Origin of the sequence: Pseudomonas sp. BJa3 (assembly GCF_026343815.1) — a bacterium.
Classification (GTDB): Bacteria; Pseudomonadota; Gammaproteobacteria; order Pseudomonadales; family Pseudomonadaceae; genus Aquipseudomonas; species Aquipseudomonas soli.
Map to the genome: position 1 here is coordinate 1 of NZ_JAOXMC010000016.1, position 57,146 is coordinate 57,146.

Here is a 57,146-nt window from a genome sequence, read left to right on the forward strand (position 1 = left end):
GGGGCGTACAGCGCGGTACCCACGGGAGCAAGAACGGAGCGAGGGAACCCCGGAGCGAAGCGTAGGGGCCGTATGAACGGAGCCGAACGGTTTTGCCTACTTTTGTCAAGACAAAAGTAGGTCGCCGTAAAGGCGACAGGGTGACTAAATGTCGACATCTTCTACGAATGCGCTCACAAAACCCAAAACAATCGCCCCGAACCCGAACCCGAACCCGAACCCGAACCCGAACCCGAACCCGAACCCGAACCCGAACCCGAACCCGAACCCGAACCCTTACCCCCGAAACGCCCGAATAAAAACCCCCACCGCCTCCCGCACATGCGCCTCAGCCTCATCCCCCACCAGCGCCGGCGAGCACCCCAGCAGCAACCTATAATCCGGCGCCCCCTTCACCAGGCAGAAGAAATGCTCCGCCGCCTGCCACGGGTTATCGATCCGCAGCAGTCCCCGCTGATCGACACAACGCAGCAACGCCTCCATCCCGCTCATTACCCGCTTGGGCCCCGCCGCGTAGAAGTACTGACCAAACCCCGGATCCTGGCTGCCCAGGGCAAAGATCAGGCGGCTCAGCTTGACGGCCTCGTCGCTGCTGATCAAAGCCTGGAAGCCACGGGCAATGTTCAGCAGCACGTCTTCCACCGCCGCGCCTTCGGGATACTCGAACATCAGGTCAGGCAACTGGTTCTGGCAGGTGGCCATGACCGCCGCGCCGAACAGCGTCTGCTTGTCGGTGAAATGGCTGTAGACGGTGAGTTTTGAAACACCTGCCGCCGCCGCGACCGCATCCATGCTGGTGTTGGCATAGCCAAGGCTGAGGAACAGGTGCTTGGCAGCTTCGAGGATGGCCTCGCGCTTAGCCAGGTCCTTGGGCCGGCCGGGGCCGATGGGTGCGTCGTTGGACATGAGGGACCGCATTCTCTGTGAAAGGGGCACATCTTACCGGGTCCGCGGGCGGTCGGCTGCAGCGTACGTCGTATCACTAAAACGGCATTTTCTCTGAAACGCCCGCTTCCCCGACCAGGTTCGCTAATTTAATATACTCATCAGTATAAATATTCAAAGCGCCCTCTGCCAAAGGTCATTCATCATGTTGCGTCGTGCATTGTCACTCGCCCTGCCGGCCGCCGCCGTGCTGCTGCTCACCGCCTGCGGCCAGGAGGCCGCGCCGCCCACCGCGCCGCGTCCGGCGCTGGTGGTTCAACCACAACCGGCTGGCGCCTCCGCCGACAGTTACCCCGGCGAGGTGCGGGCGCGCTTCGAACCTGACCTGGCGTTCCGTATCGGTGGCAAGGTCAGCAAACGCCTGGTGGAGGAGGGGCAGCGGGTCAAGGCCGAGCAGCCGCTGGCCGAACTCGATCCCCAGGACGTACGCCTGCAACTGGAAGCCAACCGCGCTCAGCTGGCGGCGGCCGAGGCCAACCTGGCGCTGGTGCGCGCCGAGCGCGATCGCTACCAGAAACTGCTGCATCGGCAAATGGTCAGCCACTCTCAGTTCGACAATGCCGAGAACCTCTATCGCGCCGGCATGGCCCGTCTGAAGCAAGCCAAGGCCGAGTACGAGGTAGCGGGTAACCAGGCCGAGTATGCCGTGTTGCGCGCCCCTCAGGCCGGCGTGATTGCCAAGCGCCAGGTCGAAGTGGGGCAGGTGGTGGCGGCAGGGCAAACCGTCTTCACGCTGGCCGCCGATGGTGAGCGCGAAGTGGCCATAGGCCTCCCAGAGCAGCAGTTCGCCCGCTTTGCCGTGGGGCAGGTAGTCAGCGTTGAACTTTGGTCGCACCCGAACCGGCGATTCGAAGGGCGGATTCGCGAGCTCTCCCCGGCGGCGGACCCCCGTTCGCGCACCTTCGCCGCGCGCATCGCCTTTACCTCCAACGCCACCCCGGCCGAACTGGGTCAGAGCGCACGGGTGTTCATCGACCATGGCGAACGCTCGCCGCTGGCGGTGCCGCTGTCGGCGGTGACCGCCGAAGCGGGGCAGGCCTATGTCTGGCGGATCGGCCAGGATAACCGCCTGGAACGCGTCCCCGTGCGCCTCGGCGCTTATGGCGCGGACAGCGTGCCGGTGCTCGAAGGCCTGCAGGCCGGCGACTGGGTGGTTGCCGCCGGTGGCCACGTGCTGCGCGAGGGGCAACAAGTGCGGCCTGTGGACCGCAGCAACCGTGAAGTGAACCTGGCGGCCAAGGAGTAAGTCCCGATGGGTTTCAACCTTTCCGCCTGGGCGCTGCGCAACCGCCAGATCGTGTTGTTCCTGATGATACTGCTGGCAGCAATTGGCGCCATTTCCTACACCAAGCTCGGACAGAGCGAGGACCCTCCGTTCACCTTCAAGGCCATGGTCATCCGGACCCTTTGGCCGGGCGCGACCGCCGAGGAGGTCGCCCGCCAGGTCACCGAGCGTATCGAAAAGAAACTGATGGAGACTGGCGAGTACGAGCGGATCGTCTCGTTCTCCAGGCCCGGTGAGTCCCAGGTCACCTTCATGGCCCGCGACTCGATGCATTCGGCGCACATCCCCGAGTTGTGGTACCAGATCCGCAAGAAAGTCGCGGATATCAAGCACACCCTGCCCCCCGAAGCGCAGGGGCCATTCTTCAATGACGAGTTCGGCACCACCTTCGGCAATATCTACGCCCTGACCGGTGCCGGCTTCGACTATGCGGTGCTCAAGGACTACGCCGACCGTATCCAGATCCAGCTGCAGCGGGTCAAGGACGTGGGCAAGGTGGAGCTCATCGGCCTGCAGGATGAAAAGATCTGGATCGAACTGTCCAACGTCAAGCTGGCCACGCTCGGGGTGCCGCTCGCCGCCGTGCAGCAGGCACTGCGCGAGCAGAACGCGGTGAGTACCGCGGGCTTCTTCGAAACCCCCAGCGAGCGCCTGCAACTGCGGGTCAGTGGGCGCTTCGACAGCGTCGAACAGATTCGCCAGTTCCCTATCCGCATCGGTGACCGCACCTTCCGCATCGGTGATGTCGCCGAGGTACAGCGCGGTTTCAACGACCCACCCGCGCCGCGCATGCGCTTCATGGGCGAGGACGCCATCGGGCTGGCGGTATCGATGAAGGACGGCGGCGACATCCTGGTGCTCGGCAAGGCCCTGGAAGGCGAGTTTGCCCGCCTCGCGCAGAGCCTGCCGGCGGGCATGGAGCTGCGCAAGGTGTCCGACCAGCCGGCGGCGGTGAAGGCCGGGGTTGGTGAGTTCGTTCAGGTGCTGGTTGAGGCCTTGGTCATTGTCCTGCTGGTGAGCTTCTTCTCGCTCGGCCTGCGCACCGGCCTGGTGGTGGCTCTGGCGATCCCGCTGGTGCTGGCCATGACCTTCGCTGCCATGCACTACTTCGGCATCGGCCTGCACAAGATCTCGCTGGGGGCGCTGGTGCTGGCCCTGGGCCTGCTGGTCGACGACGCGATCATCGCGGTGGAGATGATGGCGATCAAGATGGAACAGGGCTACGACCGGCTCAAGGCGGCGAGCTATGCCTGGACCAGCACGGCGTTCCCGATGCTCACCGGCACCCTGATCACCGCCGCAGGCTTCCTGCCGATTGCCACGGCGGCTTCGGGTACAGGGGAATACACCCGTTCGATCTTCCAGGTGGTGACCATCGCCCTGCTGACCTCCTGGGTTGCCGCAGTGGTATTCGTGCCCTACCTGGGCGAGCGCCTGCTGCCGGACCTGGCCAAGCTCCACGCGGCCCGCCGCGGCGCTGACGGGCACGCCCCCGACCCCTATGCGACGCCGTTCTACCAGCGTGTCCGGCGTGTAGTGGAATGGTGCGTGCGGCGGCGCAAGACGGTGATCGTGCTGACCATCGCCGCGTTCGTCGGTAGCATCCTGCTGTTCCGCTTCGTACCGCAGCAGTTCTTCCCCGCGTCCGGGCGGCCGGAACTGATGGTCGATCTTAAGCTGACCGAAGGCGCTTCGCTGAACAACACCGCCGAGCGGGTCAAGCAATTGGAGGCGCTCCTCAAGCAGCAGGACGGTATCGCCAACTATGTTGCCTATGTCGGCACCGGTTCGCCGCGTTTCTACCTGCCGCTGGACCAGCAACTGCCTGCGGCGAGCTTTGCCCAGTTCGTGGTGCTGGCCAAGTCGCTGGAGGACCGTGAACGCCTGCGCAGCTGGTTGATCGGCACTCTGGACCAGCAGTTCCCCGACCTGCGTTCGCGTGTCACGCGCCTGGAAAACGGCCCGCCCGTAGGCTACCCGGTGCAGTTCCGGGTTACCGGCGAACACATCGAGAGGGTTCGCGCCCTGGCCCGCGAGGTGGCGGCCAAGGTGCGCGAGAACCCGCATGTGGTCAACGTGCACCTGGACTGGGAAGAACCGAGCAAGGCGGTGTACCTGGACATCGACCAGGACCGTGCCCGGGCGCTGGGCGTGAGCACCGCGCACCTGTCGAGCTTCCTGCAGAGTTCACTGACCGGCAGCAACGTCAGCCAGTACCGCGAAGACAACGAGCTGATCGAGATTCTCCTGCGCGGTACGCCAGAGGAGCGCCGTGAGCTGGGCAACGTGGGCAGTCTGGCGGTGCCCACCGACAACGGCCAGAGCGTGGCCCTGTCGCAGGTGGCGACCCTGGAGTACGGCTTCGAGGAAGGCATCATCTGGCACCGCAACCGCCTGCCCACGGTCACCGTGCGCGCCGATATCTACGACAAGGAACAGCCGGCGACCTTGGTCAAGCAGATCCAGCCGACGCTGGCGCAGATCAAGGACGAGCTGCCTGATGGCTACTTGCTCGAGGTGGGCGGGACGGTGGAAGACTCCGAGCGTGGCCAGCGTTCGGTGAACGCCGGGATGCCACTGTTCATCGTGGTGGTGCTGAGCCTGCTGATGATCCAGCTGCGCAGTTTCTCGCGGATGTTCATGGTGTTCCTCACCGCGCCCCTCGGGCTGATCGGCGTGACCCTGTTCCTGCTGGTGTTTCGCCAGCCATTCGGCTTCGTCGCCATGCTCGGGACCATCGCCCTGGCCGGCATGATCATGCGCAACTCGGTGATCCTGGTGGACCAGATCGAACAGGACATCGCCGCGGGGATGGAGCGTTGGCAGGCGATCATCGAGGCCACGGTGCGACGCTTCCGGCCAATCGTGCTGACCGCGCTGGCGGCGGTGCTGGCTATGATTCCGTTGTCGAGGAGTGTGTTCTACGGGCCGATGGCGGTAGCGATCATGGGCGGGTTGATCGTCGCCACGGTGCTGACCCTGCTGTTCCTGCCGGCGTTGTATGCGGCGTGGTTCAGGGTCAAGAAAAACTGAGGAACGAGCGGGAGGGCTTTGCCCTCCTATCGCCGGCAAGCCGGCTCCCACACGAGTTGCGCAGTACCTGTGGGAGCTGGCTTGCCAGCGATAGGGCTGCACAGCAGCCCCACCGGTTTTCAGCTCGACATCACAGCGCGCCGAACACCTTCTTGGCCAGGCTGGTGGCCGCACCGGCCGGGTTCTGGCGAATGCTTTCTTCCTGCTTGCCGATCATTTCGAACAAGCCGTCCAGCGCCTTCTCGGTCACATAGTTCTCGATATTGGCGTCATCCTTGATCAGGCCCAGGCCTTTGGCCTGCCCTGCAAAGTTGTTGTACTGCTGGGCCAGGCCGACCTTGTCGGTGGCCTGCTTGACGATCGGCAGGAACTTGGCGCGGATCTGCTCGCGGCTGCTCTTGTTCAGGTACTGGGTGGCCGAGTCCTGGCCGCCGCTGAGGATGCCCTTGGCATCGGTCACGGTCATCTTCTTCACCGCGTCCACCAGAATCGCCTGGGCTTGCGGCACGGCAGCCTCGGCGGCCTTGTTCATGCTGGTTTCCAGGGCATCGACCTGGTCACCCTTGCCGAACATCTTCATGGCTTTGGCCGCTTTGCCGAGGTTGCCCGGCAGCTCGATGCGCACGTCCGGGTTGTTGCTGAAGCCGCCGGGGGTGCTCAGTTGCTTGACGGCGATCTGCGCGCCTTGGGTAAGGGCGTCCTTCAGGCCGCCGGAGGCGTCGCTCTGGGACAGGTCACCGAGCGACAGGGCCAGGGCGCTGGCCGACAACAGCAGGCCGGCGCACAGAGTGGTGAAGCGCAGGGAGGAGCGGATCATGGGGCTTTCCTTATGAGCAGAGTGGAGCAGGTTCAGCGTATCGTTTAGTCCGTGATCGGGCCAGTCAGGCAGTCACCGCGGGTTCCGCTGTTTCATCGCGGTGCAAGGCCACCTGGCGGATCGACAGGCGCAGCTCGGCCGACAGCACGCGCTTGGCCACGCCTTCGGCCAGCTCGGCGAGCTTGTCGTGGTAGCCCAGCTTGCCGGCGCTGTCGGGGCGCAAGACCCCTTCACGTACCAGCGTCTGGATGAAGTGGCGGAACAAGGTCTTGTCGAAGAACTCGGGCGCATTCAAGCCATGCAGGATCGACAGGCGCTGGGCCATCATCACGCACAGCTCCTCCAGTTCTTCGGCGTTCAGCGTGTGCTGGCCGCTGTTGAGCAGCAGCGAAGTGGCCATGTAGAAGCGCTGCAGGGTCTGGGTGATGGTACGGGCCAGCAGCGTCAGCAGCACGAACTGCCGCGAGCTGGGCGCGGGGCGCATGTAGATGTCTTGTTCCTTGCGTAGCAGCCCCTGTTCGACCAGCGCCGCCAGCCACTGGTCGATCACCTCGTCCAGTTGCTCGGGCGTCCAGCGCAGGAACAGTTCGGCCTGCAGGTACGGATACAGCGCCCGCACGTACTGGCCCAGCAGTTCGCGGCTCATGCGCGAGCTGCTGAGGAAGAAGCTCGCCAGCAGCCCCGGCAGGGCGAAGATGTGCAGCACGTTGTTGCGGTAGTAAGTCATCAGTACCGCGTTGGCTTCGTCCAGGTAGAGGATGCGACCCAGCGCATCCTTTTGCTCAGCCAGCAGGTCCATGCCCAGTACGTGCTCGATAAGTGTCTTGCCGTCACCCTCGGGCAGGGTGGTGTGCGGCGAGTAGGGCACCTGGCGCAGCAGGGCCAGGTACAGGTCGAGCACGCGGGTCAGGGCGCGTTCGTCCAGGGCCAGGCGGCTGGTCGACAGCAGCGCCAGCGCCACCAGGTTGACCGGATTGATTGCCGCGGCCTCGTTGAGGTGGCGGGCAACCGTTTCGCCCAGGCGGGTGGTAGTCTCGTTGAGCCAGTCCGGGCGGAACTGCGGGGCCAGCGCCTGTTCGCGCCAGCCGGGTTGCTGCTGGTCGAGGAAGCTGTTCAGGCGGATTGGCTCGCCGAAGTTGACGTACACTTGGCCGAAGCGCTGCTTGAGCGCGCCGATAACCTTGAAGATGTCGAAGATCGATTCCTTCTTCTTGCTGGCGCCGCGCAGCTCGCCCAGGTAGGTGCGGCCTTCGAGCACCCGCTCGTAGCCGATGTACACCGGCACGAAGACGATCGGCGTGCGCGAGGAGCGCAGGAAGCTGCGCAGGGTGATCGCCAGCATGCCGGTGCGCGGTTGCAGCATGCGCCCGGTGCGCGAGCGCCCGCCTTCGACGAAGTACTCCACCGGGAAACCCTTGGTGAACAGGGTGTGCAGGTATTCGTTGAACACGGCGGTGTACAGCGGGTTGCCCTTGAACGTGCGGCGCATGAAGAACGCCCCGCCGCGGCGCAGCAGGCCGCCGATCACCGGCATGTTGAGGTTGATGCCGGCAGCGATGTGTGGCGGCGTCAGGCCGTTGCGGAACAGCAGGTAGGACAGCAGCAGGTAGTCGATATGGCTGCGGTGGCAGGGCACGTAGATCACTTCATGGCCGGGGGCGATGCCTTGCACCTGCTCGATGTGGTTGACCTTGATGCCGTCGTAGATCTTGTTCCAGAACCAGCTCAGCACCACTTCGAGGAAGCGGATCGCGGTGTAGGTGTAGTCCGAGGCGATCTCGTTGCCATAGTACAGCGCCTTGGCCTCGGCCTTGGCGTAGGGGATCTTCTCGCGGTCGGCCTCGTCGCTGATCGCCTGGCGCACCAGCGGATCGTGCACCAGCCCTTTGACCAGGTTGCGACGGTGCGAGATGTCCGGCCCGATGACCGCGGTCTTCAGGTTGCGAAAGTGCACGCGCATCATGCGTTGGGCCATGCGCACGGTGCGCTCATGGCCCTTGTTGTGCTGCACCAGCTCGCGCAGGTGGATCGGTGCGGAGAACTGCACCCGGGTCTTGCGCCCGAGGATCAGCACGCTGAGCAGGCGGCGCAGGCGGCCGGTGACCGCCCAGCTGTCGGCGAAAAGCAGCTTCCACGGGCTCGACTCGCTGGCTGGGGTCTGACCCCAGAACACGCTGACCGGGATGATCTGTGCGTCTTCCTCGGCATGCTGGCTGATTGCCGCGACCAGGCGCTCGAGGGTGGGCGGCGCGCCGCGTTTGTCTTGCCGGCCGAGCCAGTCAGGGTCGGGGGTCAGGTAGAAGAACGCCGCGGGCTCCTGCAGCGGGCCGACGGCCACCGGCAGTACCGGGCGCGGCAGCCCTGCTTTGGTGCACTCGTGGTCGACCACGGCCAGGTCGGTGAGCGACGGCGAGGAGAGGGCATAGAACACCGGTCGGCTGCGGTCAAGCTTGAGCGTCAGCGAGGACTGGTTGATGGTTTCGGAGCGCACCCACAGGTAGAGAACGCGACGCAGGGCGCCGAAGATGAGGCGGCGCAGGGGAGAACGGGTCATGGGGTGGGCCCTGGGTGGAAGTAACAGTGTTTTTTCAGCACGTTAGTCTGCCGTATCTGCGTAAGTTCAGCAAAATTCCGCCATAAATGCCCCTGTCATGAATTTTTTTTGTTCCCTGTCATATACTCGGCCTGCCGCTTGCAGGATATTCGTGCAAGCTGCGTCGGCGCGGGCGGTGAGCCCATGCCAGCAAGGCGATCTTCAAAATAAAAATCCGGAGTAGTTCAGATGTCGTCTCGTGAGACTGGGAATGTGAAGTGGTTCAACGATGCCAAGGGTTATGGCTTCATTCAGCGCGAAGGTGGTGCGGACGTGTTCGTCCACTATCGGGCTATCCGCGGTGAGGGGCATCGCACCCTGGTCGAGGGACAGCAGGTGGAGTACGCACTCGTGCAGGGCCAGAAAGGCCTGCAGGCAGAGGATGTAGTCGGGCTCTGAGCCTTCCGGCTGCACGCTCAAGCTGCAAGTTGTCCGTGGAACTTGCAGCCTGATGCGAACGGCCTCAGCTGGTACGCCAGGTGATTTCCTCTTCACCGTCGGCGCTGATGCGGATCCAGCGATCGGCATCTTCTTCCCCGTCTTCTTCCGCCCAGCTACCTGGCGCGCAACGCACTTCGACGTTCAGCGCAGCGAATGCCGCACGGGCGCAGGCGATGTCGTCGGCCCAGGGTGTCTGGTCGCTTTCCAGGTACAGGCTGTTCCATTTCCCCACAGCTTTCGGTAACCAGGTGACCGGGATGTTACCGGCCGTGCACTTGAAGGTCTGGCCTTTCTGCTTCCATTCGCTGCACGGGCCAAGGGCCTGGGTCAGCCAGTCGGCGATCTGCTTGTGATCGACCTCGGCGTCCTTGAGGTAGATCTCGATATCGGGTTGACGCATGGGAAGCTCCAGTGTGCTCAGTCTTGGCGCACGAAATAGTCATAACGCATGGAAACGGTGACCACGAAGGGTTCGGGCTGTTCGATCACTTGTGCGCGCTTCTCGGCGCTGGCCCGCCAGCCGTGCGGGGTCATCGCCAGCAGGTCGGCGCGGGCCTTGGCCTCGACCAGGCTCAGGCGGAACTCGAGGATCTCGCCGTGGGCGTGGGTCATGCCTGCCGGGACCAGGGCCAGGTGCTTGTCGTCGGCGTAGGGGCGCACTTCATCGTAGAGCACCTCGCGCAGCTCCATCAGATGGCCGCTGGTCGGGCCGACCCGCATCAGGCCGCCGCCCGGGGCCAGCAGGCGCCTGGCCTCCTGCCAGTCGAGCGGGCTGAACACGCTGGCGATGAAGCTGCAGCTGGCATCGGCCATGGGCACGCGGGCCATGCTGGCCACCATCCAGGTTACCTCGGGCGCACGGCGGCAGGCACGCTTGACCGCCTCGCGGGAGATGTCCAGGGCGTAGCCGTCGGCCGCCGGCAGCGCCTGGGCGATCTGCGCGGTGTAGTAGCCTTCGCCGCAGCCGATGTCCAGCCAGGCCTGCGGCTGGCGCTCGGCCGCCAGTTGTGCCAGGCGGCGTGCCACCGGGGCGTAATGGCCGGCGTCGAGGAAGTCGCGACGGGCTTCGACCATGGCCTGGTTGTCGCCCGGGTCGCGGCTGTTCTTGTGCTGCACCGGCAGCAGGTTCAGGTAGCCCTGGCGGGCGCGGTCGAAGCGGTGGCCGGCGGGGCAGGCCACGCCATTGTCGAGCTGCGCCAGGGGCGCCTGGCAGAGAGGGCAGGCGAGCATCAGGCGAGCAACCGGACCAGGGTCTGGTAGTAGATCTCGGTCAGCAGGTCGAGATCGCTGGCCAGGATACGCTCGTCCACCTGGTGGATGGTGGCGTTGACCGGGCCGAGCTCGACCACCTGGGTGCCCATGGTGGCGATGAAGCGGCCATCGGAGGTACCGCCACTGGTCGATGGTCGGGTCTCGCGGCCAGTGACGGCCTTGATGCTTGACGACACTGCATCGAGCAATTCACCCGGCTCGGTGAGGAACGGCAGGCCCGACAGCGCCCAATCGATGCTCCATTCCAGCTGGTGCTTGTCGAGGATCGTCGCGACGCGTTGCTGCAAGCCCTCGACCGTCGATTCGGTGGAGAAACGGAAGTTGAACAGTGCCGTCAGTTCGCCCGGGACCACGTTGGTGGCGCCAGTGCCGGAGTTGAGGTTGGAGATCTGGAAGCTGGTCGGCGGGAAGAATGCATTGCCTTCGTCCCAGTGCTCGGCGGCCAGCTCGGCCAGGGCCGGCGCGGCCAGGTGGATCGGGTTGCGCGCCAGGTGCGGGTAAGCCACATGGCCTTGCTTGCCGCGCACGGTCAGCTTGGCGCCAAGCGAGCCGCGGCGGCCGTTCTTGACCACGTCACCGAGCAGGGTGGTGCTGGACGGCTCGCCGACGATGCACCAGTCCATGCGCTCGTTGCGCGCCTTCAGGCGCTCGACCACAGCCTTGGTGCCGTGGTGGGCCGGGCCTTCCTCGTCGCTGGTGATCAGGAATGCGACCTTGCCACGGTGGTTCGGGTAGTCGTGCACGAAGCGCTCGCAGGCCACCACCATCGACGCCAGGCTGCCCTTCATGTCGGCGGCGCCGCGGCCGCAGAGCATGCCGTCGGCATCGATCAGCGCTTCGAACGGCTCGTGCTGCCACTGCTGCACCGGGCCGGTGGGGACCACATCGGTGTGGCCTGCGAAGCACAGCACCGGGCCTTCCTGGGTGCCATGGCTGGCCCAGAAGTTGTCGACGTCTTCGATGCGCATCGGCTCGAGCTGGAAGCCGACGGCGCCCAGGCGGTTCATCATCTGGGTCTGGCAGTCGGCATCGACCGGGGTGACCGACGGGCGGCGGATCAGGTCGCAGGCCAGTTGCAGGGTAGGCGAAAGCTCGGCAGGGGCCGTCATTGCAAGACTCCGGGGGCAAGGCAGGGCGGGAAACTGGGGCGTTATCTTATATCAAATGATGCCTGCGGACACGATGTGCTTCGTGGGAGCGGCGGCGCGCCGCCGCTTCCACGCTACATCAAACGACCTGTGCTTCGCTTGCCTTCTCCGCCGGCTTGGGCAATGACGACAGCAACGCCATCACCAATGCCGCCAGGTACGGCAACGACTGCACCAGCAGCATCGCCACCCAGAAGCGCATGTCCGAACTCGGCAGCCCCTGCACCAGGTAGATCCCCAGCGCCGCGCCCCACAGCATCAGCATGATGAACAGCTCTTCGCGGGCCTCGGCAATCGCCACCAGCAGACCATGGCTGTCGGCATTCTTCGGCGTGCGGAAGAACGGCATGCTGCTGGTGAAGAAACCGTACAGGACCGCCTTGGCGATGGTATGCGACAGCGCCAGCCCCGCCAGTGCGGCGGCGAAGGCATCCTTCAGGTCGACCCCCACCGCGCGGCGATAGAGGAACAGGATCTTGCCGACCTTGAAGAAGAACAGCGCCAGCGGCGGGATGGCGAACATCATCAGCGGCGGATCGACCCGATGCGGCACGATGATCATCGCCGCCGACCACAGCAGGGCGCCGACGGTGAAGAAGATGTTCATGCCATCGGCGATCCATGGCAGCCAGCCGGCCAGGAAGTGGTAGCGCTGGCCGCGGGTCAGCTCGCTGCCCTTGCCGCGCAGCAGCGCGCCGGCGTGGTGCTTGATGATCTGGATGGCGCCGTAGGCCCAGCGGAAGCGCTGCTTCTTGAAGTCGATGAAGGTGTCGGGCATCAGGCCCTTGCCGTAGCTGTTGTGGGCGTAGGCTGCCGACAGGCCTTTCTCGAACACTCGCAGGCCCAGCTCGGCGTCTTCGCAGATGCACCATTCGGCCCAGCCGAGCTCCTCGAGCACGCTGCGCCTGGTCATGGTCATGGTGCCGTGCTGGATGATCGCGTCACGGTCGTTGCGGGTGACCATGCCGATATGGAAGAAGCCCTTGTACTCGCTGTAGCACAGCTTCTTGAAGGCGCTTTCGTGCTGGTCGCGGTAGTCCTGCGGCGACTGCACCACGGCGATCTTCGGGTCGGCGAAGTGCGGCACCATGTGTTTTAACCAGTTGCGGTCGACGCAGTAGTCCGAGTCGATCACCGCGATCACCTCGGCGTCCTTGGCGGTGTGCGGAATCAGGTAGTTCAGGGCGCCGCCCTTGAAGCCGGCCAGGGGCGCGACGTGGAAGAACTTGAAGCGCTCGCCGAGCTTCTCGCAGTGGGCCTTGAGCGGTTCCCACACGGCCGGGTCCTTGGTGTTGTTGTCGATCACCAGCACTTCGTAGTCTGGGTAGTCCAGCGCGGCGAGGGCGTCGAGGGTCTGCTTGACCATCTCCGGCGGCTCGTTGTAGCACGGCACATGCACCGAGACCTTGGGTCGATAGGCGCTGTCGCCCTGCACGGGCAGGAACTCGCGTCGGCGCTTGTGGATCCACACCGCCTCGGCCAGTTCGTGGGCCTCGGTCAGCAGCACGATGAATACCCCGAGGGCGCCCAGTGCCAGCAGCACGCCCACGGTCAGGCTGAACCAGGTGCTGTACTGCTGGCTGTAGTCGTAGGCGATCCATACCAGCACCGACCCGCACAGGAAGGTGATGAAGGTGAGGAAGGTGCGCCCGCGCTGGCGCAGGGCCGAGCCGTCGATCAGCAGGATGGCCAGGGCGATCATCGCCAGCACTACCGAGGCCACGGCCAGGGCGCGCCATTGCGGGATCGCCACGATCGGGCCTTCAAAGTTGAACTTCTGTTGGCGCTCGGCGTTGTACACGCCCCAGTAGGCGCCCACCGAGCCTTCGTCGCTGGCCTTCCATGGCTGGTCGTAGGCCTCGATGACGAAGTAGTTATAGCCACGACGGTTGAGGGTGTTGACCAATGTGCGCAGGTAGATGGCCTGGTCGGCCTGGGTGGCGTCGGCGCCACCGCGCATGCGGCCATTGCTCGGCCAGCCGACCTCCGAGAGCAGCAGCGGTTTGCGCGGGAACTGCTTGCGCAGCTCGCGGGCACGGTCGAGGACGAATTGCACCGAGTCCTTCATGGGCACGAATTCCCAATAGGGCAGTATGTGCGCGGCGATCAGGTCGACGTGTTTCGCCAGCTCCGGGTGTTCCTTCCAGATGTGCCACTGCTCGCTGGTGGTCACCGGCACCTTCACTGCGGCGCGTACCCGGTCCAGGTAGCCGATCAGCTGTTCGGCGGTGACCTCCTCGCGAAACAACGCTTCGTTGCCGACCACCACCCGCACCACGCTGCGTGAGGTATTGGCCAGGCCGATGGCCTTTTCGATCTCGCGCTCGTTGCGCTCCTGGTCGTTGCTGATCCAGATGCCCAGGGTCACGCGCAGGCCGAGCTCTTCGGCCAGGCGCGGTACCTCGGCCTGGGTGCCTTCGACGGTGTAGATGCGCACGTTGTCGGTCAGTTTGTTCAGTTGCTCGAGGTCCTGGCGGATCTCGTCCTCGCTGGGGTACTGGCCTTTCTGCGGGCTCTGCCCCAGGCGGAAGGGCGAATAGGAGAAACCGGAAATCTGTTCCGGCCAGGCGGGGGCGGACACCGGGCGGTTGATCAAGGCCCAGAACCCGGTGAACAGCGCGGCAATGGCCAGGACCACTACCAGGTTGAGACCGAATTTACGTGATGACATAGGTGTTCGAGGTTCCGAAGAGGGGAGCGAGGGTCGCTGTCGCAGGCCGTGGGTCCTACAAGTGCCGGAGAAGGTAATCCGTTGGATTATCGGCAAGGAATGTAGTTCTCAGGCCGCTCACTTGTCGTCCAGATATATTTGCTTGATAGGACATTAAAGCAGGGTCGGTAGGTTTTGTTCCAACCCCTGGCCGCTCTGCCACGCCCTTGCGGCGTGTTCACGCGCTGTGCTCCCCCCGCAGCGCATGCCTTGGCATATAATGCGCGCCGGTTTTTTCGAGGTACCCACATGAGCACAGAAGATCCACGCTTCGCCGGCGTTGCCCGGCTCTACGGCGACGACGGCTTGCAGCGCCTGCGTCAGGCCCATGTGGCCATCGTCGGCATCGGCGGGGTCGGCTCGTGGGCGGCCGAGGCCCTGGCGCGCAGCGGCGTGGGCGAGATCAGCCTGTTCGATCTAGACGACGTCTGCGTGAGCAACACCAACCGTCAGGCCCACGCCCTCGAAGGGCAGGTGGGCCGCCTCAAGGTGGAGGTGATGGCCGAGCGTCTGCGGGCGATCAACCCGGCCTGCACGGTGCACGCGGTGGCCGACTTCGTCACCCGCGAGACCATGGCCGAGTACATCACCGAACAGATGGACTGCGTGATTGACTGCATCGACAGCGTGATGGCCAAGGCCGCGCTGATCGCCTGGTGTCGCCGACGCAAGATCGCCATCGTCACCACTGGTGGCGCCGGCGGGCAGATCGACCCGACCCAGATCCAGGTCGGCGACCTCAACAAGACCTTCAACGACCCGCTGGCTTCACGGGTGCGCTCGACCTTGCGCCGCGACTACAACTTCTCGCGCAACACCAGCCGCAACTATGGCGTGCCGTGCGTGTTCTCCAGCGAACAGCTGCGCTACCCCAAGGGCGACGGCAGTGTGTGCCTGCAGAAGAGCTTTGTCGGTGAAGGCGTGCGCCTGGACTGCGCAGGTGGTTTCGGCGCGGTGATGATGGTGACCGCGACCTTCGGCATGGTGGCGGCGAGCAAGGCCGTTGAAAAGCTTGTAGCCGGGGCGCGGCGCCCTTCGGAGCGGGTCAAGGCTGATTAGGCTATCGCGGGGCAGTGGTTCAGCCCTGGGTAGCGAGTTCGGCCATCCTCAGTAGCACCGCATGCAGCCCATTGCTGCGCGACGGTGACAACTGCCGCTCCAGCCCCAGTTGGGTAAACCAGGCGCTCAGGTCGAGCGCTGCCAACTGATCGCTGGCCAAGCCTTGCACTCGCACAAGAAGAAGTGCCAGCAATCCCCGCAGCATCCGCGCATCGCTGCCTGCCTTGAACCGCCACTGGCCGTCATCCTGCACCGCCACCAGCCAAACCAGGCTCTCGCAGCCATGCACCCGGTTGGTCTCGGTCTTGTCGCTGTCGCCCAGTGGCTCCAGGCGGTCACCCCACTGCATCAGCAACCGCGCCCGCTGCTCCCAGCCACGCGCCTGTTCGAACGCTTCCAGCGCTTGGCTGGCCTCTGGCGAAAGGTTCATCGCAACAGCTCCAGGCCTTTGTCGAGCGCTTCGAAGAAACGCTGCAGGTCGTCGCTGTCGGAGTACAGCCCCAGCGATACGCGGATCGCGCCATCGAGCCCCAGGTGCCTGAGCAGTGGCATGGCGCAATGGTGCCCGGCGCGCACGGCGATACCCTGTTCTGTCAGCAGGTGGGCGATATCGGCGTTGTGCACGCCATCGATGACGAAACTGGCCAGTGCCGCCTCGGGCGAGCCGAGCAGGCGAACTCCCTCGCGATCGGCCAGGCCACGTACCAGGCACTGGTGCAAGCTGGCTTCATGGGCGGCCACGGCATGTACGTCGAGGCTGGCCAGGTAGTCCAGGGTGGCGCCCAGGCCGATCACCCCGGCAATCGGCGGGGTGCCGGCTTCGAAACCCAGTGGCGCGGGGCGGAAGCTGGCGCTCTGGTAGTCCGCCATCTGCACCATTTCTCCGCCGTATTGCCAGTGACGCAGCAACGCCAGCGCATCCTGGCGGCCGTAAAGTACGCCCACTCCGTCCGGACCATAGAGTTTGTGGCTGGAGAACACATAGAAATCGCAGGCCAGTTGCTGCACGTCATGTCGGCCATGAACCACGCCCTGGGCGCCATCGACAACGCTCAGCGCGCCTTGGGCGCGGGCATGCGCCAGCAAAGGCGTCAGCGGTTGCCAGGTACCCAGCACGTTGGACAGTTGGCTGATCGCCAGCAGGCGAGTGCGCGGGCCTATCAGTTGCAGGGCCTGCTCCAGGTCGACATGCCCCTGGTCAGTAACCGGCAGGACCACCAGGCGCAGGTTGCGGCGATGCGCCAGTTGTTGCCAGGGCAGCAGGTTGGCGTGGTGCTCCAGGCCGCTGACGGCGATTTCGTCGCCTGCCTCGAAGCGATGTTCCAGACCATAGGCCAGCAGGTTCAAGGCCGAGGTAGCACCGTGGGTGAATACGATCTGGCGCGCATCGGCTGCATTGAGCCAGGCGGCGACCTTGTCCCGTGTGCCCTCGAAAGCCTGTGTCGCCAAGGCGCCGGGCAGGTGCTGGGCGCGGTGTACATTGGCTGCGCCATGGCCGTAGTAATGGCTCAGGGCATCGAGCAGGGCCTGGGGTTTCTGCGTGGTGGCGGCGCTATCCAGGTAGGTCTGGTGCTGCCGTTGCAGGGCGGCGATGGCCGGGAAATCGGTACGCCAGGGGGAGGGCTGGAACATGTTCGCGGGGCCTGGAATGAAAAATCGGGTCTGCCCGTAGGAGCAGACCCGATCTTATCACCTCAAACCCAGGCAGAGCCTCAGTTGTGAGCGTGCAGTGCCTCGTTCAGCTCGATGGCCGACTTGTGGGTCTTGCACTCCACGGCGCCATTGAGCGAGTTGCGGCGGAACAGCAAGTCGGTCTGGCCGGCCAGATCGCGCGCCTTGACCACCTTGACCAGCTGGTTGTTCTCATCCAGCAGGTTCACCTTGGTGCCGGCGGTGATGTACAGGCCGGCTTCGACGGTGTTGCGGTCGCCCAGCGGGATGCCGATACCGGCGTTGGCGCCGATCAGGCAACCTTCGCCGACCTTGATGACGATGTTGCCACCACCGGACAGGGTGCCCATGGTCGAGCAACCGCCGCCCAGGTCGGAGCCCTTGCCGACGAACACGCCAGCGGAGACGCGGCCTTCGATCATGCCCGGGCCTTCGGTACCGGCGTTAAAGTTGACGAAGCCTTCGTGCATGATGGTGGTGCCTTCGCCAATATAGGCGCCCAGGCGCACACGAGCAGTGTCGGCGATGCGCACGCCGGCTGGCACCACGTAGTCGGTCATCTTCGGGAACTTGTCCACCGAGAACACTTCCAGCAGTTCGCCTTTCAGGCGCGCTTCCAGTTGCCGCTCGGCAAGCTCGGCCAGGTCGACCGCGCCCTGGTTGGTCCAGGCGACGTTGGGCAGCAGCGGGAAGATGCCGGCCAGCGATACACCGTGCGGCTTGACCAGGCGGTGCGACAGCAGGTGCAGCTTGAGGTAGGCCTCGGGGGTGGAGGCCAGGGCGCCGTCTTCGGCCAGCAGGGTGGCGACCAGCGGCTTGTGGCTCTCGGCCAGGCGGGTCAGCAGGGCTGCTTGCGCTGCATCAACGCCCTTGAGCGCGTCGGCCAGTTGGGCGGCCTGGGCGGTGCTGAAGGCGATGGCCTGGTTGCCACCTTCATAACCGAGAACCGGCGCGATGGCCGCGACCAGTTCGGCGGACGGCTTGAGCACAGGCTGTGCGTAGAAGACTTCCAGCCAGGTGCCCTGGCGGTTCTGGGTGCCGACACCGAAGGCCAGGCTGAACAGCGATTGAGACATGCGATTACCTCATGCGAAATGGGGATGGAGCGTAATGCGTGATCAGGCCAGCGCCGCCGCGTAGAGATCGGGCTTGAAGCCGACCAGCGTGCGCTCGCCGAGGTCGAGCACCGGGCGCTTGATCATCGAAGGTTGGGCGACCATCAGTTCGACGGCCTTGGCCTGGTCGAGGTTGGCCTTGCTGGCGTCGTCGAGCTTGCGGAAGGTGGTCCCGGCGCGGTTCAGCACGACTTCCCAGCCATGCTCGTCGCACCAGCGGTTCAGGCTGTCGCGGTCGATGCCCTGGGTCTTGTAGTCGTGGAAGTCGTAGCCAATGGCCTTTTCTTCAAGCCAGGTACGGGCCTTTTTCATGGTGTCGCAGGCTTTGATGCCGTAGAGAGTGTAAGCCATTGAAATGCCTGGGGCTGCCGGCGGTGGCCTGGCGTCCCCGATACTCCTTGAAGATTGGGTGGCAGCGATTATGCGGTATCGATGGGGTTGGCGCCACGGCTGCGGGCCCGAAGGTATGGGGGGATGTATGTCACATCGTCTCAAGTAGCATTGTGTTACATATTCGCTGGTGGGTTGCGACTAACGTGCAGCGGTCCACAATAGAAGGTCCTCGCTAACATATTGTTTCAATGGCGATGTTTCGCCTTGCTGTCGTTTCTCCGATCACACAGGAAGCTTGCTGATGCAGTCAGCCTATACCGTTCTTATCCTGCTGATGCTGGTGAGCGTGTCGAAACTGGTGGGGCGCGTGTTGCCACTGCCGCTGCCGCTGGTACAGATTGGCGCGGGTGCCTTGTTGGCCTGGCCAACCCTGGGATTGCATGTGGCGCTGGACCCGGAGCTGTTCCTGTTCCTGTTTTTGCCGCCGTTGCTGTTCGCCGATGGCTGGCGCATGCCCAAGCGCGAGCTGTGGCGCATACGCGGGCCGGTGGTGGCCCTGGCGGTGGGGCTGGTGCTGTTCACCGTGGTCGGCGCCGGGTACTTCATCCACTGGCTGCTGCCGAGCATTCCCCTGCCGGTGGCCTTTGCCCTGGCGGCGGTGCTGTCGCCCACAGATGCCGTGGCGGTCTCGGCCATCACCCAGGACCGCCTGCCCACGCCTCTGATGCACATGCTCCAAGGCGAGGCGTTAATGAACGATGCCTCGGGCCTGGTGACTTTCAAGTTCGCCCTGGCTGCCGCCATCACCGGCGTGTTCTCGCTGACCGAGGCCAGCCTGACCTTCGTGCTCGTGGCCCTTGGTGGCCTGGCGGTTGGCGTGGCGCTGAGCTGGCTGGTGGGGCGCCTGCGCATGTGGATGATCACCCGCGGCTGGGACGATCCGGCGACCCATGTGGTATTCATGCTGCTGCTGCCGTTCGCCGCCTATGTGCTGGCCGAGCGTCTGGGTGTTTCCGGCATCCTCTCGGCGGTGGCGGCGGGGATGATGCAGAGCTGGCTCGACCTGCTGCCGCGCCAGACCAGCACCCGCCTGCTCAATCGCAGTGTCTGGTCGCTGCTGGAGTTCGCCTTCAACGGCCTGATCTTCCTGCTGCTGGGCCTGCAGTTGCCGGATATCATCAAGGCGGTGGTCACCGACGAGGCAACTGTCTGGCCGACCCTGGTCTGGCGCTGTCTGGACGTGGTGGCGATCTTCGCCGCGCTGGTGCTGCTGCGCTTTGTCTGGGTGCAGAGCATCTGGCGGGCTATCGGCGTGGTACGGCGCTGGCGCGGCAAGCCGACGCTGGTACTGATGCCGACCGCCCGCTCCTGCTGGCTGCTGACCTTCGGTGGCGTGCGCGGGGCGGTGACCCTGGCGGGCGTGATGTCGGTGCCGCTGCTGATGGGAGCGGGCAAAGCCTTTCCCGAGCGCGACCTGCTGATCTTCATCGCCGCCGGGGTGATCCTGCTGTCGCTGGTCAGCGCGGTGATTGCCCTACCTATTTTGCTGCGTGGCGTTACCAAGAGTCCCGATGAGCGCTTGCACCAGGAGGTGCAGGAGGCCTGGCGGCGCACGGCCGAAGCGGCTATTCATGCCCTGGAAGCCGAAGAGGTGATCGATGCCAATGCGCCCCAGGACGCCGCCCAGGCCACCCTGGCCACTGAGCTGAAAGCGCGGTTGATGGCCGAATACCGGGATGAGCTGGACAGCTATAACGACACCGCAGAAGCCCGGGCGCTGGCAGAGCAGATGGATCTGCTGGAGCGTCGCCTGCGCCTGCGGGCATTACGTGCTCAGCGCCTGGAACTGTACGAGCTGCATCGCCAGCATCAGGTGGGCGATGAGGTGGTGCGACAGGTGCTGGGGGAACTGGACATGAGTGAGGCGAACCTGGGGCAGGTTCGCTAGGCTCTGTACGAAAAGCCTTGATACTTGTTCATGCTGCGTTGAAAACAGCCTCGGAATGCTCATGTACTCCAGTACAGTCGGGCGCGACCCCGGCCGTTCCTCGGCTGTTTTCGCCTTGCCTGACCTGCGTCTCAAGACTTTTCGTACAGAGCCTAGTGAAGCAGGGGGCGCAGGGCGCCCCCATGCAACTCAACGGTTGTGCAGGAAGTCCCGAATTCTCTCGGCGGCCTCGATGCACTCGGCCAGCGGCGCGACCAGCGCCATGCGCACGCGCCCGGCGCCCGGGTTGACCCCGTCCACCTCACGGGACAGGTACGAGCCCGGTACCACCGTGACATGCTCGGCCTCGAACAGGTCGCGGGTGAAATCGGCATCGCTGCCCGGCACCTTGGCCCACAGGTAGAAGCTGCCATCCGGGCGCTGCACATCCATTACCGGCTGCAGGATGCCGAGCACGGCGTCGTATTTGGCGCGGTACTGGTCGCGGTTCTCGCGCACGTGGGCCTCATCCTGCCAGGCGGCAATGCTGGCGAGCTGGGTTTGCACCGGCATGGCGCATCCGTGATAGGTGCGATACAGCAGGAACGGCTTGATGATCTCGGCGTCCCCGGCCACGAAGCCCGAGCGCAGGCCTGGCAGGTTGGAGCGCTTGGACAGGCTGTGGAACACCACGCAGCGCTTGAAGTCACTACGGCCAAGCGCTGCGCATGCACTCAGCAGGCCCGGTGGCGGTGCGTCCTCGTCGAAGTACAGTTCGCTGTAGCACTCGTCGGCGGCGATCACGAAGTCGTGTTTGTCGGCAAGGGCGATCAGTTTTTTCAGGGTGTCCATCGGCACCAGGGCACCCGTGGGATTGCCTGGGGAGCACAGGAACAGGATCTGGCAGCGCTCCCAGGTCTCGGCCGGCACGGCATCGAAGTCGGGGTTGAAGCCGTTGCTTTCCAGGCATGGCAGGTAGTGCGGGGTGGCGCCGGCCAGCAGGGCCGCGCCTTCGTAGATCTGGTAGAACGGGTTGGGGCTGACCACCAGCCCGTCGTCTTCGCGGTTGACCACGGCCTGGGTGAAGGCGAACAGCGCTTCGCGGGTGCCATTGACCGGCAGGATATGACGCTCGGCGTCCAACCAGCCCGCCGGCACGCCGAAGCGCGTCTGGCACCACTGAGCAATTGCCTGGCGCAAGGCCGGCAGGCCGAGGGTGCTGGGGTAGACCGCCAGCTTGTCGAGGTTGTCGGCCATGGCCTTGGCGACGAACGCCGGCGATTCATGCTTCGGCTCACCGATCGACAAGGCGATGGCACGCTTGTCGGCTGCCGGTTTCACGGTGCCCAGCAGGGCGCGCAGTTTCTCGAACGGGTAGGGCTGGAGCTGGGTCAGGGCGTGGTTCATCGGCGCAAGGTCTCGTTAGCGTCAAAAGGTCATGCGGGTAGGGCTGGCGTCGCTGGCCTGACCGGCCTGCAACTGCTGGACGATGGCTTCCTGCAGGCGGCTGCATAGCTGCGGGTCGGACAGCGGCTGGTTATCGGCGTCGGTGATGAAGAACACGTCTTCCACGCGCTCGCCGAGGGTGGCGATCTTGGCGTTCTGCAGCGAGATGTCGAACTCGAGGAAGATCCGCCCGATCCTGGCCAGCAGGCCGGGGCGATCGGGCGCAGTGATCTCGAGGATGGTCACCGGGCGCTGGGCATCGTTGAGGATGGTCACCTGCGGCGGGAAGTCGAAGTGCTTGAGCTGGCGTGGCACCCGGCGCTGGATGATCGCCGGGTAGTCCTCGGGGTTGCGCAAAGCGCTGGTCAGGCCGTCACGGATCTGGCTGACCCGCTTGGGATTGTCGCCGATCGAGCCGCCGTCGTTGTCGAGCACGATATAGGTGTCGAGGGTGAACTGGCTGCTCGAGGTGATGATCCGGGCATCATGAATGTTCAGGTTAAGCTGGGCCATGGCGGCCACGGTCACGGCGAAGAAGTCGTGCTGGTCGGGGGCGTAGATGAAGATCTGCGTGCCGCCCTCGAACTCGCGCTGCGTGGTTTCCTTGATCAGCACCAGCGGGCCGCCATCGGCCGGTTGCTGGAGGATCGCATCGCTGTGCCAGGCCACATCCGCGGCAGTGTGCTTGAGGAAGTAGTCGTCGCCCAGCTGCGACCAAAGCTGCTCGACATCGTCCGGGTCTGTGCCTTCGCGTATCAGGATATCCAGTGCCGCGCTCTGGGTCTGGCGGATCTGCTCTTCGCGGTCCAGTGGGTTTTCCAGGCCGCGGCGCAGGGCGCGCTTGGTCTCCGTATAGAGCTGGCGCAGCAGGCTCGCCCGCCAGGAGTTCCACAGGCTGGGGTTGGTGGCGTTGATATCGGCCACGGTCAGCACGTAGAGGTAGTCCAGCCGTGTCTCGTCACCGACATGCAGGGCGAAATCGTTGATCACCTGCGGGTCGGAGAGGTCCTTGCGCTGGGCGGTGGTGGACATCACCAGGTGGTTCAGCACCAGCCAGGCGATCAGGCGGCTGTCCCAGGCGGGCAGTTGGTGCCGTTCGCAGAACTGCTGCGCATCCACCGCGCCCAGTTCGGAGTGATCGCCCTGGCGACCTTTGCCGATGTCGTGGTACAGGCCGGCCAGGTAGATCAGCTCGGGCTTGGGCAGGCGGCCCATGAGCTTGCTGGCCAGCGGGAATTTCTCCGAGACCGGCGTGTATTGCAGTTTGCGCAGATGCTTGATCAGGTTGAGGGTGTGGGCATCGACCGTGTAGATGTGGAACAGGTCGTGCTGCATCTGCCCGACGATCAGGCCGAACTCCGGCAGGTAGCGGCCAAGGATGCCGTAGCGATTCATCCGCCGCAGATTGCGGTGGATGCCTATCTCGCACTTGAACAGCTCGATGAACAGGCTCGTGTTGCGGATATCGTGGCGGAACTTGTCGTCGATCAGGTGGCGATGTTCGCGCAGCAGGCGCACGGTGTCGGCACGCACGCCCTTGATTTCGGGGTGCTGGGCCATCAGTACGAAGATTTCCAGCATGGCGAACGGGGTGCGCCTGAAAACGTTCGGGTTGACCGCTTCTATATAGCCATCGTGCAGACGGAACCGGGCGTTGACGGGCTGCGTGGCGCCGCTGTCGTCGTCGGCCAGGATCACCTCCTCGAAATGCTGGATGATCAGGTCGCACAGCTGGCTGATGCTCATCACCACCCGGTAGTACTGCTGCATGAACTGTTCGATGGCGCGTTTGGGGTTCTCGTCGGTGTAGCCCAGCAGCGTGGCGATGCTGCGCTGGTGGTCGAACAGCAGGCGGTCTTCGGCGCGCCCGGCGAGCATGTGCAGGGCGTAGCGCACACGCCAGAGGAAGGCCTGGGACGAGGCCAGTAGCTCGTTTTCGCTCTCCAGCAGGAAGTCCTCGCCCGCCAGCGCGTGCAGGTTCAGCGTGCCGTACTGGCGCCTGGCTACCCAGAGCACGGTCTGGATGTCGCGCAGGCCGCCCGGGCCGCCCTTGACGTTGGGCTCGAGGTTGTACTCGGTGTCGTTGTACTTGTGATGGCGGGCCTTGAGTTCGGCACGTTTGGCCAGGAAGAACTCTTTGCTGGGCCACATGTGCGCGGTGCTGGTCGCGTCGAGCATGCGCTGGCGCAGGGCCTCGGGGCCGGCGATGGTGCGGCTTTCCATCAGGTTGGTGATGACCGTGAGGTCGGCCCGGGCCTGCTCGGCGCACTCGTCGACGGTGCGCACGCTCTGACCGACCTCCAGGCCGATGTCCCAGAGCAGGGTGAGGAAGCGCTCGATGGCATCGCGGTACTGCTCGTGTTCGGCGGCGTCGAGCAGGATCAGCAGGTCGATGTCCGAATACGGATGCAGCTCGCCGCGGCCGTAGCCGCCCACCGCCACCAGGGCGATGCCGCCTGGCGCGCCCCAGCTGAACTGGTGCCAGGCCTGTTGCAGGATGTTGTCGACGAACCAGGCGCGGTCCTCGATCAGCCGGCGGATCTCGCGGCCTTCGCGAAAACGCTTGTCGAGCACCTCGCCGGCCATGCGTATGGCCTTCTTGAAAGCGGCGATGGGGCTTGCCTTGAGGGCCAGTTCCGCCTGGAACTGGCCACGGTCGAACAGCTCGGGATCCACCTGGGGCATCGAGTCGCGTTCCTGTCGTTCAGTATCAGGCCGAGGTGCGCGGGATGGTGTCGTCCTTGCGCAGGGTGAAGATCTCGTAGCCGGTGGCGGTCACCACCAGGGTGTGTTCCCACTGGGCCGAGAGTTTGCGGTCCTTGGTGATGGCGGTCCAGCCGTCGCCCAGTACCTTGGTGTCGGCCTTGCCCTGGTTGATCATCGGCTCGATGGTGAAGGTCATGCCTTCCTTGAGCTCCATGCCGGTACCGGCACGGCCGTAGTGGACGATCTGCGGTTCTTCGTGGAACACCTTGCCGATGCCGTGGCCGCAGAACTCGCGGACCACCGAGAAACCATTCTTCTCGGCGTGCTTCTGGATCACCTCGCCGATGTCGCCCAGGCGGCAGCCGGGCTTGACCAGTTCGATGGCCTTGTACAGGCACTCCTGGGTGACCTTGGACAGGCGCTCGGCCCACGGCGCGACGGTGCCGACATGGAACATGCGGCTGGTGTCGCCGTGGTAGCCGTCCTTGATCACGGTCACGTCGATGTTGATGGTGTCGCCATCCTTGAGTGCCTTGTCATTGGGGATGCCATGGCAGACCACGTGGTTGATCGAGGTGCAGATCGACTTGGGGAAGCCCTTGTAGTTCAGCGGCGCCGGGATGGCCTTCTGCTCGTTGACGATGTAGTCGTGGCAGAGGCGGTCGAGCTCCTCGGTGGTGATACCGGGCTTGACGTGTGGCTCGATCATTTCCAGCACTTCGGCGGCCAGGCGGCCGGCGATGCGCATCTTCTCGATGTCTTCTGCGGTCTTGATGGTGACAGTCATTACAGGCTCTCTACGGCGCCGCGCGCGGCGCGAACAAACGGGAAAGGCCGGATTCTACCAGAGCGCGGCGGCGATCTGTCGGGATAGTCCAGCAGATCCGGTGGTCTATTGAGGGCATTCTGGCCCCAAAAGGCGGGGGCTGCAAAAGCCGCTGACGGACGAAGCATCATCCGGGTTCCGTTCGCTCGCCGGCTGTGGTATAAAATGCGCCGCTTTCGGGGGATGTCCTCCGTCAGCTCAAACCCACACACGTGTCGACACGATGGCCTGGGTGCCCGGTTTCCCTGGAAACACGGGTTGGTCATTGGGATACGTGGAGGCCCAACCCGACTTATCAAGGAACTATCATGTCCCAAGTCAACATGCGCGATATGCTGAAGGCCGGTGTGCACTTCGGCCACCAGACCCGTTACTGGAACCCGAAAATGGGCAAGTACATTTTCGGCGCGCGCAACAAGATCCACATCATCAACCTGGAAAAAACCCTGCCGATGTTCAACGAGGCTCTGTCCTTCGTAGAGCGCCTGGCCCAGGGCAAGAACAAGATCATGTTCGTCGGCACCAAGCGTTCCGCCGGCAAGATCGTCGCCGAGCAAGCAGCTCGTTGCGGTTCGCCATACGTTGATCACCGCTGGTTGGGCGGCATGCTGACCAACTACAAGACCATCCGCGCTTCGATCAAGCGTCTGCGTGACCTGGAAACCCAGGCCGAAGATGGTACTTTCACCAAGCTGACCAAGAAAGAAGCTCTGATGCGTTCGCGCGATCTGGAGAAGCTGGACCGCAGCCTGGGTGGTATCAAGGACATGGGCGGTCTGCCTGATGCCCTGTTCGTGATCGACGTCGACCACGAGCGCATTGCCATCACCGAAGCCAACAAGCTGGGCATCCCGGTCATCGGCGTCGTCGATACCAACAGCAGCCCTGAAGGTGTTGACTACATCATCCCAGGTAACGATGACGCCATCCGCGCTATCGAGCTGTACATGACTTCGATGGCCGACGCCGTCATCCGCGGCCGCAACAACGTTGCCGGCGGCACTGAAGTCTATGTTGAAGAATCGGCTGCACCTGCTGCCGAGTAATTGACGCTTAGCGTCTACTTGGCACGCAAAAAGGGGGCTTTGCCCCCTTTTTGCCACCTTGAAATCCTGCTGTCAGCGAAGGCCCCGCATCATGAGCCGGCTGAGGTATAAAACAGCGGATTTGCAGAATTTAACGCCCGTGACGAACGGGTGGAATGGTTGAAAAACTTTCCAAGAGGATTTTGAAATGGCAGCAATTACTGCAGCGCTGGTCAAAGAACTGCGCGAGCGTACCGGCGAAGGCATGATGGATTGCAAGAAGGCCCTGGAAAAGGCCGGCGGCGACATCGAGAAAGCCATTGACGACATGCGTGCCTCGGGCGCCATCAAGGCCGCCAAGAAGGCTGGCAACGTTGCCGCCGAAGGCGCCATCGCCGTCAAGACCGACGGTAAATCCGCCGTCCTGCTGGAAGTGAACTCGCAGACCGACTTCCTGGCCCTGCAAGACGACTTCAAGAACTTCGTTGCCGAAAGCATCGAACAGGCCTTCGCCGAGAAGCTGACCGACGCCGCTCCGCTGATCGCTTCGCGTGAAGCTGCTCGTGAAGCCCTGGTCGCCAAGTGCGGCGAAAACGTCAACATCCGTCGCCTGGTGCGCGTTGAGGGTGACGTTGTCGGTGCCTACCTGCACGGTAACAAGATCGGTGCAGTTGTTGTCCTGAAAGGCGGTGACGTCGATCTGGCCAAGAACATCGCCATGCACGTTGCCGCTTCGAACCCAGAGTTCCTGGACGCGTCGGAAATCTCCGCCGAGGCCATCGAGCGCGAGAAGAACGTCTTCCTGCAGCTGAACGCCGACAAGATCGCCGGCAAGCCGGAAAACATCGTTGAAAACATGATCAACGGTCGTATCTCCAAGTTCAAAGCCGAAGCCTCGCTGAAAGAGCAAGCTTTCGTGATGGATCCGGAAGTCAAAGTCGGCGCGCTGGCCAAGAAAGCCGGTGCCGAAATCGTTTCCTTCACCTACTTCAAGGTTGGCGAAGGCATCGAGAAGCCGGTTGACGACTTCGCTGCCGAAGTTGCCGCCCAGGTAGCTGCCGCCAAGCAGTAAGACGGACTCGTCTGTCGCCCCAAAGAGGCTGCCCGCTCACGCGCGCAGCCTCTTTGTCAAAGCGGGAGTGGTTTACCAGACCGCTGCTCGCTGACGCAGTAGCTGCGTCACGCTAGAGTTACGCGCAGGCTGAAAACAGCCAGCCAGATTTTTACAAACGCCGCAGGAGAGATTCGCAATGGCTCAGCAGGGCAGTGGTCATCAGGCTCGCTATAAACGCATTCTACTCAAACTTAGCGGCGAGGCCCTGATGGGCTCGGAAGAGTTCGGGATCGACCCCAAGGTCCTGGATCGCATGGCGCTGGAAGTCGGCCAACTGGTCGGCATCGGCGTCCAGGTCGGCCTGGTGATCGGTGGTGGCAACCTGTTCCGTGGTGCGGCGCTCAGCGCAGCCGGCATGGATCGGGTCACTGGCGACCACATGGGCATGCTGGCCACCGTGATGAACGCACTGGCCATGCGCGACGCGCTGGAGCGGGCGAACATCACCGCGATCGTCATGTCGGCCATCTCCATGGTCGGTGTAACCGATCACTATGATCGCCGCAAGGCCATGCGCCACCTGAACTCGAAAGAAGTCGTGATCTTCGCTGCCGGTACCGGCAACCCGTTCTTCACCACCGACTCCGCCGCTTGCCTGCGCGCCATCGAAATCGATGCCGACGTGGTATTGAAGGCAACCAAAGTCGATGGTGTATACACTGCAGATCCATTCAAGGACCCGCATGCCGAGAAGTTCGATCATCTGTCCTACGATGAAGTGCTGGATCGCAAGCTGGGTGTAATGGACCTGACGGCAATCTGCCTGTGCCGCGATCACAAGATGCCGTTGCGCGTCTTCAACATGAACAAGCCCGGCGCCCTGCTGAACATCGTGCATGGCGGCGCGGAAGGAACTCTGATCGAGGAAGTTCAAAAATGATCAACGAAATCAAGAAAGACGCCCAGGCGCGCATGCAAAAGTCGCTGGAGTCGCTGATCCACGCATTTGGCCAGATCCGCACCGGCAAGGCGCACCCGAGCGTCCTGGGCAGCGTGATGGTGCCTTACTATGGCACCGACACCCCGCTGGCCGGCGTGGCCAGCGTGACCGTGAAAGACAACCAGACCCTGCAAGTGGTGCCTTTCGAGCGCAACATGCTGGGCGCCATCGACAAGGCCATCGGCAGTGCCGGCTTGAACCTCAATCCGACCAATCTGGGCGAGTTGCTGCTGGTCAACATGCCCCCGCTGACCGAGGAAACCCGCAAGGGCTTCACCAAGCAGGCCCGCGCCGCAGCCGAGGATGCCCGAGTTGCCGTGCGCAACATTCGTCGTGACGCCATGAGTGACCTGAAGAAGCTGTCCAAGGACAAGGAAATCAGTGAAGACGAAGAGCGTCGTGCCAGTGCCGACATCGACAAGCTGATCAAGGATTACGAGGCGAAGATCGCCAAGGCTACCGATGATAAAGAAAAGGACCTGATGGCCATCTAAGGGTCAGGACACCTTCATGGAAAAGACCAAGCAGACTGTGCCCTCCGTGGTGCCGCGTCACGTGGCGATCATCATGGATGGGAATAATCGCTGGGCGAAGAAGCGCTTCATGCCCGGCGTTGCCGGGCATAAAGCGGGTGTCGATGCGGTACGCGCCGTGATCGAAGTGTGCGCCGAGGCCAAGGTCGAGGTGCTCACGCTGTTCGCGTTCTCCAGTGAGAACTGGCAGCGACCGGCGGACGAAGTCAGTGCCCTCATGGACCTGTTCTTCAAGGCGCTGCGCCGCGAGGCCAAGCGCCTGAACGATAACAACATCAGCCTGCGCATTATCGGCGACCGCTCACGCTTCCACCCTGAACTCCAGGCTGCGATGCGCGAGGCCGAGGCTGCGACCGCCGGCAGCAACCGCTTCATCCTGCAGATCGCCGCCAACTACGGTGGCCAGTGGGATATCGCCCAGGCTGCCCAGCGCCTGGCGCGTGAAGTGCAGGCCGGTCATCTGCGCCCGGACGACATCACCCCGGATCTGCTGCAGACCTGCCTGGTCACGGGCGACCTGCCATTGCCCGACCTGTGCATCCGCACCGGTGGCGAGCACCGCATCAGCAATTTCCTCTTGTGGCAGCTGGCCTACGCCGAGCTGTACTTCTCCGACCTCTATTGGCCGGACTTCAAACACGAGGCCATGCGCAATGCGCTGGCCGATTTCGCTTCGCGCCAGCGCCGCTTCGGTAAGACCAGCGAGCAGGTCGAAGCCGGAGCCCGTGCTTAATGCTTAAACAACGCATCATAACCGCCCTGATCCTGCTGCCGATCGCGGTGGGTGGTTTCTTCCTGCTCAATGGTGGGGATTTCGCCCTCTTCATCGGTTTCGTGGTGACGCTCGGCGCCTGGGAATGGGCGCGCCTGGCCGGCCTGGTGGCGCAGCCGCTGCGTATCGCCTACGCCACCGTGGTCGCGGGCGGGCTGATGCTGCTCTACCTGATGCCCGACCTTGCGCCCTGGGTGCTGGGCGCTTCGGTGATCTGGTGGGCGCTGGCCACGTGGTTGGTGCTCACCTATCCGCGCAGCGGCGAGCTGTGGAGTAGTGCCGCCTGTCGCCTGCTGATCGGCCTGCTGGTGTTGCTACCCGCCTGGCAGGGCCTGGTGCTGCTCAAGCACTGGCCGCTGGGCAACTGGCTGATCCTGGCGGTCATGGTGCTGGTCTGGGCGGCTGATATCGGCGCCTATTTCTCCGGCCGTGCCTTCGGCAAGCGCAAGCTGGCGCCACAGGTCAGCCCGGGCAAGAGCTGGGAGGGCGTGTATGGCGGTCTCGCGGTCAGCCTGCTGATCACCTTGGGCGTGGGCATTGCCCGTGACTGGAGTGTCGGTCAGGTGCTGCTGGGCTTGCTGGGCGCCGTGGTGGTGGTGATGTCCTCGGTGGTCGGCGACCTGACCGAGAGCATGTTCAAGCGTCGTGAAGGCATCAAGGACAGCAGCAACCTGTTGCCGGGCCATGGTGGCGTGCTTGATCGCATCGATAGCCTGACTGCGGCGATTCCGATGTTTGCCGTACTGTTGTGGGCGGCTGAGTGGGGTGTGATGTGAGTCGCGTGCAACGCATTACCGTGCTGGGGGCCACCGGCTCCATTGGCTTGAGCACGCTGGACGTCATCGCTCGCCACCCTGACCGTTACCAGGTGTTCGCCTTGAGCGGCTATTCGCGCATCGACGAACTGCTGGCCCTGTGCGAGCGCCATCGCCCGGCCTATGCCGTGGTGCCGAGCGCCGAGGCGGCCGGGCGGCTGCGCGCGGGGCTGGCCAAGGCCGGATGTGCCACCGAGGTGCTGGAAGGTGAGGCCGGGCTGTGCCAGGTCGCCTCTGCATCGGAGGTCGATACCGTGATGGCCGCCATCGTCGGCGCTGCCGGCCTGCGTCCGACCCTGGCCGCGGTCGAGGCGGGCAAGAAGGTGCTGTTGGCCAACAAGGAAGCCCTGGTGATGTCCGGGGCCCTGTTCATGCAGGCGGTGCAGCGCAGCGGCGCGGTGCTGCTGCCGATCGATAGCGAACACAACGCGATATTCCAGTGCATGCCCGGTGACTACGCCCGTGGCCTGGGTGCTGTCGGCGTGCGTCGGATCCTGCTGACCGCCTCTGGCGGCCCGTTCCGCGAAACCCCGGCCGAAGCTTTGCTGGATGTCACGCCGGAACAAGCCTGCGCCCATCCGAACTGGTCCATGGGGCGCAAGATTTCGGTCGACTCGGCGAGCATGTTGAACAAAGGCCTGGAACTGATCGAGGCCTGCTGGCTGTTCGACGCCAAGCCTTCGCAGGTTGAAGTGGTTGTGCATCCGCAGAGCGTCATTCACTCGTTGGTGGACTATGTCGATGGCTCGGTGCTTGCCCAGTTAGGCAACCCGGACATGCGCACGCCGATCTCCAATGCCCTGGCATGGCCGGAGCGCATCGATTCGGGCGTGGCGCCGCTGGACCTGTTCGCCATCGCCCGTCTGGATTTCCAGGCCCCCGACGAACAGCGCTTCCCATGCCTGCGCCTGGCGCGTCAGGCTGCCGAGGCGGGCAACAGTGCGCCGGCGGTGCTCAATGCCGCCAACGAAGTGGCTGTCGAAGCGTTTCTCCAGCGGCGTATCCGCTTCCCGGAGATCGCGGGTATGATCGAACAGGTGCTCGACCAGGAGCCTGTGGTGGCATTGCCCACGCTCGACGCGGTATTCGCCGCCGACCAGCGTGCCCGGGAGCTGTCCCGGGAATGGTTGCGACGCCACGGCCGCTGAAGCCTGCGGCCGGCTCCGCCGAATGTCATCCGGAGATAGGACATGACTGCGCTCTACATGATTGTCGGCACGCTGATTGCGCTCGGCGTGCTGGTCACCTTCCACGAGTTCGGCCACTTCTGGGTGGCGCGGCGCTGCGGGGTCAAGGTCCTGCGTTTCTCGGTGGGCTTCGGCACGCCGTTGCTGCGCTGGCACGATCGCCATGGCACCGAGTTCGTTGTCGCCGCGATTCCTTTGGGCGGCTACGTCAAGATGCTCGACGAGCGCGAGGGCGAGGTGCCTGCGGCGCTGATCGAGCAATCGTTCAACCGTAAATCGGTACGCCAGCGCATCGCCATCGTGGCGGCCGGCCCAGTCGCCAACTTCCTCCTCGCCATCCTGTTCTTCTGGGTGCTGGCCATGCTCGGCTCGCAGCAGGTGCGGCCGGTCATTGGCGCGGTCGAGGCGGGCAGCCTTGCGGCCAGCGCCGGGCTGGGCGTCGGCCAGGAAATCGTTTCCATCGATGGCAAGCCGACCAACGGCTGGTCGGCGGTCAACCTGCAGTTGGTACGTCGCCTTGGCGAGAGCGGCACGCTGCGAGTGGGCGTGCTCGACGAAGGTGCAACGACCGAGCGCCAGCTCGACATTACTCTGAACAATTGGCTTAAAGGCGCCGATGAGCCTGACCCGATCCAGTCACTGGGTCTGCGCCCGTGGCGACCTGCGATGGTTCCGGTGCTGGCGGAGATCGATCCAAAAGGGCCGGCCGCTGCCGCCGGGCTCAAGACCGGTGACAAGCTCCTGGCACTCGACGGTGTGGCGCTGGGCGACTGGCAGCAGGTGGTCGACGCGGTCCGTGCTCGCCCCGAGCGTACGGTGAGCCTGAGCATCGAGCGCGACGGCGCGACGCTCGAAGTACCGGTCACCCTGGCGCGCAAGGGCGAAGGCCAGGCATCCGGTGGTTACCTCGGCGCCGGGGTCAAGGCCGGCGAATGGCCGTTGAAGATGCTCCGCGAGGTCAGTTACGGCCCGCTGGAGGCGGTGGGCGAGGGCTTGTCCCGCACATGGAACATGAGCGTCCTGACCCTCGAATCGCTGAAGAAAATGCTGTTCGGAGAGCTCTCGGTAAAAAACTTGAGCGGACCGATAACCATTGCTAAAGTGGCGGGCGCTTCAGCCCAGTCGGGCGTTGGGGATTTCCTGAATTTCCTGGCCTACCTGAGCATAAGCCTGGGGGTTCTGAACCTGCTGCCCATCCCCGTACTGGATGGGGGGCATTTGCTGTTCTACCTGATCGAGTGGGCGCGCGGTCGTCCACTCTCGGATCGGGTGCAAGGTTGGGGGGTCCAGATCGGTATCAGTTTGGTCGTTGGGGTGATGTTGCTCGCCCTGATCAACGATCTGGGTCGACTATAAAAGCTTCGCTCAATCGCGAAACCTGCCGCTTTCTTTGCGGCGGGTTGTTTATTGCCAGTTGGAATAAAAGGACTTCATGAAACGTCTGCTGCTAACTGCGGTGCTCTCCGCACTGATGATCGCTGAAGTTCACGCCGAGTCCTTCACCATCTCCGATATTCGTGTCAACGGCCTGCAGCGGGTTTCCGCCGGCAGCGTGTTTGGCGCGTTGCCGCTGAACGTCGGTGACCAGGTCGACGACCGCCGTCTGGTGGACTCCACTCGCTCGCTGTTCAAAACCGGCTTTTTCCAGGACATCCAGCTGAACCGCGACGGCAATGTCCTGATCATCAACGTGGTCGAGCGCCCTTCGGTGTCGAGCATCGAGATCGAAGGCAACAAGGCGATCAGCACCGAAGACCTGATGAAGGGGCTCAAGCAGTCGGGCCTGGCCGAGGGCGAGATTTTCCAGCGCGCGACGCTGGAAGGCGTGCGTAACGAGCTGCAGCGCCAGTATGTGGCCCAGGGCCGCTACTCCGCTGAAGTTGACGCCGAGGTCGTGCCGCAACCGCGCAACCGTGTCGGCCTGAAGATCAAGATCAACGAAGGTACCGTGGCCGCGATCCAGCACATCAACGTGGTGGGCAACACGGTCTTCGACGACGAGACCCTCGGCCAGCTGTTCGAACTCAAGACCACCAACTGGCTGTCGTTCTTCAAGAACGACGACAAGTACGCCCGCGAAAAACTGTCCGGTGACCTGGAGCGCCTGCGTTCCTACTACCTGGACCGCGGCTACATCAACATGGACATCGCCTCCACCCAGGTGTCGATCACTCCGGACAAGAAGCACGTCTACATTACCGTCAACATCAATGAAGGCGAGAAGTACACCGTACGCGACGTCAAGCTGTCCGGTGACCTGAAAGTGCCGGAAGACCAGGTCAAGTCGCTGCTGCTGGTGCAGCCTGGCCAGGTGTTCTCGCGCAAGGTGATGACCACCACGTCCGACCTGATCACCCGTCGCCTGGGTAACGAAGGCTATACCTTCGCCAACGTCAACGGCGTGCCGCAACCGAACGACCAGGATCACACCGTCGACATCATGTTCGTCGTCGATCCTGGCAAGCGTGCCTACGTCAACCGCATCAACTACCGCGGCAACACCAAGACCGAAGACGAAGTGCTGCGCCGCGAAATGCGCCAGATGGAAGGCGGCTGGGCGTCGACATACCTCATCGACCAATCCAAGACCCGCCTCGAGCGCCTGGGCTTCTTCAAGGAAGTCAACGTCGAGACGCCGCCGGTGCCGGGCACCGATGACCAGGTCGACGTCAACTACAGCGTCGAAGAGCAGGCCTCCGGCTCGATCACCGCCAGCGTCGGTTTCGCCCAGAGCGCAGGCCTGATCCTTGGTGGCTCGATCAGCCAGAACAACTTCCTGGGTACCGGTAACAAGGTCTCCATCGGCCTGACCCGCTCCGAATACCAGACCCGCTACAACTTCGGCTACGTCGATCCCTACTTCACCCCCGATGGTGTGAGCCTGGGCTACAACGCCTTCTACCGCAGCACCGACTACGACGACCTCGACGTCGACGTGGCCAGCTATGCGGTGGACAGTTTGGGTGCCGGTGTCAGCCTCGGCTACCCGATCAGCGAGACCTCGCGCCTGACTTACGGCCTGACCGTGCAGCAGGACAAGTTGAAGACCGGCCGCTACACCGTCGATGAGATCTTCAAGTTCATCCAGGACGAAGGCGACAACTTCCTCAACTTCAAGGCTTCGATCGGCTGGTCCGAGTCGACCCTGAACAAGGGCGTGCTTGCCACCCGTGGTCACTCGCAGAGCCTGACCCTCGAGACCACCGTGCCGGGCAGCGACCTGTCGTTCTACAAGCTCGACTACCGTGGCCAGCTGTTCAAGCCGATCAACAATGACTACACCCTGCGCCTGCACACCGAGCTGGGCTACGGTGACGGCTATGGTTCGACCAATGGTCTGCCGTTCTACGAGAACTACTACGCGGGCGGCTTCAACTCCGTGCGTGGCTTCAAGGACAGCACCCTGGGCCCACGCAGTACGCCGAGCCGTGGCGCGGCCGTGACCGGCAACCAGGGCACCATCGCCGACCCGGACCAGGATCCGCTGCCGTTCGGTGGTAACGTCCTCGTTCAGGGTGGTGTGGAGCTGCTGTTCCCGCTGCCGTTCGTCAAGGACCAGCGTTCGCTGCGCACCTCCGTGTTCTGGGACGTGGGTAACGTGTTCGACACCAACTGCGGTTCCAAGCCGGATTGCACCAAGGTCGGTTTCTCGGACATGGCCAGCTCCGTCGGTCTGGGCGTAACCTGGATCACCGCGCTGGGCCCGCTGAGCTTCAGCCTGGCGATGCCGATCAAGAAACCGGACGACGCCGACACGCAAGTGTTCCAATTCTCTCTGGGCCAGACCTTCTGAGGTCGGCCCTTGCATAACGACAACGGATTATCCAGGAGTGCATCGTGCGTAAGTTGACTCAACTGGCCCTCGTGGCCGCGGCGCTGGTCGCCACCCCGGCTTTCGCCGAAATGAAAGTTGCCGTGCTGAACTATCAGATGGCCCTGCTGGAATCCGATGCGGCCAAGAAGTACGCCGTTGACGCGGAGAAGAAATTCGGCCCGCAACTGACCAAGCTCAAGGGCCTGGAAAGCAGCGCCAAGGGCATCCAGGACCGTCTGATCAAGGGCGGCGACAAGATGCCTCAGCCAGAGCGCGAGCGCCTCGAGCTCGAGTTCAAGCAAAAGGCCCGCGACTTCCAGTTCCAGTCCAAGGAACTCAACGAAGCCAAGGCCGTGGCCGATCGCGACATGCTCAAGCAGCTCAAGCCCAAGCTTGATGGCGCTGTCGAGGAAGTGATCAAGAAGGGCGGCTTCGACCTGGTGCTCGAGCGTGGCGCGGTCATCGATGTCAAACCTCAGTACGACATCACCCGCCAGGTCATCGAGCGCATGAACCAAGCCCGTTGATATGACCGTGACCATGACACTCGGCCAGCTGGCCGAAGCCCTCGGGGCCGAGCTCAAAGGCCCCGAGGCGCTGGAAATCACCGGGTTGGCCACCTTGCAGGAGGCCGTTTCCGGGCAGCTGAGTTTCCTGGCCAACAAGCAGTACCGCAAGTTCCTGGACGACTCCACGGCCAGCGCGGTACTGCTCAAGGCCGAGGACGCCGAAGGTTTCGCCGGCAACGCCTTGATCGTCGCCGACCCGTACCTGGCTTACGCGCGCATCTCGCACCTGTTCGATCCGAAGCCCAAGGCTGTGGCGGGAATCCATCCCAGCGCCGTGGTTGCCGAGGATGCCCAGGTGGATGCCAGCGCCAGCATTGGTCCGTTTGCGGTGATCGAAAGTGGTGCGCACATTGGCGCCAACGTGACGGTCGGCGCGCACTGTTTCATCGGTGCCCGTTGCCTCATCGGCGAGGGTGGCTGGTTGGCACCCCGTGTCACGCTGTATCACGATGTGACCATTGGCAAGCGTGTGGTCATCCAGTCCGGGGCGGTGATCGGTGGTGAGGGCTTCGGCTTTGCCAACGAAAAGGGCGTCTGGCGCAAGATCGCACAGATTGGCGGCGTCACCCTGGGCGACGATGTCGAGATCGGCGTGAACACCGCGGTGGACCGCGGCGCCCTGTCGGATACGCGCATCGGTGATGGCGTCAAGCTCGATAACCAGATCCAGATCGCCCATAACGTGCAGGTCGGTGACCACACGGCGATGGCGGCCTGCGTCGGTATCTCGGGCAGTACCCGCATCGGCAAGCACTGCATGATTGCCGGTGGTGTTGGGATGGTCGGTCACATCGACGTCTGCGACAATGTTTTCGTCTCCGGCATGACCATGGTGACCCGTTCTATTACCGAACCGGGTGGCTACTCTTCCGGAACGGCCATGCAACCTTTGGCTGAATGGCGCAAGAGCGCCGCTCGCATTCGCCAGCTGGACGAGATGTCCAAGCGTCTCCAGCAGCTGGAAAAGCGTGTCGACACCGTGACCTCAGGTGGCCAGCCGACATCAGAAGGCTGATACCATTTACTGAGCGAGCGTTACCGTCGCTAGCTGGCTCCTCTTTGGATCTGCAAAAGGAGCGTGTGGTCAGCACCTGCGCTCCCTATTCTTATACAGGCTTCCCCCCGAAATGATGGACATCAACGAGATTCGCGAATACCTGCCTCACCGTTACCCGTTCCTGCTGGTGGACCGGGTGACGGACCTGGACTTCGAGGCCCAAAGCATTCGTGCCTACAAGAATGTCAGCATCAACGAGCCGTTCTTCAATGGCCACTTCCCGGCACATCCGATCATGCCGGGCGTGCTGATCATCGAGGCGATGGCCCAGGCGGCCGGAATTCTCGGATTCAAGATGCTCGACGCCAAACCGGCTGACGGCACGCTTTACTACTTTGTCGGCTCCGACAAGCTGCGTTTCCGCCAGCCAGTGCTGCCGGGCGACCAGCTGGTCCTGGAAGCCAAGTTCCTCAGCCGCAAGAGCATGATCTGGAAGTTCGAATGCCGTGCCCTGGTGGACGGCAAGCCAGTTTGCTCGGCCGAGATCACCTGCGCGGAACGCTCCCTATGAGTTCGATTGACCCACGGGCGATCATCGATCCTTCGGCCAGGCTGGCCGAGGGTGTCGAGGTTGGCCCCTGGTCGATCGTAGGCCCCGATGTCGAAATCGGGGAGGGCACCATCATTGGCCCGCACGTCGTGCTCAAAGGGCCGACCCGTATCGGCAAGCACAACCGCATCTACCAGTTCTCCTCGATCGGTGAAGACACCCCTGACCTGAAGTACAAGGGTGAGCCGACGCGCCTGGTAATCGGTGACCACAACGTGATCCGCGAGGGTGTCACCATCCATCGCGGCACCGTGCAGGACCGTTCCGAAACGACGCTGGGCGATCACAACCTGATCATGGCCTATGCCCACATCGGCCATGACAGCGTCATCGGCAACCACTGCATCCTGGTCAACAACACCGCGTTGGCCGGGCACGTGCACGTGGGCGACTGGGCGATCCTGTCGGGCTACACGCTGGTGCACCAGTACTGCCATATCGGCGCTCATGCCTTTTCCGGCATGGGTACCGCGATCGGCAAGGACGTGCCGGCCTACGTGACGGTGTTCGGCAGCCCGGCCGAGGCGCGCAGCATGAACTTCGAAGGCTTGCGCCGTCGCGGTTTCAGCGACGAGGTGCTGCATGCACTGCGTCGCGCCTACAAGATTGTCTATCGCCAGGGCCTGACCGTCGAAGAGGCGCTCAAGGAGCTGGACGAGCTGGTGAGCCAGTTCCCGGAAGTCGACCTGTTCCGTCATTCGATCGCCAACTCCGCCCGCGGCATCACGCGCTGACATGGCCCAACTTTGCGTGGCGCTGGTCGCGGGCGAGGCCAGCGGCGACATCCTCGGTTCCGGCTTGATGCGTGCCATCAAGGCGCGCCACCCCGATGTACGTTTCATCGGCGTCGGTGGGCCCTTGATGGAAGCTGAAGGCATGACTTCCTACTTCCCGATGGAACGCCTGGCCGTCATGGGTCTGGTCGAGGTACTCGGGCGTCTGCGCGAGCTGCTCAAGCGGCGAAAGCTGCTGATCGAGACACTGATCGGTGAAAAGCCCGACGTGTTCATCGGTATCGATGCACCTGATTTCACCCTCAATATCGAACTCAAGCTGCGCCAGGCCGGGATCAAGACAGTGCATTACGTCAGCCCGTCGGTCTGGGCCTGGCGGCAGAAGCGTGTGCTGAAGATCCGCGAGGGGTGCGACCTGATGCTCACCCTGCTGCCGTTCGAGGCTCGCTTCTATGAAGAGCAGGGCGTGCCGGTGCGCTTCGTCGGCCACCCGTTGGCGGATACCATTCCCCTCGAGGCTGACCGTGGCGCGGCGCGTGCCGAGCTGGGCCTGGGCGATGGCCCGGTGATTGCCCTGATGCCCGGCAGCCGTGGCGGCGAAGTGGGGCGCCTGGGCGCCCTGTTCCTCGACGCGGCCCAGCGCCTGCGCGAGCTGGTGCCTGGCGCACGTTTCGTGCTGCCGTGCGCCAATGCCGCGCGTCGCGCCCAGGTCGAGCAGATGCTCGAAGGGCGCGAGTTGCCGCTGACCTTGCTCGACGGCCAGTCGCACAAGGCCCTGGCGGCGTGCGACGCGGTGCTGATTGCCTCGGGTACCGCCACCCTGGAGGCGATGCTGTACAAGCGGCCGATGGTGGTGGCCTATCGCCTGGCGCCGTTGACGTACTGGATTCTCAAGCGCATGGTCAAGAGCCCCTACGTGTCGCTGCCCAACTTGCTCGCCCAGCGCCTGTTGGTGCCCGAGCTGCTGCAGGACGCCGCCACCAGCGAGGCCTTGGCGCAAACCCTGGCGCCGCTGGTCAAGGATGGTACGCAGCAGACCGACAGCTTCGACCAGATCCACCGCACCCTGCGCCGCGATGCCTCCAACCAGGCGGCCGACGCGGTGCTTGCCCTGTTGAAGGACCACTGACATGCAGATGGGGCTGGATTTCAACCTGGTCGAGGAACTGGTGGCCGGCGTCGATGAAGTGGGCCGTGGTCCGCTGTGCGGCGCGGTGGTAACCGCAGCGGTGATTCTCGACCCGCGCCGGCCGATCCTCGGCCTGAACGACTCGAAGAAACTCACCGAGGCCAAGCGCGATGCGCTGTTCGACGAGATCTGCGAGAAGGCGCTGAGTTTCTGCATCGCTCGCGCCGAGGTCGAGGAAATCGACCGTCTGAACATCCTCCATGCGACCATGCTGGCCATGCAGCGTGCCGTCGAAGGGTTGCACGTCACGCCGAAGCTGGCACTGATCGATGGCAACCGCTGCCCGAAACTTTCGGTGCCAGCGGCTCCGGTGGTCAAGGGGGATTCGCAGGTGCCGGCGATCGCCGCCGCATCGATTCTGGCCAAGGTCACCCGTGACCGCGAGATGAGCGCGTTCGAGCTGATCTACCCGGGTTATGGGATCGGCGGGCACAAGGGGTATCCGACTCCAGTGCACCTTGAGGCCCTGGCCCGTCTTGGGCCGACGCCCATTCACCGGCGCTCGTTCGCGCCTGTTCGAGCTGCCTGGGAAGCCCGTGAGGGCGCTTCCACCCTGCTGATCTGATCGGCGCCATTCATCGCGGGGCAAGCGCAGAGCAATACGCTACAATCCCGCCCTTGTCGTTCAGCACTGCTACAGGATCCTCCATGTCGGTCTCCTTCGTTCACCTTCGCGTGCACTCCGAATTCTCCCTGGTCGACGGCCTGGTGCGGATCAAGCCGCTGGCCAAGGCCCTGGCCGGGATGAACATGCCGGCGGTGGCGATCACTGACCAGAGCAACATGTGCTCGCTGGTGAAGTTCTACAAGACCGCCATGGGCGCCGGCATCAAGCCAATCTGCGGTGCCGACCTGTGGCTGGCCGGGGTCGATCCGGAAGCGCCGTTGTCGCGCATCTGTTTCCTGGCCATGAACCCCAAGGGTTACCGCAATCTCACCGAGCTGATCTCGCGTGGTTGGACCGATGGCCAGCGCAATGGCCTGGTGATCATCCAGCGCGACTGGATCGCCCCGGCCAGCGAAGGGCTGATTGCCCTCTCCGCCGGCAAGGAAGGCGACATCGGCATGGCGTTGATGGCCAATCGTCAGGACGAAGCCCAGGCCCTGCTCGCCGACTGGATGAGCATGTTCCCCGAGCGCTTCTACGTCGAGGTGCAGCGCACCAACCGCGCCGGTGACGAGGAGTACGTGCACGCTGCCGTGGCCTTGGCCGACAAGCTCGGTGCGCCGCTGGTGGCAACCAACGACGTGCGTTTCGTCAAGCAGTCGGACTTCGATGCCCACGAGACACGCGTGTGCATCGGCGAGGGCTGGACCCTGGACGATCCGCGCCGCCCGCGTGGCTACAGCGACCAGCAGTACCTCAAGTCCGCCGAAGAAATGGCCGAGCTGTTCAGCGACCTGCCGGACGCCATTGCCAACACCGTGGAGATCGCCAAGCGCTGCAACATCACCGTGCAGCTGGGCAAGTACTTCCTCCCCGACTTCCCGACGCCCAACGGCATGGGCATCGACGACTACCTGCGGCATGTTTCCCACGAAGGCCTGGAGGAGCGCCTGGCGGTGCTCTGGCCGAAGGAGACCACGCCCAATTACGAAGAGAAGCGCCAGGTCTACCTGGACCGCCTGAAGTTCGAGTTGGACATCATCATCCAGATGGGCTTCCCCGGTTACTTCCTGATCGTTATGGACTTCATCAAGTGGGCGAAGAACAACGACGTGCCGGTCGGCCCGGGCCGGGGTTCGGGTGCCGGTTCGTTGGTGGCCTACGTGCTGAAGATCACCGACCTCGACCCGTTGGCCTACGACCTGCTGTTCGAGCGCTTCCTCAACCCTGAACGTATTTCCATGCCCGACTTCGACGTCGACTTCTGCATGGACGGCCGCGACCGGGTGATCGACTACGTGGCCGAGGCCTACGGGCGCAACGCGGTGAGCCAGATCATCACTTTCGGCACCATGGCCGCCAAGGCGGTGGTGCGTGATGTGGCGCGGGTGCAGGGCAAGTCCTATGGCCTGGCCGACCGCCTGTCGAAGATGATTCCGTTCGAAGTGGGCATGACCCTGGAGAAGGCCTACGAGCAGGAGGAGATCCTGCGCGACTTCCTCAAGGGCGATGAGGATGCGCGCGAAATCTGGGACATGGCCCTCAAGCTAGAGGGTGTGACCCGGGGTACCGGCAAGCACGCCGGTGGCGTGGTGATCGCACCGACCAAACTCACCGATTTTTCGCCGATTGCCTGCGACGAAGAGGGCGGCGGCCTGGTGACCCAGTTCGACAAGGACGATGTCGAGGCCGCGGGCCTGGTGAAGTTCGACTTCCTTGGTCTGCGGACGCTGACGATCATCAAGTGGGCGATGGAGATCATCAACCGCGAGCAGGCCAAGAAGAACCTGCCTGACGTCAATATCGACTTCATCCCGCTGGACGACCGCAAGACCTACGAGCTGTTGCAGAAGGCCGAGACCACCGCGGTGTTCCAGCTCGAATCACGCGGCATGAAAGAGCTGATCAAGAAGCTCAAGCCCGACTGCCTGGAAGACCTTATCGCATTAGTGGCGCTGTTCCGTCCCGGCCCGCTGCAGTCGGGCATGGTGGACGACTTCATCAACCGCAAGCACGGCCGTGCGGAGCTCGCCTACCCGCATTCCGATTACCAGTACGAGGGCCTCAAGCCGGTACTGGCGCCCACCTACGGCATCATCCTGTACCAGGAACAGGTGATGCAGATCGCCCAGGTGATGGCCGGCTACACCCTCGGTGGCGCCGACATGCTGCGCCGGGCCATGGGTAAGAAAAAACCCGAGGAGATGGCCAAGCAGCGCGGCGGTTTCATCGAAGGCTGCGTTGCCAACAATATCGATGCAGACCTGGCCGGTAACATCTTCGATCTGGTAGAAAAGTTCGCCGGTTACGGCTTCAACAAATCCCACTCCGCCGCCTATGGCCTGGTCTCCTACCAGACAGCATGGTTGAAGACCCACTATCCGGCGCCGTTCATGGCTGCGGTGCTGTCGGCGGATATGCACAACACCGACAAGGTAGTGGTGCTGGTCGAGGAAGTTCGCAGCATGAAGCTGCGTCTCGATGCCCCGGACGTGAACTTCTCCGACTTCAAGTTCACCGTCAACAACGATGGCCGTATCGTTTATGGCCTGGGTGCGATCAAGGGCGTGGGCGAAGGCCCGGTAGAGGCGATCGTCGAGGCGCGCGCACAGGGCGGCCCGTTCAAGGACCTGTTCGATTTCTGTGAGCGCATCGATCTCAAACGCGTCAACAAACGTACCCTGGATGCGTTGATCCGCAGTGGCGCGCTGGATCGTCTCGGGCCGCACTTCCATGACGAGATCAAGGCCTACCAGGCCAACATCGACATCAATCGCGCGATCCTGCTCTCGGCACTGGGTGAGGCCGTCAAGGCCGCCGAACAGGCGGCTCATACCGCCGACAGTGGCCATGTCGACCTGTTCGGCGGCATGTTCGACGAGGTAGATGTCGACGTCTATGCCAATCATCGCAAGGTGCGCGAACTGACGCTCAAGGAGCGCCTGAAAGGCGAAAAGGACACCCTCGGCCTGTACCTCACCGGGCATCCGATCGATGAGTATGAGACCGAGATCCGCCGTTTCGCCCGTCAGCGCATTGTTGATCTGAAGCCCGCGCGGGATACCCAGACCATCGCCGGGATGATCATTGCCCTGCGCGTGATGAAGAACAAGAAGGGTGACAAGATGGGCTTCGTCACCCTCGACGACCGTTCCGGGCGCATCGAGGCCTCGTTGTTCGCCGATGCCTTCATGGGCGCCCAGGCCCTGCTGCAGACCGACGCCATGGTGGTGGTGGAAGGGGAGGTCAGCAACGACGACTTCTCCGGTGGCCTGCGCCTGCGGGTCAAAACGGTGATGACCATGGAGGATGCGCGTACCAAGCTGGCCGAAAGCCTGCGCCTGAAGGTCGCCCATGACGCGCTCAAGGGTGACCGCCTGAACTGGCTGGGCGAGCTGATCACCCGTCACCGCGGTGGCTGCCCGATCACCCTGGAGTACACCGGCAGCGACGCCAAGGCCATGCTGCAGTTCGGCGACCAGTGGTCCATCGACCCGGCCGATGGCCTGATTCAGGCGCTGCGTGACCAGTTCGGACGTGAGAACGTCTTCCTGCAATACCGTTGAAACGACGAATTTTAATCTCGACCTATATGCGCCTGATCCCTTAAGGTAGGGCGCCAAACGGATCAACCGGCCGGCCGCCTGGCCGTAGACCCAAGACGGAAGCCTATGAACCCGAATTTCCTCGATTTCGAACAGCCGATTGCCGACCTGCAAGCCAAGATCGAAGAGCTGCGCCTGGTGGGTAACGACAACTCGCTGAACATCAGCGATGAAATTGCCCGTCTGCAGGACAAGAGCAGCACCCTGACCGAGAGCATCTTCGGCAACCTGACCAGCTGGCAGATCGCCCGCCTGGCCCGTCACCCACGCCGCCCTTACACCCTCGACTACATCGATCACCTCTTCACCGAGTTCGAAGAGCTGCACGGCGACCGTCACTTCTCCGACGACGCCGCCATCGTTGGTGGCACCGCGCGCCTGGACGACAAGCCGGTGATGGTCATCGGCCACCAGAAGGGCCGTGAAGTGCGCGAGAAGGTGCGCCGCAACTTCGGCATGCCGCGCCCTGAAGGTTATCGCAAGGCCTGCCGCCTGATGGAAATGGCCGAGCGCTTCAAGATGCCGATCCTGACCTTCATCGACACCCCGGGCGCCTATCCGGGCATCGACGCCGAAGAGCGCAACCAGAGCGAGGCCATTGCCTGGAACCTGCGCGTCATGGCGCGTCTGAAGACGCCGATCATCGCCACCGTGATCGGTGAGGGTGGTTCCGGCGGCGCACTGGCCATCGGCGTGTGCGACCAGCTGAACATGCTGCAGTATTCCACCTACTCGGTGATCTCGCCGGAAGGCTGCGCCTCGATCCTGTGGAAGACTGCCGACAAGGCCGCCGACGCCGCCGAGGCCATGGGTATCACCGCCGAGCGCCTGAAGAGCCTGAACATCGTCGACAAGGTCATCCAGGAACCGCTGGGCGGCGCCCACCGTGATCCGGCCAAAATGTCGGCGAGCATCCGCGCCGACCTGATCGAACAGCTGGACATGCTCGGCAAGCTCGACAACGACGCGCTGCTCAAGCGGCGTTACGATCGCCTGATGAGCTACGGTCTCTGATGGATTCCAGGGGCCGCTTTGCGGCCCTTTCGCCGGCAAGCCGGCTCCCACGGGGGAATGCATACTTCTGTGGGAGCCGGCTTGCCGGCGAAAGGGGTGTGAAACGCCCCCCGCGATCTCCATCACGGTGAGGTCCAGGTGATCAACCTTACTCGCCAGTTTGCCCCTTGGCTCAACGCCCCCGCCTGGTACGTCGCCTTCTCCGGCGGCCTGGACTCCACCGTCCTCCTGCACCAGCTCGCCGATTACACCCGCAACCATTCAACGCCGCCCCTGCGCGCCATCCATGTCCATCACGGACTGCAAGCCGCCGCCGATGCCTGGCCCGATCACTGCCGAGCGGTGTGTGCCGCCCTGGGTGTCGAACTCGATGTGGTCCCTGTCCAGGTCGCCCCTGGCGCCAGCCTCGAACAGTCGGCCCGCAACGCCCGCTACGACGCCTTCGAAAAACGGCTGGGCTTAGGCGAAGTGCTGTTCACCGGCCAGCACCGTGACGATCAGGCCGAGACCCTGCTGTTTCGCTTGCTGCGCGGCGCAGGCCTGCGTGGGTTGTCCGCCATGCCGCAACAGCGGCCGCTAGGGCAGGGCAGCCTGGTGCGCCCATTGCTGGGGCTGTCGCGCCAGCAGCTGCAGGCCTACGCCGACATGCACGGGCTGGTATGGATCGACGACCCTTCCAACAGCGATACGGCCTTTGCCCGCAACTTCCTGCGCGGCGAGGTCTTCCCAATCCTGCGCCAGCGCTGGCTACAGGCCGAAGCCAACCTGGCACGCAGTGCCGAACACCTGGGCGAGGCGATGGGCCTGCTGGACGAACTGGCCGCCACCGACCTGGCTCCGGCCTGCGACAATGCGCCGCTGCCCTGGCTCGGTCTTGCCTCCCTCGACCTCGCCGTACTCAAGGCGCTGTCACCGGCGCGCCAGCGCAATGCCCTGCAATACTGGCTCGGCCGCCGCACGCGCCAGCCGGACAGTCGCCACTGGGCCGGCTGGGACGACCTGCGTGACGCGGCAGGCGATGCCTGCCCGATCTGGCGCCTGACCGACGGTCAGTTGCAGCGCAGCCACGGGCGCATCTGGTGGCTGGACGGGCAATGGCTCCAGGCTCCGGCGGGTGAATGGGCGTGGCCGAACCCGTCCAGGCCCCTGGCGTTGCCGGGCAACGGCCAGGTGTGGCTGGAGGGCTGCGTGGACGCCGCCGGCCTGCGCATCGCCTACCGTCAAGGCGGCGAAGTGCTGGAGGTCAGCGGCCGTGGCCGGCGCGACCTCAAGCGTCTGCTCAACGAGCTGCAGGTCCCGCACTTCGTGCGCCCGCGCCTACCGCTGCTGTACCGCGGCGAGCAATTGCTGGCGGTGGCCAATCTGCCCGGACTCGCTCAGGCCGAAGGCCAACTGCACTGGCAACCGCCGACGAACGTGCAAGGTTTGAGCTGAAGGGTACATTCCGGTAGACTACCCTCCCTTCTTGATACAACTTCTGTGGGTTCCGCGAAAACACAGAGGTTGCCGATTACCAAGCAGTTTTTTGCTGGGCTGATTTCTTAAAATGACGAGCGAGCTCCATGCCGGGGATACCCCTGGTCTGTACAGACGCGGCAGTTTTTCGAGATGCACTGTGATTGACGCAGGTGATCGGGGGCTTCGGCCTTCCTTCGCTTTCTCCGGCGGCGCTGGCCGCCTTAACGCAGACTTCTAGGGTTTTTCATGACGCGCTACATATTCGTCACGGGCGGTGTTGTTTCTTCATTGGGGAAAGGCATTGCCTCGGCTTCCCTGGCGGCCATCCTGGAAGCGCGGGGGCTTAAAGTCACCATGCTCAAGCTGGACCCGTACATCAACGTCGACCCGGGCACCATGAGCCCGTTCCAGCACGGTGAAGTGTTCGTCACCCACGACGGCGCCGAGACCGACCTCGACCTGGGCCACTACGAGCGGTTCATCCGCACCACGATGACCCAGAACAACAACTTCACCACCGGCCGTATCTACGAGCACGTGCTGCGCAAGGAGCGTCGTGGTGATTACCTGGGCGCGACCATCCAGGTCATCCCGCACATCACCGACGAAATCAAACGCCGCATCATCAAGGGCGCCGGCGATGCCGACGTCGCGCTGGTCGAGATCGGCGGCACCGTGGGTGACATCGAGTCGCAGCCATTCCTCGAGGCCATCCGCCAGCTGCGCGTCGAAGTGGGCTCCAAGCGCGCCATGCTGATGCACCTGACCCTGGTGCCGTACATCGCCACCGCCGGGGAAACCAAGACCAAGCCGACCCAGCACTCGGTCAAGGAACTGCGCTCCATCGGCCTGCAGCCTGACGTGCTGATCTGCCGCTCCGACCACCCGGTCGACGCCTCGTCGCGCCGCAAGATCGCGCTGTTCACCAACGTCGAAGAGCGTGCGGTGATTTCGCTGGAAGACGTCGACACCATCTACAAGATCCCAGGCGTTCTGCATGCCCAGGGCCTGGACGACTTCGTCGTCGAGCGCTTCGGCCTGCAGTGCAACAGCGCCGACCTGTCCGAGTGGGACAAGGTCGTCGACGCCAAGCTCAACCCTGAGCAGGAAGTGACCATCGCCATGGTCGGCAAGTACATGGAGCTGCTGGACGCGTACAAGTCGCTGATCGAAGCGATGAGCCACGCCGGCATCACCAACCGCACCAAGGTCAACCTGCGCTACATCGACTCCGAAGACATCGAGAACCAGGGCACCAGCCTGCTCGAAGGCGCCGATGCCATCCTGGTCCCGGGCGGTTTCGGCCTGCGCGGCGTCGAAGGCAAGATCACCGCGGTGCAGTACGCCCGTGAGAACAAGGTCCCGTACCTGGGCATCTGCCTCGGCATGCAGGTCGCCGTGATCGAATTCGCCCGTAACGTGATGGGCTGGAAAGACGCCAACTCCACCGAGTTCGACCGCAACAGCGGCCACCCGGTTGTTGGCCTGATCACCGAGTGGGCCGATGCCACCGGCGCGGTCGAGACCCGTACCGAAGCGTCCGACCTGGGCGGCACCATGCGCCTGGGCGCTCAGGACTGCCAGCTGGCAGCCGGCTCCAAGGTGCACGACTGCTACGGTAAGGACATCATTACCGAGCGCCATCGTCACCGCTACGAAGTCAACAACGTGCTGCTGCCGCAGTTGGTTGAAGCTGGCCTGCAGGTATCCGGCCGCTCCGAAGATGGCGCGCTGGTCGAGGTGGTCGAGTCGAAGGATCACCCATGGTTTGTCGCCTGCCAGTTCCACCCGGAGTTCACCTCCACCCCGCGTGACGGTCACCCGCTGTTCAGCGGCTTCGTCAAGGCGGCCCTGGCACAGAAGAACAAGGCCTGATCCATGACTCAGAAGATCATTCGCGTCGGTAACATCGAGATCGCCAACGACAAGCCGTTCGTCCTGTTCGGCGGCATGAACGTCCTGGAGTCCCGTGACCTGGCCATGAAGGTCTGCGAGGAGTATGTACGAGTTACCGAGAAGCTCGGCATCCCGTACGTGTTCAAGGCCAGCTTCGACAAGGCCAACCGTTCGTCGGTCAGCTCGTACCGGGGCCCGGGCATGGAAGAGGGCCTGAAGATCTTCGAGGAGATCAAGCAGACCTTCAACGTGCCGGTGATCACCGACGTGCACGAACCTTACCAGTGCGAACCGGTGGCCAAGGTGTGCGACATCATCCAGCTGCCGGCCTTCCTGTCGCGCCAGACCGACCTGGTCGTGGCGATGGCCAAGACCGGCGCTGTGATCAACATCAAGAAGGCGCAGTTCCTGGCGCCCCACGAGATGAAGCACATCCTCGCCAAGTGCGTCGAGGCCGGCAACGACCAGCTGATCCTCTGCGAGCGTGGTTCGAGCTTCGGCTACAACAACCTCGTTGTGGACATGCTCGGCTTCGGCATCATGAAGCAGTTCGAGTACCCGGTGTTCTTCGACGTGACCCACTCGTTGCAGACCCCGGGCGGTCGCGCCGATTCCGCCGGTGGCCGCCGCGCCCAGGTTACTGACCTGGCCAAGGCCGGCATGAGCCAGGGCCTGGCCGGCCTGTTCCTCGAGGCACATCCGGACCCGGACAACGCCAAGTGCGATGGCCCGTGCGCCCTGCGCCTGGACAAGCTGGAACCGTTCCTCAGCCAGCTCAAGCAGCTGGATGACCTGGTGAAAAGTTTTCCGACGGTAGAAACCGCGTAAAGCTCATTTCTCGGGTAAAGTACCGCCCGTTCCACCCCTGACCTTTCGGTCAGGGGCTCCCTTCGCCAGGCCTGCCCGTGCCATGTCGCCTGGTGAACGGCAAGAATTCCCAAAGCTGCGTTGTTTTCGTCAATTCTGGAGTGCTTACAACAATGGCAAAGATCGTCGACATCAAAGGTCGTGAAGTTCTCGATTCCCGTGGCAACCCCACCGTGGAAGCCGATGTTCTGCTCGACAACGGCATCATCGGCAGCGCCTGCGCGCCGTCGGGTGCTTCCACTGGCTCGCGCGAAGCGCTGGAGCTGCGTGATGGCGACAAGAGCCGTTACCTGGGCAAAGGCGTGCTGAAGGCTGTCGCCAACATCAACGGCCCGATCCGCGACCTGCTGCTGGGCAAGGACCCATCGGACCAGAAAGCCCTGGACCGCGCGATGATCGAGCTGGACGGCACCGAGAACAAGGCCAAGCTGGGCGCCAACGCCATCCTCGCCGTGTCCCTGGCTGCCGCCAAGGCCGCCGCCCAGGACCAGGACCTGCCGCTGTACGCGCACATCGCCAACCTCAACGGCACCCCGGGCCAGTACTCCATGCCGGTACCGATGATGAACATCATCAACGGCGGCGAGCACGCCGACAACAACGTCGATATCCAGGAGTTCATGGTCCAGCCGGTTGGCGCCAAGACCTTCTCCGACGGCCTGCGCATGGGCACCGAGATCTTCCACCACCTCAAGGCCGTACTGAAGGCCCGTGGCCTGAACACCGCCGTCGGTGACGAAGGTGGCTTCGCGCCGAACCTGGCTTCCAACGAAGACGCCCTGGCCGCCATCGCCGAAGCTGTCGAGAAAGCCGGCTACAAGCTGGGCACCGACGTGACCCTAGCCCTGGACTGCGCCGCTTCCGAGTTCTATGAAGACGGCAAGTACAGCCTGTCCGGCGAAGGCAAGTCGTTCGACGCCGAAGGTTTCGCCGAGTACCTGAAGGGCCTGACCGAGCGTTTCCCGATCATCTCGATCGAAGACGGCCTGGACGAGTCCGACTGGGCTGGCTGGAAGATCCTGACCGACAAGATTGGCGAGAAGGTTCAGCTGGTTGGTGACGACCTGTTCGTGACCAACACCAAGATCCTTAAAGAGGGTATCGAGAAGGGCATCGGTAACTCGATCCTGATCAAGTTCAACCAGATCGGCTCGCTGACCGAAACCCTCGAAGCCATCCAGATGGCCAAGGCCGCTGGCTACACCGCGGTGATCTCGCACCGTTCCGGTGAAACCGAGGACTCGACCATCGCCGACCTGGCCGTGGGTACTGCCGCTGGCCAGATCAAGACCGGCTCGCTGTGCCGCTCCGACCGCGTCAGCAAGTACAACCAACTGCTGCGTATCGAAGAGCAACTGGGCGCCAAAGCCGTGTATCGCGGTCGTGCCGAGTTTCGCGGCTGAGCAAGAGATGGTAAAAAGGCAGCAGCCGGGGCCCGCTGAACGTTCGTACTGATCGTTTGGCTGTCTCAACGGGTTTCTGTCGACGAAGCCTGGCCTCGGCCAGGCTTCGTGCTATCGGAAGCTCGCTGCGGCGGCCTTTTTTACCCTGGATATCTTCATGCGCAGTCCCTATTGGTTGTTCCTCGTCCTGCTCCTGCTGCTCGGCGGCCTGCAATATCGCCTTTGGGTAGGTAATGGCAGCCTCGCGCAAGTGACCGAACTCAAGCAGCAGATCGCCGACCAGCATGCGGAAAACGAGCGCCTGCTGGAGCGCAATCGTGTGCTCGATGCCGAGGTCCTGGAGTTGAAGAAAGGTATGGAGACCGTGGAAGAACGGGCTCGTCATGAACTGGGGATGGTCAAGGAGGGTGAAACCCTCTACCAGCTGCCACAGAAATGACAAACGAACTGCCGGCCTTCTGGGCCGTGATTCCCGCCGCGGGCATTGGTGCCCGCATGGCAGCCGACCGGCCCAAGCAGTACCTGCAACTGGGCGGGCAGACCATTCTCGAGCATAGCCTCGACTGTTTCCTCGACCATCCCATGCTCAAGGGGGTGGTGGTCAGTATTGCCGAACACGACCCTTACTGGCCCGGCCTGCGCTGTGCCAGCGATCCGCGTATCCAGCGTGCCCCGGGTGGTGACGAGCGCGCTGACTCGGTGCTCAATGCGCTATTGCTGCTGCACGCCCAGGGCGCGTCGGATGACGACTGGGTGCTGGTGCACGATGCCGCGCGGCCGAATCTGGCGCGCAGCGATCTGGACAAGTTGCTGTCAGCCCTGGCTGAAGATCCCGTCGGTGGATTGCTCGCCGTACCCGCTCGGGACACGCTCAAGCGTGCCGACGGCGAGGGCAGGGTGGCGGCGACGGTCGACCGCAGCACCGTCTGGCAAGCCTACACCCCGCAGATGTTCCGCCTCGGCATGTTGCACCGGGCGCTGGCCGAGTGCCTGGTGTCCGATGTAGCAGTCACCGATGAGTCGTCCGCCATCGAGTGGGCCGGGTATGCGCCGCGCCTGGTCGAAGGGCGCAGCGACAATATAAAGGTGACCCGGCCAGAGGACCTGGAGTGGCTGCGCCAGCGATGGGCTGGGCGTTGCTGAAATAGGCGCTCCCACGCTGTTTAGAGAGTCCTATACTCCGGCAACTGCGCCAATCCTTCCTTGAGATAGTCCACCAACCGCCGCACCTTTGGTGAAAGATGCCGCTGCTGCGGATACAACGCCCACACCGCTGTATTCGGCGGTTGGTGCCCCTCCAGCAGTGATACCAGCGCCCCGCTGTGCAAGTGCTCGAGCACGTAGTAGTCCGGCAACTGGCACAAGCCCATCCCCTGCAATGCCGCATCCAGCACCGCCTGGCCGCTGTTGCAACGCCAGTTGCCCTGCACCCGCTGGCTGATCTCGCGACCCTCCTGCTGCAGCGCCCACAGGTCGGAGCTGCCGACCAGGCAATTGTGCCGCGCCAACTCCGACACGCTGTGCGGCCGCCCATAGCGCTCCAGGTACGCCGGTGATGCGCACAGGAACATGCGCCGCGGCGCCAGGCGCGTGGCCACCAGCCGGGAATCCTGCAGGCGGCCCAGGCGGATTGCCAGGTCCATGCCTTCGTGCAACAGGTCTAAGGTGCGGTTGCTCAGCTCCACTTCCACCCGTAGCTGCGGATACAGCGCCATGATCCGCGTCACCAACGGCACGATGAAACGCTCGCCATAGGCCACCGCGCAGGTCATGCGTAGCAGGCCCTTGGGTTCGCTGGCCAGGTCGCCCATGGCGCGTAGCGCTTCCTCGCGGCCATCCTGCAGGCGCTGGCAGTGCTGGAGGAATGTCTGGCCGGCTTCGCTGAGGGTCACTCGCCGCGTGCTGCGGTACAACAGGCGAGTCTGTAGGCGTTCCTCCAGGCGGGCGATCTGCCGGCTGATGTGCGAAGACGACACTCCGAGGCGTTCGGCGGCGGCGGTGAACTGGCCCATTTCTGCCACCGCGACGAATTCGTCGATGCCTTCCCAGCGACTGCTCATGGATTATCCCTGCATGGCAATAATGTTTTGTGAATGCCTTGATTATTCACAAAAAGTCAGTGAATTACACTGACAGCCTGCAATCGACATCTTCTCTGGAGACCCTTGATGATCAAGTCCCGTGCCGCCGTCGCCTTCGAGGCCAAGAAACCCCTGGAAATCGTCGAAGTCGACGTAGCCATGCCCAAGGCCGGTGAAGTGCTGCTGCGCGTCGTCGCCTCCGGTGTCTGCCACACTGACGCCTACACCCTGTCCGGCGCCGACCCGGAAGGCATCTTCCCTTCGATCCTTGGCCATGAGGGCGGGGCGATCGTCGAGGCGATTGGCGAGGGCGTGACCTCGGTGGCGGTGGGCGACCATGTCATCCCGCTGTATACCCCGGAATGTGGCCAGTGCAAGTTCTGCCGCTCGGGCAAGACCAACCTGTGCCAGGCCATCCGCGCCACCCAGGGCAAGGGCCTGATGCCCGACGGCACCACCCGTTTCAGCTACAAGGGCCAGCAGCTGTTCCACTACATGGGCACCTCGACCTTTTCCGAGTACACCGTGCTGCCGGAAATTTCCGTGGCCAAGATCCAGAAAGAGGCTCCGCTGGAGAAGGTCTGCCTGCTTGGCTGCGGCGTGACTACCGGTATTGGCGCGGTGCTCAATACCGCCAAGGTCAAGCCGGGTGACACCGTTGCCATCTTCGGCCTCGGCGGCATCGGTCTGTCGGCAGTGATCGGCGCGGTCAAGGCCAAGGCTTCGCGCATCATCGCCATCGACATCAACCCGGCCAAGTTCGAGATCGCCCGCCAGCTGGGCGCCACCGACTGCATCAACCCGAAAGACTACGATCGCCCGATCCAGGAAGTGATCGTCGACCTCACCGACGGTGGCGTGGACTTCTCCTTCGAGTGCATCGGCAATGTGCAACTGATGCGCGCGGCGCTGGAATGCTGCCACAAGGGCTGGGGCGAGTCGGTGATCATCGGCGTGGCCGGTGCCGGCCAGGAAATCGCCACCCGTCCGTTCCAGCTGGTCACCGGTCGCGTCTGGCGCGGTTCGGCCTTCGGCGGTGTGCGTGGCCGCAGCGAGCTGCCGAGCTACGTGGAAATGTCCGAGAAAGGCGAGATCCCGCTGGACACCTTCATTACCCATACCATGGGCCTGGAGGACATCAACAAAGCTTTCGACCTGATGCACGAAGGCAAGAGCATCCGCAGCGTGATCCACTTCTGAGGCCCTCGCCATGACGCTGGAAAACATCTCTTGCCAGAAAAGCTTCGGCGGCTGGCACAAGCGTTACCGGCACAGCTCCAAGGTGCTTGGCTGCGACATGGTGTTCGCGGTGTACCTGCCGCCCCAGGCCGAGCAGGGCGAAAAGCTGCCTGTTCTGTACTGGCTCAGCGGCCTGACCTGCACCGACGAGAACTTCATGCAGAAGGCCGGCGCCCAGCGCCTGGCCGCGGAGCTTGGGCTGATCATCGTCGCCCCGGACACCAGCCCGCGTGGCGAGCAGGTGCCGGGCGATCCGGACGGTGCCTGGGACTTCGGCCTCGGCGCGGGGTTCTACCTCAATGCCATCCAGCAGCCCTGGGCCCGCAACTACCAGATGCACGACTATGTGGTGCACGAGTTGCCGGCATTGATCGAGGAACATTTCCCGGCGTCCGACCTGCGCAGTATCAGTGGCCACTCGATGGGCGGGCATGGCGCGCTGGTCTGCGCCTTGCGCAACCCGGGGCGCTACCGCTCGGTGTCGGCGTTCTCACCGATCAGCAATCCAATGGATTGCCCGTGGGGCGAGAAGGCCTTCAGCCGCTACCTGGGCGAAGACCGGGCACAGTGGCGCGAGTGGGATGCCAGTGTGCTGCTGGCCGAGGCGGACGAGTGCCCGCCGTTGCTGGTGGACCAGGGGGATCGCGATGACTTCCTTGAAAAGCAGCTCAAGCCAGAGGCGCTGGAGCAGGCGGCGCGCAAGGGCGGCCATGGGCTGACCCTGCGCCTGCAGCCAGGCTACGACCATAGCTACTACTTCATCGCCAGCTTCATCGATGAACACCTGCGCCATCATGCGGTGGCACTGGGCAGGGTCTGAGCCGCAGGGCCGTGAAGCAGCCCCATTGCCGCAAAAGCAGGTAGAATCACGCCCTGACTCAATCAGGGCGTTCTTCTATGCGTATTGGCCACGGCTACGATGTCCATCGTTTCTGCGACGGTGATTTCATTACCTTGGGCGGGGTGCGTATCCCCCACAAGTTCGGCCTGCTGGCCCACTCCGACGGCGACGTGCTGCTGCACGCCCTGAGCGATGCCTTGCTGGGCGCCGCGGCGCTGGGGGACATCGGCAAGCATTTCCCCGATACCGACCCGCAGTTCAAGGGCGCCGACAGCCGGGTGCTGCTGCGCCACGTGGTCGCTGTCGTGCGCGACAAGGGCTGGAAGGTCGGCAACATCGACGCCACCATCGTCGCCCAGGCACCGAAGATGGCCCCGCACATCGAGACCATGCGCCAGCAGATCGCCGCAGACCTGCAGGTCGAGCTCGACCAGGTCAACGTCAAGGCCACTACTGAAGAAAAGCTGGGCTTCACCGGTCGCGAGGAGGGCATCGCCGTGCATGCGGTCGCCCTGCTGCTATCAGCATGACCGAACTGGAACTGCTGGGCCCTCGGGCCTCGGGCGATGTCTTGGGCACCGCGGTGCTCAAGGCGGTGGCTGAAGACTTCCAGGTTGATGAAGTCCTGGATATCCCGCTGTCCGGCCAGGGCGAACACCTGTGGCTGTGGGTCGAGAAGCGCGACCTCAACACCGAGGAGGCGGCTCGCCGCCTGGCCCGCGCCGCCGGCGTGCCGGTGCGCGCCATCAGCTATGCCGGCCTCAAGGACCGCCAGGCCCTGACCCGCCAGTGGTTCAGCCTGCATCTGCCGGGCAAGGCCGACCCAGACCTGTCCCGTGCCGAGGACGACACCCTGCGCGTGCTCAAGCAGGTGCGCCACCAGCGCAAGCTGCAGCGTGGTGCGCATTCGGCCAATGGCTTCACCTTGCGCCTGACCGCGCTGCAGGCCGACCACCAGGCCCTCGATGCCCGCCTGGAGCAGCTCAAGCAGCAGGGCGTGCCCAACTACTTCGGTAGCCAGCGCTTCGGCCATGGCGGTGGCAATGTACACGACGCCCAGGACTGGGCCGCTCGCCAGGCGCTGCCCGAGCAGCGCAACTTGCGTTCGCGGCTGCTGTCGGCCGGGCGCAGCTACCTGTTCAACCAGGTGCTTGCCGCCCGTGTCGCCGACGGCAGCTGGCAGCGCGCCCAGGTCGGCGACCTGCTGGCCTTCACCGACAAGCGCAGCTTCTTCGTGGCCGGCGAGGCCGAGTGCAACGACCCGCGCCTGGCCATTCTCGACCTGCACCCGACCGGCCCGCTGTGGGGCGCCGGTGCGGCACCGAGCCAGGGCGCGACCCTGGATCTTGAGTCCACGGTGGCCGGACGACATCCGGCGCTGTGCGATTGGCTGGCGCGAGCGGGCATGGATCACGAACGGCGCATCCTGCGGCTCCCTATTGGGCGGCTGACGTGGCATTATCCCGAGCCTGATATCCTGCAACTGGAATTCGTCCTTCCGGCCGGATGCTTCGCCACCGTGGTGGTGCGCGAACTCGTCGATCTGGTGCCGGCAGGGCAGACGGACAGCCCATGCGTATTCTGATTTCGAATGACGACGGTGTTACCGCACCCGGCCTCGCCGCGCTGCATGAAGCGTTGGTGGACCATGCCGAGTGCGTGGTGATTGCCCCGGATCAAGACAAGAGCGGTGCCGGCAGTTCGCTGACACTGGACCGGCCGCTGCACCCGCAGACCTTGGCCAACGGCTTCATCAGCCTCAACGGCACGCCCACCGACTGCGTGCACCTGGGGCTCAACGGCCTGCTGCCGGAAACCCCCGACATGGTGGTGTCCGGCATCAACCTGGGCGCCAACCTGGGGGATGACGTGCTCTATTCGGGCACGGTGGCTGCGGCGTTGGAGGGGCGCTTCCTCGGCGGCACCTCGCTGGCCTTCTCGCTGCTGTCGCGCCTGCCCGACAACCTGCCGACCGCCGCCTACATTGCCCGGCGCCTGGTCGAGGCGCAGTCGCGCCTGGCGTTGCCGCCGCGCACCGTGCTCAACGTCAACATCCCCAACCTGCCGCTGGAGCATATCCGTGGCATCCAGCTCACCCGCCTGGGGCACCGCGCGCGGGCCGCGGCGCCGACCAAGGTGGTCAATCCGCGGGGCAAGGAAGGCTACTGGATCGCCGTGGCCGGCGATGCCGAAGACGGCGGCCCGGGCACCGACTTCCATGCCGTGATGCAGGGCTACGTATCGATAACGCCACTGCAGCTGGACCGCACCTTCAACGATGCCTTCGAGCGCCTCGACGGTTGGCTGGAGGGCCTGCTCTGATGCGCGAACAGGACGATCTGCAGCGCCGCGGCATCGGCATGACCTCCCAGCGTACTCGGGAGCGGCTGATCCAGCGGCTCTATGAGGAAGGCGTGTCGAACGCCAAGGTGCTCGAAGCCATTCGTCGTACCCCGCGCCACCTGTTCGTCGATGAAGCCCTGGCCCATCGCGCCTATGAAGACACGGC

Annotated in this window: 49 protein-coding genes (1 of these 49 running past the window's edge); 34 read left to right on the forward strand and 15 right to left on the reverse strand. The window is 63.8% G+C overall.

Annotation, left to right across the window (positions count from 1 at the left end):
- Positions 1-276 precede the first annotated feature (276 nt).
- Positions 277-918, reverse strand: a complete 642-nt coding sequence (locus OH705_RS19650) for a TetR/AcrR family transcriptional regulator (RefSeq protein WP_038706700.1) — start codon at positions 916-918, stop codon at positions 277-279.
- A 172-nt stretch (positions 919-1,090) separates the two neighbouring features.
- Between OH705_RS19650 and OH705_RS19655 the strand changes: the two genes are divergently transcribed.
- Entirely contained in the window at positions 1,091-2,191 is a 1,101-nt protein-coding gene (locus OH705_RS19655) for an efflux RND transporter periplasmic adaptor subunit (protein WP_104444976.1), read from the forward strand.
- 6 nt (positions 2,192-2,197) lie between these two features.
- Entirely contained in the window at positions 2,198-5,263 is a 3,066-nt protein-coding gene (locus tag OH705_RS19660) for an efflux RND transporter permease subunit (RefSeq protein WP_267302821.1), read from the forward strand.
- A 130-nt stretch (positions 5,264-5,393) separates the two neighbouring features.
- Here the strand turns inward: OH705_RS19660 and OH705_RS19665 are convergent, their stop codons facing one another.
- Positions 5,394-6,080, reverse strand: a complete 687-nt coding sequence (locus OH705_RS19665) for a DUF4197 domain-containing protein (RefSeq protein WP_267302822.1) — start codon at positions 6,078-6,080, stop codon at positions 5,394-5,396.
- A 64-nt stretch (positions 6,081-6,144) separates the two neighbouring features.
- Positions 6,145-8,634 (reverse strand): glycerol-3-phosphate 1-O-acyltransferase PlsB, encoded by a 2,490-nt coding sequence (plsB, locus tag OH705_RS19670; protein ID WP_267302823.1) that lies wholly within the window; start codon positions 8,632-8,634, stop codon positions 6,145-6,147.
- 228 nt (positions 8,635-8,862) lie between these two features.
- Between plsB and OH705_RS19675 the strand changes: the two genes are divergently transcribed.
- The gene (locus OH705_RS19675) at positions 8,863-9,072 is read left to right on the forward strand and encodes a cold-shock protein (protein ID WP_011535295.1); all 210 of its coding nucleotides are present in this window, start codon (positions 8,863-8,865) and stop codon (positions 9,070-9,072) included.
- Positions 9,073-9,136: 64 nt separating this feature from the next.
- On the opposite strand, the gene OH705_RS19680 is transcribed toward OH705_RS19675, so the two are convergent.
- The 4 genes from OH705_RS19680 to OH705_RS19695 all read right to left on the reverse strand — a co-directional run bounded on the left by OH705_RS19680 (position 9,137) and on the right by OH705_RS19695 (position 14,205).
- Positions 9,137-9,514 (reverse strand): hypothetical protein, encoded by a 378-nt coding sequence (locus OH705_RS19680; RefSeq protein ID WP_023631318.1) that lies wholly within the window; start codon positions 9,512-9,514, stop codon positions 9,137-9,139.
- A gap of 17 nt (positions 9,515-9,531) precedes the next feature.
- On the reverse strand, positions 9,532-10,344 hold the full coding sequence (locus OH705_RS19685; protein WP_038706696.1) for a putative RNA methyltransferase: 813 nt from the start codon (positions 10,342-10,344) through the stop codon (positions 9,532-9,534).
- Positions 10,344-11,495, reverse strand: a complete 1,152-nt coding sequence (dapE, locus tag OH705_RS19690; RefSeq protein ID WP_023631787.1) for a succinyl-diaminopimelate desuccinylase — start codon at positions 11,493-11,495, stop codon at positions 10,344-10,346. Before dapE ends, OH705_RS19685 begins: the two co-directional genes overlap by 1 nt.
- A 118-nt stretch (positions 11,496-11,613) precedes the next feature.
- The gene (locus OH705_RS19695; protein WP_094011642.1) at positions 11,614-14,205 is read right to left on the reverse strand and encodes a glycosyltransferase; all 2,592 of its coding nucleotides are present in this window, start codon (positions 14,203-14,205) and stop codon (positions 11,614-11,616) included.
- A 288-nt stretch (positions 14,206-14,493) separates the two neighbouring features.
- Here OH705_RS19695 and tcdA point away from each other — a divergent pair, with 288 nt between their 5' ends.
- Positions 14,494-15,303: a tRNA cyclic N6-threonylcarbamoyladenosine(37) synthase TcdA gene (gene tcdA / locus OH705_RS19700; protein WP_038706694.1), complete on the forward strand. Its 810-nt coding sequence runs from the start codon at positions 14,494-14,496 to the stop codon at positions 15,301-15,303.
- A 19-nt stretch (positions 15,304-15,322) separates the two neighbouring features.
- Here the strand turns inward: tcdA and OH705_RS19705 are convergent, their stop codons facing one another.
- The 4 genes from OH705_RS19705 to OH705_RS19720 all read right to left on the reverse strand — a co-directional run bounded on the left by OH705_RS19705 (position 15,323) and on the right by OH705_RS19720 (position 18,440).
- Positions 15,323-15,733 (reverse strand): SufE family protein, encoded by a 411-nt coding sequence (locus OH705_RS19705; RefSeq protein ID WP_094011641.1) that lies wholly within the window; start codon positions 15,731-15,733, stop codon positions 15,323-15,325.
- The gene (locus tag OH705_RS19710; protein WP_094011640.1) at positions 15,730-16,935 is read right to left on the reverse strand and encodes a cysteine desulfurase; all 1,206 of its coding nucleotides are present in this window, start codon (positions 16,933-16,935) and stop codon (positions 15,730-15,732) included. The genes OH705_RS19705 and OH705_RS19710 overlap by 4 nt, the downstream gene beginning before the upstream one ends.
- Positions 16,936-17,015: 80 nt before the next feature.
- The gene (dapD, locus tag OH705_RS19715) at positions 17,016-18,050 is read right to left on the reverse strand and encodes a 2,3,4,5-tetrahydropyridine-2,6-dicarboxylate N-succinyltransferase (RefSeq protein WP_038706693.1); all 1,035 of its coding nucleotides are present in this window, start codon (positions 18,048-18,050) and stop codon (positions 17,016-17,018) included.
- A 42-nt stretch (positions 18,051-18,092) separates the two neighbouring features.
- Positions 18,093-18,440 carry an ArsC family reductase gene (locus OH705_RS19720; protein WP_023631566.1) on the reverse strand — a complete coding sequence of 116 codons (348 nt, stop codon included), beginning with the start codon at positions 18,438-18,440 and terminating at the stop codon, positions 18,093-18,095.
- A 283-nt stretch (positions 18,441-18,723) separates the two neighbouring features.
- Between OH705_RS19720 and OH705_RS19725 the strand changes: the two genes are divergently transcribed.
- Positions 18,724-20,370 carry a Na+/H+ antiporter gene (locus tag OH705_RS19725; RefSeq protein ID WP_038706692.1) on the forward strand — a complete coding sequence of 549 codons (1,647 nt, stop codon included), beginning with the start codon at positions 18,724-18,726 and terminating at the stop codon, positions 20,368-20,370.
- Positions 20,371-20,559: 189 nt separating this feature from the next.
- Here OH705_RS19725 and dapC read toward each other — a convergent pair whose 3' ends face one another.
- From dapC to map, 3 genes are read right to left on the reverse strand one after another with little or no spacing between them, the layout of a single operon-like run.
- Entirely contained in the window at positions 20,560-21,756 is a 1,197-nt protein-coding gene (dapC, locus tag OH705_RS19730) for a succinyldiaminopimelate transaminase (RefSeq protein WP_267302824.1), read from the reverse strand.
- Between the two features lie 21 nt (positions 21,757-21,777).
- On the reverse strand, positions 21,778-24,480 hold the full coding sequence (locus tag OH705_RS19735; protein ID WP_094011638.1) for a [protein-PII] uridylyltransferase: 2,703 nt from the start codon (positions 24,478-24,480) through the stop codon (positions 21,778-21,780).
- 25 nt (positions 24,481-24,505) lie between these two features.
- The gene (gene map / locus OH705_RS19740; RefSeq protein WP_094011637.1) at positions 24,506-25,288 is read right to left on the reverse strand and encodes a type I methionyl aminopeptidase; all 783 of its coding nucleotides are present in this window, start codon (positions 25,286-25,288) and stop codon (positions 24,506-24,508) included.
- A 347-nt stretch (positions 25,289-25,635) separates the two neighbouring features.
- Here map and rpsB point away from each other — a divergent pair, with 347 nt between their 5' ends.
- From rpsB to ispD, 23 genes are all read left to right on the forward strand, one after another.
- The gene (gene rpsB / locus OH705_RS19745; RefSeq protein WP_267302825.1) at positions 25,636-26,373 is read left to right on the forward strand and encodes a 30S ribosomal protein S2; all 738 of its coding nucleotides are present in this window, start codon (positions 25,636-25,638) and stop codon (positions 26,371-26,373) included.
- Between the two features lie 187 nt (positions 26,374-26,560).
- On the forward strand, positions 26,561-27,424 hold the full coding sequence (tsf, locus tag OH705_RS19750; protein ID WP_023629890.1) for a translation elongation factor Ts: 864 nt from the start codon (positions 26,561-26,563) through the stop codon (positions 27,422-27,424).
- A 178-nt stretch (positions 27,425-27,602) separates the two neighbouring features.
- Positions 27,603-28,346, forward strand: coding sequence for a UMP kinase (gene pyrH / locus OH705_RS19755; protein WP_023629889.1), 744 nt, complete (start codon positions 27,603-27,605; stop codon positions 28,344-28,346).
- On the forward strand, positions 28,343-28,900 hold the full coding sequence (gene frr / locus OH705_RS19760; RefSeq protein ID WP_267302826.1) for a ribosome recycling factor: 558 nt from the start codon (positions 28,343-28,345) through the stop codon (positions 28,898-28,900). The genes pyrH and frr overlap by 4 nt, the downstream gene beginning before the upstream one ends.
- A 16-nt stretch (positions 28,901-28,916) precedes the next feature.
- The gene (gene uppS / locus OH705_RS19765) at positions 28,917-29,672 is read left to right on the forward strand and encodes a polyprenyl diphosphate synthase (RefSeq protein ID WP_046854395.1); all 756 of its coding nucleotides are present in this window, start codon (positions 28,917-28,919) and stop codon (positions 29,670-29,672) included.
- A complete protein-coding gene (locus OH705_RS19770; RefSeq protein ID WP_104444982.1) occupies positions 29,672-30,487 on the forward strand; it encodes a phosphatidate cytidylyltransferase in 816 nt (271 codons plus the stop codon). Before uppS ends, OH705_RS19770 begins: the two co-directional genes overlap by 1 nt.
- The gene (gene ispC / locus OH705_RS19775; RefSeq protein ID WP_046854396.1) at positions 30,484-31,674 is read left to right on the forward strand and encodes a 1-deoxy-D-xylulose-5-phosphate reductoisomerase; all 1,191 of its coding nucleotides are present in this window, start codon (positions 30,484-30,486) and stop codon (positions 31,672-31,674) included. Before OH705_RS19770 ends, ispC begins: the two co-directional genes overlap by 4 nt.
- Positions 31,675-31,716: 42 nt before the next feature.
- Complete coding sequence (gene rseP, locus OH705_RS19780) at positions 31,717-33,069, forward strand: RIP metalloprotease RseP (protein WP_267302827.1); 1,353 nt, start codon at positions 31,717-31,719, stop codon at positions 33,067-33,069.
- A gap of 76 nt (positions 33,070-33,145) precedes the next feature.
- Positions 33,146-35,506 carry an outer membrane protein assembly factor BamA gene (gene bamA / locus OH705_RS19785; protein ID WP_094012423.1) on the forward strand — a complete coding sequence of 787 codons (2,361 nt, stop codon included), beginning with the start codon at positions 33,146-33,148 and terminating at the stop codon, positions 35,504-35,506.
- 44 nt (positions 35,507-35,550) lie between these two features.
- The gene (locus tag OH705_RS19790) at positions 35,551-36,054 is read left to right on the forward strand and encodes an OmpH family outer membrane protein (protein WP_023629834.1); all 504 of its coding nucleotides are present in this window, start codon (positions 35,551-35,553) and stop codon (positions 36,052-36,054) included.
- Position 36,055: 1 nt separating this feature from the next.
- Entirely contained in the window at positions 36,056-37,111 is a 1,056-nt protein-coding gene (lpxD, locus tag OH705_RS19795) for a UDP-3-O-(3-hydroxymyristoyl)glucosamine N-acyltransferase (protein WP_094012422.1), read from the forward strand.
- A gap of 112 nt (positions 37,112-37,223) precedes the next feature.
- Positions 37,224-37,664, forward strand: coding sequence for a 3-hydroxyacyl-ACP dehydratase FabZ (gene fabZ, locus OH705_RS19800; protein ID WP_003252314.1), 441 nt, complete (start codon positions 37,224-37,226; stop codon positions 37,662-37,664).
- A complete protein-coding gene (gene lpxA / locus OH705_RS19805; RefSeq protein ID WP_023629836.1) occupies positions 37,661-38,437 on the forward strand; it encodes an acyl-ACP--UDP-N-acetylglucosamine O-acyltransferase in 777 nt (258 codons plus the stop codon). Before fabZ ends, lpxA begins: the two co-directional genes overlap by 4 nt.
- Before the next feature lies 1 nt (position 38,438).
- The gene (lpxB, locus tag OH705_RS19810) at positions 38,439-39,566 is read left to right on the forward strand and encodes a lipid-A-disaccharide synthase (protein WP_038706686.1); all 1,128 of its coding nucleotides are present in this window, start codon (positions 38,439-38,441) and stop codon (positions 39,564-39,566) included.
- Position 39,567: 1 nt separating this feature from the next.
- Complete coding sequence (gene rnhB / locus OH705_RS19815; RefSeq protein ID WP_023628727.1) at positions 39,568-40,191, forward strand: ribonuclease HII; 624 nt, start codon at positions 39,568-39,570, stop codon at positions 40,189-40,191.
- Positions 40,192-40,274: 83 nt separating this feature from the next.
- Positions 40,275-43,799 (forward strand): DNA polymerase III subunit alpha, encoded by a 3,525-nt coding sequence (gene dnaE, locus OH705_RS19820; protein WP_023628728.1) that lies wholly within the window; start codon positions 40,275-40,277, stop codon positions 43,797-43,799.
- A gap of 105 nt (positions 43,800-43,904) precedes the next feature.
- On the forward strand, positions 43,905-44,852 hold the full coding sequence (locus OH705_RS19825; RefSeq protein WP_023628729.1) for an acetyl-CoA carboxylase carboxyltransferase subunit alpha: 948 nt from the start codon (positions 43,905-43,907) through the stop codon (positions 44,850-44,852).
- A gap of 138 nt (positions 44,853-44,990) precedes the next feature.
- Entirely contained in the window at positions 44,991-46,286 is a 1,296-nt protein-coding gene (tilS, locus tag OH705_RS19830) for a tRNA lysidine(34) synthetase TilS (protein ID WP_263160296.1), read from the forward strand.
- Between the two features lie 270 nt (positions 46,287-46,556).
- The gene (locus OH705_RS19835) at positions 46,557-48,185 is read left to right on the forward strand and encodes a CTP synthase (RefSeq protein WP_023630712.1); all 1,629 of its coding nucleotides are present in this window, start codon (positions 46,557-46,559) and stop codon (positions 48,183-48,185) included.
- A gap of 3 nt (positions 48,186-48,188) precedes the next feature.
- Positions 48,189-49,034, forward strand: a complete 846-nt coding sequence (gene kdsA, locus OH705_RS19840; RefSeq protein WP_094012421.1) for a 3-deoxy-8-phosphooctulonate synthase — start codon at positions 48,189-48,191, stop codon at positions 49,032-49,034.
- Positions 49,035-49,186: 152 nt separating this feature from the next.
- On the forward strand, positions 49,187-50,476 hold the full coding sequence (gene eno, locus OH705_RS19845) for a phosphopyruvate hydratase (protein WP_023630710.1): 1,290 nt from the start codon (positions 49,187-49,189) through the stop codon (positions 50,474-50,476).
- A gap of 157 nt (positions 50,477-50,633) precedes the next feature.
- Positions 50,634-50,915, forward strand: a complete 282-nt coding sequence (ftsB, locus tag OH705_RS19850; protein WP_011535259.1) for a cell division protein FtsB — start codon at positions 50,634-50,636, stop codon at positions 50,913-50,915.
- Complete coding sequence (gene ispD, locus OH705_RS19855; RefSeq protein WP_094012419.1) at positions 50,912-51,619, forward strand: 2-C-methyl-D-erythritol 4-phosphate cytidylyltransferase; 708 nt, start codon at positions 50,912-50,914, stop codon at positions 51,617-51,619. The genes ftsB and ispD overlap by 4 nt, the downstream gene beginning before the upstream one ends.
- 20 nt (positions 51,620-51,639) lie before the next feature.
- Here ispD and OH705_RS19860 read toward each other — a convergent pair whose 3' ends face one another.
- Complete coding sequence (locus OH705_RS19860; protein ID WP_267302828.1) at positions 51,640-52,536, reverse strand: LysR substrate-binding domain-containing protein; 897 nt, start codon at positions 52,534-52,536, stop codon at positions 51,640-51,642.
- A 108-nt stretch (positions 52,537-52,644) separates the two neighbouring features.
- On the opposite strand from OH705_RS19860, the gene OH705_RS19865 reads away from it, so the two are divergent.
- The 6 genes from OH705_RS19865 to OH705_RS19890 all read left to right on the forward strand — a co-directional run.
- A complete protein-coding gene (locus tag OH705_RS19865; protein ID WP_031315222.1) occupies positions 52,645-53,757 on the forward strand; it encodes an S-(hydroxymethyl)glutathione dehydrogenase/class III alcohol dehydrogenase in 1,113 nt (370 codons plus the stop codon).
- Positions 53,758-53,767: 10 nt separating this feature from the next.
- Positions 53,768-54,616: an S-formylglutathione hydrolase gene (fghA, locus tag OH705_RS19870; protein ID WP_110605197.1), complete on the forward strand. Its 849-nt coding sequence runs from the start codon at positions 53,768-53,770 to the stop codon at positions 54,614-54,616.
- Positions 54,617-54,693: 77 nt separating this feature from the next.
- Positions 54,694-55,167, forward strand: a complete 474-nt coding sequence (gene ispF, locus OH705_RS19875) for a 2-C-methyl-D-erythritol 2,4-cyclodiphosphate synthase (RefSeq protein WP_023630834.1) — start codon at positions 54,694-54,696, stop codon at positions 55,165-55,167.
- A complete protein-coding gene (gene truD, locus OH705_RS19880; RefSeq protein ID WP_038706682.1) occupies positions 55,164-56,222 on the forward strand; it encodes a tRNA pseudouridine(13) synthase TruD in 1,059 nt (352 codons plus the stop codon). The genes ispF and truD overlap by 4 nt, the downstream gene beginning before the upstream one ends.
- Entirely contained in the window at positions 56,210-56,959 is a 750-nt protein-coding gene (surE, locus tag OH705_RS19885; protein WP_038706681.1) for a 5'/3'-nucleotidase SurE, read from the forward strand. The genes truD and surE overlap by 13 nt, the downstream gene beginning before the upstream one ends.
- A gap of 38 nt (positions 56,960-56,997) precedes the next feature.
- Positions 56,998-57,146, forward strand: partial view of a protein-L-isoaspartate(D-aspartate) O-methyltransferase gene (locus OH705_RS19890; protein WP_162175259.1) — the 5' end (the start) only. It continues 490 nt past the right edge of the window; only the first 149 of its 639 coding nucleotides appear in the window; the start codon lies at positions 56,998-57,000; its stop codon lies beyond the right edge, outside the window.

Excerpts from the sequence above, each read along its gene's own strand:
- OH705_RS19650 (WP_038706700.1), bottom strand. The coding sequence starts at position 918 with ATGCGGTCCCTCATGTCCAACGACGCACCCATCGGCCCCGGCCGGCCC.
- OH705_RS19655 (WP_104444976.1), top strand. The coding sequence starts at position 1,091 with ATGTTGCGTCGTGCATTGTCACTCGCCCTGCCGGCCGCCGCCGTGCTG.
- OH705_RS19660 (WP_267302821.1), top strand. The coding sequence starts at position 2,198 with ATGGGTTTCAACCTTTCCGCCTGGGCGCTGCGCAACCGCCAGATCGTG.
- OH705_RS19665 (WP_267302822.1), bottom strand. The coding sequence starts at position 6,080 with ATGATCCGCTCCTCCCTGCGCTTCACCACTCTGTGCGCCGGCCTGCTG.
- plsB (WP_267302823.1), bottom strand. The coding sequence starts at position 8,634 with ATGACCCGTTCTCCCCTGCGCCGCCTCATCTTCGGCGCCCTGCGTCGC.
- OH705_RS19675 (WP_011535295.1), top strand. The coding sequence starts at position 8,863 with ATGTCGTCTCGTGAGACTGGGAATGTGAAGTGGTTCAACGATGCCAAG.
- OH705_RS19680 (WP_023631318.1), bottom strand. The coding sequence starts at position 9,514 with ATGCGTCAACCCGATATCGAGATCTACCTCAAGGACGCCGAGGTCGAT.
- OH705_RS19685 (WP_038706696.1), bottom strand. The coding sequence starts at position 10,344 with ATGCTCGCCTGCCCTCTCTGCCAGGCGCCCCTGGCGCAGCTCGACAAT.
- dapE (WP_023631787.1), bottom strand. The coding sequence starts at position 11,495 with ATGACGGCCCCTGCCGAGCTTTCGCCTACCCTGCAACTGGCCTGCGAC.
- OH705_RS19695 (WP_094011642.1), bottom strand. The coding sequence starts at position 14,205 with ATGTCATCACGTAAATTCGGTCTCAACCTGGTAGTGGTCCTGGCCATT.
- tcdA (WP_038706694.1), top strand. The coding sequence starts at position 14,494 with ATGAGCACAGAAGATCCACGCTTCGCCGGCGTTGCCCGGCTCTACGGC.
- OH705_RS19705 (WP_094011641.1), bottom strand. The coding sequence starts at position 15,733 with ATGAACCTTTCGCCAGAGGCCAGCCAAGCGCTGGAAGCGTTCGAACAG.
- OH705_RS19710 (WP_094011640.1), bottom strand. The coding sequence starts at position 16,935 with ATGTTCCAGCCCTCCCCCTGGCGTACCGATTTCCCGGCCATCGCCGCC.
- dapD (WP_038706693.1), bottom strand. The coding sequence starts at position 18,050 with ATGTCTCAATCGCTGTTCAGCCTGGCCTTCGGTGTCGGCACCCAGAAC.
- OH705_RS19720 (WP_023631566.1), bottom strand. The coding sequence starts at position 18,440 with ATGGCTTACACTCTCTACGGCATCAAAGCCTGCGACACCATGAAAAAG.
- OH705_RS19725 (WP_038706692.1), top strand. The coding sequence starts at position 18,724 with ATGCAGTCAGCCTATACCGTTCTTATCCTGCTGATGCTGGTGAGCGTG.
- dapC (WP_267302824.1), bottom strand. The coding sequence starts at position 21,756 with ATGAACCACGCCCTGACCCAGCTCCAGCCCTACCCGTTCGAGAAACTG.
- OH705_RS19735 (WP_094011638.1), bottom strand. The coding sequence starts at position 24,480 with ATGCCCCAGGTGGATCCCGAGCTGTTCGACCGTGGCCAGTTCCAGGCG.
- map (WP_094011637.1), bottom strand. The coding sequence starts at position 25,288 with ATGACTGTCACCATCAAGACCGCAGAAGACATCGAGAAGATGCGCATC.
- rpsB (WP_267302825.1), top strand. The coding sequence starts at position 25,636 with ATGTCCCAAGTCAACATGCGCGATATGCTGAAGGCCGGTGTGCACTTC.
- tsf (WP_023629890.1), top strand. The coding sequence starts at position 26,561 with ATGGCAGCAATTACTGCAGCGCTGGTCAAAGAACTGCGCGAGCGTACC.
- pyrH (WP_023629889.1), top strand. The coding sequence starts at position 27,603 with ATGGCTCAGCAGGGCAGTGGTCATCAGGCTCGCTATAAACGCATTCTA.
- frr (WP_267302826.1), top strand. The coding sequence starts at position 28,343 with ATGATCAACGAAATCAAGAAAGACGCCCAGGCGCGCATGCAAAAGTCG.
- uppS (WP_046854395.1), top strand. The coding sequence starts at position 28,917 with ATGGAAAAGACCAAGCAGACTGTGCCCTCCGTGGTGCCGCGTCACGTG.
- OH705_RS19770 (WP_104444982.1), top strand. The coding sequence starts at position 29,672 with ATGCTTAAACAACGCATCATAACCGCCCTGATCCTGCTGCCGATCGCG.
- rseP (WP_267302827.1), top strand. The coding sequence starts at position 31,717 with ATGACTGCGCTCTACATGATTGTCGGCACGCTGATTGCGCTCGGCGTG.
- bamA (WP_094012423.1), top strand. The coding sequence starts at position 33,146 with ATGAAACGTCTGCTGCTAACTGCGGTGCTCTCCGCACTGATGATCGCT.
- lpxD (WP_094012422.1), top strand. The coding sequence starts at position 36,056 with ATGACCGTGACCATGACACTCGGCCAGCTGGCCGAAGCCCTCGGGGCC.
- fabZ (WP_003252314.1), top strand. The coding sequence starts at position 37,224 with ATGATGGACATCAACGAGATTCGCGAATACCTGCCTCACCGTTACCCG.
- lpxA (WP_023629836.1), top strand. The coding sequence starts at position 37,661 with ATGAGTTCGATTGACCCACGGGCGATCATCGATCCTTCGGCCAGGCTG.
- lpxB (WP_038706686.1), top strand. The coding sequence starts at position 38,439 with ATGGCCCAACTTTGCGTGGCGCTGGTCGCGGGCGAGGCCAGCGGCGAC.
- rnhB (WP_023628727.1), top strand. The coding sequence starts at position 39,568 with ATGCAGATGGGGCTGGATTTCAACCTGGTCGAGGAACTGGTGGCCGGC.
- dnaE (WP_023628728.1), top strand. The coding sequence starts at position 40,275 with ATGTCGGTCTCCTTCGTTCACCTTCGCGTGCACTCCGAATTCTCCCTG.
- OH705_RS19825 (WP_023628729.1), top strand. The coding sequence starts at position 43,905 with ATGAACCCGAATTTCCTCGATTTCGAACAGCCGATTGCCGACCTGCAA.
- OH705_RS19835 (WP_023630712.1), top strand. The coding sequence starts at position 46,557 with ATGACGCGCTACATATTCGTCACGGGCGGTGTTGTTTCTTCATTGGGG.
- kdsA (WP_094012421.1), top strand. The coding sequence starts at position 48,189 with ATGACTCAGAAGATCATTCGCGTCGGTAACATCGAGATCGCCAACGAC.
- eno (WP_023630710.1), top strand. The coding sequence starts at position 49,187 with ATGGCAAAGATCGTCGACATCAAAGGTCGTGAAGTTCTCGATTCCCGT.
- ftsB (WP_011535259.1), top strand. The coding sequence starts at position 50,634 with ATGCGCAGTCCCTATTGGTTGTTCCTCGTCCTGCTCCTGCTGCTCGGC.
- ispD (WP_094012419.1), top strand. The coding sequence starts at position 50,912 with ATGACAAACGAACTGCCGGCCTTCTGGGCCGTGATTCCCGCCGCGGGC.
- OH705_RS19860 (WP_267302828.1), bottom strand. The coding sequence starts at position 52,536 with ATGAGCAGTCGCTGGGAAGGCATCGACGAATTCGTCGCGGTGGCAGAA.
- OH705_RS19865 (WP_031315222.1), top strand. The coding sequence starts at position 52,645 with ATGATCAAGTCCCGTGCCGCCGTCGCCTTCGAGGCCAAGAAACCCCTG.
- fghA (WP_110605197.1), top strand. The coding sequence starts at position 53,768 with ATGACGCTGGAAAACATCTCTTGCCAGAAAAGCTTCGGCGGCTGGCAC.
- ispF (WP_023630834.1), top strand. The coding sequence starts at position 54,694 with ATGCGTATTGGCCACGGCTACGATGTCCATCGTTTCTGCGACGGTGAT.
- truD (WP_038706682.1), top strand. The coding sequence starts at position 55,164 with ATGACCGAACTGGAACTGCTGGGCCCTCGGGCCTCGGGCGATGTCTTG.
- surE (WP_038706681.1), top strand. The coding sequence starts at position 56,210 with ATGCGTATTCTGATTTCGAATGACGACGGTGTTACCGCACCCGGCCTC.